Origin of the sequence: Herbidospora yilanensis (assembly GCF_001570565.1) — a bacterium.
Taxonomy (GTDB): domain Bacteria; phylum Actinomycetota; class Actinomycetes; order Streptosporangiales; family Streptosporangiaceae; genus Herbidospora; species Herbidospora yilanensis.
Map to the genome: position 1 here is coordinate 1 of NZ_BBXE01000033.1, position 56,726 is coordinate 56,726.

Here is a 56,726-nt window from a genome sequence, read left to right on the forward strand (position 1 = left end):
GCCGCAGGCCGCGCCCGAGCCGGTCGCCGAGGAACCCGCGAAGGCCGAGGAGCCGCCGACCCCGGCGGTCATGCCGAAGTAGGTCAAGCCGCGGCCCGCGCCGCCGCAGGCGAAGCCGCCCGCGCAGCGGCCGGCGCCGAAGGAGGAGAAGCCGGCCGAGCCGGTGCCCGCGGGCGCCGCGCCCGCCCCGGCGCCCAAGCCGGCCCCGCGCCGCAAGTCGCGGGCCCGCCGTGCCTCGGTGCCGTCGTGGGACGAGATCATGTTCGGCGCGCCCAAGCAGGACTAACGCTTCAGGAAGGGCGCCATCCAGTCGGGGGTGACCTCGGCGGCGAACGCGGCCGCCTGGGTCTCTCCGGCGTCGATCGCCTTGTAGCCGCCGCTGCCCGCGCCGACCCCGGCGATCACCGTCACCAGCCCGGCGCGGCGCTGGAACCACGTCTGCTCGATGGTCCAGCCGACGACCGCCCGGCGTTCGACGACCGCCTGGGCCCGGCGCAGCGACCCCGAGCGGACCGACAACCGGGTGCCGTCGTAGGTGTGGCCCAGTGACCGGTAACGGTCGAGGCCGAGGGCGATTCCGGCCACGGCCAGGACCGTGGCGGCGACTCCGATGAGGGCGTAGCCCAGGGCGTACATGACCAGGGCCAGGGCCACCCACGGCGCGATCGCCCGGAACAGGCGGCGGCGGCGTGCGGCGGGCGGGTGGGGGCGCAGCGCCTCGCTGAACGGGCCGACGGCCTCGGCGGCGATGTCGCCGACGGCGGCGCGGGGGGCCACGGGGAGGAGCTGGCCGCGGGTCTGGGAGTCGCCGAGGCCGGTCACCACGGCCCACAGGCGGGCCACCCGGGCGCGGCGCTCCAGCGGGCTTTCGGCGATCTCGTAGCCTCGGATGCGGCGGCGTTCGAGGGAGACCACGCGCCGGTTGATCAGGCCGCGCTCGGCCACGAGGTGGTCGCCCCGGCCGAACAGCACGAAGTTCCAGTTGAAGAAGGCGTACATGGCCGCGCCCAGGAACGGCATCAGCACGACCAGCACGACCGCGGCGCCGATGAGGAGCAGCGGGTGGCCCCAGAGCCACTCGCCGACGGCCACCGCGTCGTCTTCGTCGAGGCCGAGCTCGCCGCCCCACTGGAAGGCCAGGCCGACCGCGCCGGCGACCAGCGCGAACGGGGTGAACAGGTAGGCGCCGGACAGCGGGCCGTAGCGCAGCCAGGCGCGCGGGACCTTCAGGAACACGTGGTCGTGCGGCGCGGCGGGCCGCGCCTGCCGCTCGGGGGCGATCACGGCGTGGTGGCGGGACAGCAGCACGGCGCGCAGCCGTTCGGCCTCCTCGACGGTGATGCCGTCGAGCTCGCCTTCCTGCTTGTCGCCTCCGGCGCCGGTGTCGAGCTTGAGCACGGCCAGCCCGAGCAGCCGGTGGAGGAACGGCGTGGTGACGTCGACGCCGCGGATGCGCTCCAGCGGGATGACGCGGGTGGAACGGCCGATGAAGGCGCGGGACAGTTCGAGGCGGCCGGCGGTGATGGTGTAGGAGAAGGTGGCCCAGCGCACGACGGCGTACAGGACCGAACCGGCCACGCCGAGCGCGGCCCAGATGAACGAGCGCGGCGAGAACCCTCCGGCCACCAGCACCCCGGCGAGCGGCACGAGCAGCGACGGCAGCACCCTGATCGGGTCGATGAGCAGCAGGCGGGGACTGAGCCGGGCGGCCTCGGGCACCGGCTCCTGGAACGGGATGCTCACGTCGCGTCGTCCCGGAGTTCCTGGGCCCGGCGCGACAGCTCCTCGGCCAGCCGCGCGGCCACCTCGTAGTCGAGGCCCTTGATCGTGGACGACCCCGCGTAGGAGGCGGTGCGGATCTCGACCGTCGCCAGCCCGAAGAAGCGCTCCAGCCAGCCCTGCGCCTTGTCGACGGTCTGGATGCGGGACACCGGCACGAACACCCACTTGCGCGACAACCAGCCCGAGCGGGCGTAGACGACGTCGGCGGCCAGTTCCCACCGGTGCACGGCGAACCGGACGACCGGCTCGGCGAGCACGAAGGGCACGAGCACGAGGCCGATGGCGAGCGCGGCCACCCAGGTGCGGTCGAGCAGCCACTGGGGCAGGAACTCCCACCCCGTCATCCACATCGACAGCAGCACCAGCCCGACCACCAGCAGCACCGTCACGATGACGGCCTCCGCGAACCAGAGCGATCTGGCCCTCGGCGAGACCTGGTTGGCGGGGTCACGCAGCGCGTCACGCATCTGGCATCACGATCCCACCCTAAATCGTCGGGATGTGCCCTTGGTCACCCCCCAACCCGCGCTTGAAGATTTCTACCGGCGAGTACCACTTCCCCACCTGAATCATAGGAATCCCAGGTCACACCGGTTCGGCCGGGGTGGACCAATGAACGAACCCGGCGATTGCGGAGGTTCTTCTCTCTGTGGATCATCGCGATCGGGTCGGCGCACCTGCGGGATCCGCGTAGCATCATCGGGCATGGGGTCGCTGACGAAGTCCGTTCGCACGCGCCGAGCCGCTCTCATTCCGGCGGCCGTCGCGGCGCTGGCGGCATCGGCTTCGGGCTGCGGGATCGTGGGCGGAGGTTCGCCCGCCGACCTCGACGTGATCAGTGTGTCGAGCCCGCAGTTCCGTGACGGCGACCCGTTGCCGTCGGGCTACTCGTGCAATGGAGACCTGGGCAATCCGCCCCTCCGCTGGTCGGGTACGTCGGGCGCCAAGTCGGTGGCCCTCGTGGTCGACGACAACGCCGCGGGAGACAAGGCGATGGTGCACTGGGTGGTCTTCAACATCGACCCCAACACCACCGAACTCGCGGAGAACGGCACCCCCCGGGGTGCACGGCAGGGGCAGACGACTAGTGGAAAAGTCGGATATGTGCCCCCCTGCCAGCCCGATGGCAGCTACCGTTTCACCGTCTACGCCCTCAACGAAGAACTGGACCTCCCGCAGGGTGCCCCCCTCTCGGAGAGTCTGGCCACCATCGCGTCACACACGATCGCCCGAGGTCGCCTCACTGCGGCTGACATCGAGTGACATGCTGGTGACCGCACGTAGTAGTGGTGGACCAATCTTCGCCTAGGGTGTGACAACGGTCATTGTGGTCGAGCAGAATCGGATCCTGAATTGCTGAGCGCAGGTGATCACAGGGGGCAGGTCGCGTCGATGGCCGCGCGATCTCACCGGCGCCGCTGGAAGGCCATGGCCTTGAGGGTGGTGCTATGACCGCGGTCATTTTGGGCCTTGTCGCCGTTGTGCTGTTGGTGCTGATCGTCGTGGCACTCGGCATGCGGTCGATGAACCGGAGAGAGAGCGCGCTCTCCTCCGAGCGCATCAAGGCGATGGCCGAGGGCGCCGCGAAGAAGAAGGGCAGCCGGCCCGCTGAGGAGACCTTTTTCGAGAGCTTCCCCGAGGGCTTCGACGCCTTCGAGGAGCCGAAGAAGGCGCCGCCGAAACCGGCCGCCAAGGCCCCCGGCGCGCCGCCCCGTCCCGGCAGCCGCCAGGGCGCCAAGCAGCAGCCCGCCGGTGCTCCCCGAGGCAAACGCGGGGTCGACGAGTGGGGCGCCGACGACGACTACGACGACGACTACTGGTCACGGGTCCGCGCCGACGACGGGGCGTTCGGCGGCACCATCAAGCAGCGCATGGCCACCCCCCGCCCGGTGGAGCCCGAGCCCGCCGCGGCCGGCCCCGCCCCCATGGCGTCGGTGACCCCCATCAGCGCCGTCGACCCCAACGCCGCGACCGTCCAGGGTGTCCTCCCTCAGCGCCCGGCCGCCGTCCAGCCGCCCGTCCAGCCCGTTCCCACGCCGGGCGTCGTGACCCCGATCGCCGCCGCGCTCACTCCCGGGGTGGTCACCCCGATCGCCGGTCTCAGCACCGGCCCGCTGAACACCGGAACCCCGTCCAACGGGTTCCTGTCCCCCGACACCGGCATGGTCGACGGGCTGCGCGCCACCCCCTCCTCGCAGCTCGCCGAGCAGAAGACCGTCACCTTCTCCGCGCCCACCCCCGACCTGAGCAGCCCCGCGACCGGCCCCTTCACCCCGCCCGGGGTCTCCACCGACCCGTTCTCGTCGGGTCCCTCGACCGGCATGTTCGAACGGCCGGGCTCCTACGACCAGCCCCCGACCGGACCGTTCCCCAGCCGGCCCGGCTACGACACCGGCTACACCAGCGGCAACTTCCCCACGCCGGCCGCGCCGCAGCCTGAACCGATCCCGCCGGCCTACCCCGAGCCCACCGGCTGGCCGGCCCCGCCCGCGGGCGGCACCTACCAGCCGCCGGCCACCGCCCCCTCGTCGTGGGGCAGCACCAGCGGCGACGTGTTCGACGACCCCGAGCCGCCCCGTCCGGGCAGCGGGTCGACCTGGTCGACCGGCGAGGCGGCGGGCTACCAGATGCCCGCACCGGCGCCGTCCTACAACGACTTCTCGACCGGCGCCTACCAGACCGGCAACCTGCCGACCCCGGCGCCCGGCTCCTACGAGGTCAGCGCCGGCTGGGCGACGATCGACGACTCCGACTCGGTGGCCGGCTCCTACGGCTACGACCAGCAGGCCTACCCCGGGGCCGCGCCGCCCGCCCCGCCGCAGAACAACGGCGGGAGCTGGCCCTCCTACGACGAGCTCTACGGCGAGCAGACCACCCGCAGCGGCGGCGCACGCCGGGGCACTCACCGGGGCACCCCCGAGACCGACCAACCCGACTATTACCGCTGATTTCCCCGGTCTGAGTAGGACCCTCGGCTGACCTTGGCATAAGGTCGCCGCATGACCGGGGGTAACAGTTCGACCACGCAGCGTGTCGTTTCGGTGCTGCGGCATGACGTTCCGGCCTCACTCGTGGTGTTCCTGGTGGCGGTTCCGCTGTCACTGGGCATCGCGGTGGCGTCCGGGGCGCCGATCGCGGCCGGGCTGGTCGCGGCGATCGTCGGTGGAATCGTGGCGGGCGCGCTGGGCGGGTCCGTCGTCCAGGTGAGCGGTCCGGCGGCCGGGTTGTCGCTGGTGGTGGCCGATCTCGTCCAGGTGTACGGCTGGCGGGCGACCTGCGCCATCACCCTCGCGGCGGGGCTGCTGCAGATCGTGCTCGGCGCGTTCCGGGTGGCCAGGGCCGCCCTGGGGGTCTCCCCCGCCGTCATCCACGGCATGCTGGCCGGGGTCGGCGTCGTCATCGCGCTCTCGCAGCTCCACATCGTGCTGGGCGGCAGCCCGCAGCGGTCGGCGCTCGACAACCTGCTGGAGGTCCCGGCCCAGGTGGCCACCCTCCACGGCGACGCGGTGATGATCGGGCTGCTGACGATCGGCGTGCTGCTGGTCTGGGACCGCATCCCCAAGGTGCGGCTGGTGCCCGCCCCGCTGGCGGCGCTCACCATCGCGACGGTGACGGCGGCGCTGGCGGGCTGGAGATTCACCGAGGTCGACCTGGCCAACGGGCTGAGCCGGCTCGCCGGGCCGATCCTGCCCGCGGGCGACTGGCACGCCGTCGCCGCCTCGATCCTGCTGGTGGCCGTGCTCGCCGGGGTCGAGTCGCTGCTGACGTGCGTGGCCGCCGACCGCATGCACGACGGGCCGCGCGCCGACCTCGACCGGGAGTTGTGCGCGCAGGGCGTCGCCAACGTGGTGTCGGGCGGCCTCGGCGGCCTGCCGGTGTCGGGCGTGGTGGTCCGGACGACCACCAACGTCCGGGCGGGCGCGCGGTCGCGCTGGTCGACGGTGCTCCACGGCGTGTGGGTGCTGATCGCCACGATCGCGTTCGCCTCGGCCCTCGGGCTCATCCCGATGGAGGCGCTGGCCGCGCTGCTGCTGTTCATCGGCGTGAAGATGGTCAACCTGGGCACCGCGCGCGGGCTGCGCGGCCACGGCGAGATGCCGATCTACTTCCTGACCATGGGCGCGGTCGTGCTGGTCGGGCTGGCCGAGGGCATCGTCATCGGGCTCGGCCTGGCCGCGCTGCTGGCGCTGCGGCGGCTGACCTGGGTGTCGGTCGAGGTGAACCCGTCGGGCGGGCGCTGGCGGGTGGTGGTGACCGGGTCGCTGATCTTCATCGGGGTGCCCCGGCTGACCGACTCGCTGCGCACGATCCCCCGCGGCGCCGACGTCGACATGCTGCTCAACGTCGACTTCATGGACAACGCGGCGTTCGAGGCGCTGCACAACTGGCGGCTGGAGCACGAACGGGGCGGCGGCACCGTCGACATCGACGAGCTCCACGACGACTGGTACACCGCCGCCGCCAGCGGGACGCGGGTGTTCCCGGCCAAGACGCCGCCCAAGCTCGACTGGTCGTGGTTGCCGTGGGCCTACCGGCGGCCCCCGGCGGCCGAGCCCGGCGACCTGCTGGAGGGCACCCGCGAATACCAGCGCCGGACCGCGCCGCTGATCCGGCCGCTGCTGACCCGCATGGCGCGCACGCAGTCGCCGTCCCATCTGTTCATCACCTGCGCCGACTCCCGGGTGATGCCCTCGGTGATCACCGCGAGCGGGCCGGGCGACCTGTTCATGGTCCGCAACGTCGGCAACCTGGTGCCGCGGTTCGAGTCGGTGCCGGCCGACGACTCGGTGGCGGCGGCGATCGAATACGCCGTCGGCGTCCTCGGCGTCAGCACGATCACGGTGTGCGGCCACTCGGGGTGCGGCGCGATGGTGGCGCTGCTCGGCGACGCGCCCACGGGCCTGACGGCGGTCGGCAACTGGCTGCGCCACGGGCACCACTCGGTCGAGCGGTTCGAGAACACCCCCCACGGGCCCGAGGAGGCGCCGCTCGACCACCTGTGCCGGGTCAACGTGATCCAGCAGCTCGAGAACCTGCGCAGCCATCCGATGGTGGAGCGGCTGGAACGTTCCGGGAAGCTGAAGTTGTCGGGGCTCTACTTCGACATCGCGACCGCCCGGGTGCACCTGCTCGACGAGGAGGGGTTCACGCCCGTACCGGAGCTTCACCGACGGTGAAATCGGCCCGTCGTGAAACGGGGCGGACCGCCCGACATCGGGCATCCAGGATGGGGGCATGAGAATTCTGGTGATCGGCGGCTCGGTGTTCCTCGGCCGGGCCGTCGTCGAGGAGGCCCTCGCGCGGGGCCACGACGTGACGATGTTCAACCGGGGGGTGAGCCGGGCCGACCGGCCCGACGTCGAGTCGGTGCACGGCGACCGGGAGAACCACGACCACCTGGTGCGCCTGGTCGACGGCCGGGAGTGGGACGCCGTCGTCGACGTGTGCGGCTACACCCCGGCGAAGGTGCTCGACGGGGTGCGCGTGCTGAACGGGCACGCCTCCCACTACACGTTCATCTCCAGCATCAGCGCCTACAAGGGTTTTCCGGGCGAGATCGGCGTCAACGAGGAGTCGGAGCAGTTCCCCGGCGACCCCGAGGCGACCGAGGGCGACTACGGCCCGCTCAAGTCGGGGTGTGAGCTGGCCGTCAGCGAGAACTTCGAGGGCGGCACGCTCATCGTCCAGCCGGGCCTGATCCTCGGCCCCCACGAGAACGTCGGCCGGCTGCCCTGGTGGCTGACCCGGATCGAGCGCGGCGGCCGGGTGGTCGCGCCCGGGAACCCCGACCGCGAGATGCAGCTCATCGACGCCCGCGACATCGCCGCGTTCACGATCGCGCAGGTCGAGAAGGGCACCACGGGCAAGTTCCTGACCGGCGGAGTCCCGGCCAACACCACCTACGGCCAGTGGCTGCGCGACTGCGTCGAGGTGACCGGGTCGGACGCCGAGCTGGTCTGGGTCGACGACGCGGTGCTGCACGAGCACGGGGCGCAGATGTGGACGGAGTTCCCGTTGTGGGCCGACGACAGCATGCCGGGGGTGTGGCTGACCGACTCCTCGAAGGCCCGTGCGGCGGGGCTCACGTGCCGGCCGGTCAGCGAGACGGTGCGCGACACGTGGGAGTGGCTGCGGCACGTGCCGGTCGGGGAGCGGGTGTTCGGGGCGCGGTTCGCCCACGGGATCGATCCGGACAAGGAGGCCGCGATCCTGGCCGACTGGGACAACCGGAGCTGACGACTTTCCCGGCATCCCCACCGAGAGCGGAACGCTGCCCCTAGGATTCACGAGCCGCGTTCAGACGGCTACGCCACGTGATGACTCGGGAGAAGCGTTTCCATGGCAAGGTCCATCAAGGGGAACTCCGCCCTTGCCCGGCCCTACCGCGACCTCGTGTGGCTCGCCTATCTGACGTTGCCGCCCGACAGCGGCGAGCGGCGGGTGCTGCTCGCCCACCGCCTCGCCGCGCGGGCGCTGCTGCGGCGTCCCGGCGACCCGCAGCAGGCCCGCCTCGACGTGCTGAAACGGGTGCTGAAGCGGCGCCCCTATCCGCTGATCGGGTTCGGGCGCCGTCTTGAGGTGGTGCCCGCGGTCGTCCGCAGCGACGAGCGCGCCTTCACCGCCGCGCTGGAGGAGCTTCCGCCGGCCGCCCGCGCCGGCTACGCGCTCACCCGCATCGAGGGCCTCGACGCGGGCGAGGCCCGCCGCCTGCTGGGCGCGGCCGGGGTGGCCGAGCCGACGATCGCGCTGGCGCTGATAGACGCGCTCGACGACGAACACGGCCGCCTGGAGGACCACCGCCCGGCCGCCGACCCGACGCTGGCCCGCATCTACGGCCGGGGCCCGTCCAAGGTCCTGATCGCGCTGGCCGCCGCCGCGGGGCTGCTCGCCGTCTCGGGCGTGCCCCACCTGCTGGGCCTGCACGACGTGCGCGCCGCCACCGCCGCCCCCGCGTTACCCGAGGTCGGCCGGGTCTCCCCCGGCACGTGGCGGACCACCACCACCCTCGACCTGCACACCTGGGAGCCCCGGGGCGACCTGACCGGCGACGACGGGCTGGTCGCCCGCGCGGTCCGGGCCTGGCAGGGCGAGGTGACCCCGCAGCCGGTGTCGGGCGCGCTGCCCAGCCCGCCGGTCGCGCCCCAGCTCCTCTACGCGGGCCGTCTCGACGGCACCACGGTCGTGCTGCTCCGCGACTCCGGCCGGGTGGCCCGCTACGCCGAGACCGGGCGGTCGCGGTCGCTGGAGGTGTTCCCCGAGCCTCGGCTGAAGGCCGACGGGTCGACCCCGCTGAAGTTGTCGGGGGGCCGTTACCTGGTGCCGCCGTGGGTGACCGAGGTGTCGGCGGCCAACCTGAGCCGGCTGGGCGCGAAGTGGCGTCCGGTCGCCCTGGCCGGTGGGGTGACCGGTCCGGTGCCGCAGGTCACGGCCGGTCCGTGCTGGCGCGGCCCGGTGTTGCGGCTGCGCGCGCCGGGGGTGGCCCACGGGATGGCCTACACGATGCTCGACCTGGGGCGGCTGGCGCTGGCGAACGTGACCCACCAGGCGCCGCCGCCCGCCGAGATCGACCGGACGGGGCCGGCGGAGATCGACGTGTCGCCGGGCGGGTTCAGCGCGTGGGCGCACCTGTCGTGCGCGCTGCCGTTCCCGCCGGTCGAGGCCGAGGCGGCGACGGCCTGGGAGTTCTGGTCGGGCGAGCTGCCGGAGTCGGCACGGGCGCGGTGGATGTGCGCCCGGTTCTCCAACACCGATGGGACGAGTTCGGTCAGGGCGGTGCTCGCCGTCGCCACCCCCGGCCGGACGGTGACGATCCCGACCGGCTCCCTCGCGGGCACGTGGGACTGCAGCCGCCTGAAGCGCCACGTGGTGGCGGCGACGTGGTGGCAGGCGCCGTCGGGCCAGTGGTACTACCTGGTCGCGGGCAGCCGCGACGTCGCCCGCATCACGGTGACCGGCCCGACGGTCAAGGACGTCCTGGCCGGGCGCGGCCTGATCGCCACCCCGGGGCCGAACGGCGGCGCGCAGCCGGCCGGGGAGGTCACGGTGACGGCGGGCACGACGACCGTGCTGCGCGAGAGCGCCCCCTGACTATCGTGATCCCGTGGACGAATGCGGGTGCGGGCACGACCGGTACCGGGCGCCGCGCGACAAGGCCGAGGGCCTGGTGCTGGCCCGGCACCTGCTGGTCATCGCACCCCTGCTCGACCTGGTCGAACGCGACGACTCGCGGTGGCTCGGCATCCTCCGCTGCACGTCGTGTGGTCGTTTCTGGGCCGAAGACAGCATGACGTCGGGCCACGCCGACCTGTTCTTCGTCTACCCGGTCGACACGGCCGACCCGCACGCCTGGCTGGCCCAGGCGCGGCCGGTGCTCTAGGCCGGAGCTCTAGGCGATCCAGGGCGGGGTGCCGTGCACGGTCCCGTCGGGCAGGATCGCCTTGGCGTCCCCGGCGGCCGTCACGACGGCGGTGAAGCCCTCGGCCGCGGCGGTGACCCGGCGCGCGGTGTGCGGCGGCATGATCACGGTGTCGCCCCCGGCGACCTCCACGGTCTCGCCGCCCAGTTCGACGGTCGCGCCGCCGGTGACGAACGCCCAGATCTGCTCGCGGTCGAAGTCGTGCGCCGGCCCGGCCACACCGGGTTCGGCGTCGACCCGCCAGACGGACTGGCCGGACCCGCCCTGGCCGGGCGAGGCGAAGGTGGTCATGACCCCGGCCGGAGTCTCGGAGCGGCGGGCCGCCGCGGCGCGGATGACGGTCATCTCGATCCCCTAAGGTAGACAATGTCGTTGTCCATATAGTCAATCAGGTTGTCTTTTATGTCAAACGGGTTCGAGCTGCCGCTGCGGCTGCTGATGGCGTTCCGCGTGCTCATCGACGCCCTCCACGAGGAACTCGCCGAACGCGGCCACCCCGACATGCGGCCCATGCACGGGTTCGTGCTGCAGGCCGTCGCCCGGGGGGCCGACTCGGCCGCGTCGCTGGGCCGCACGCTGGGCGTCTCGAAACAGGCGGCCGGGAAGACCGTCGAGACCCTCGAAGGGCTCGGCTACGTCACCCGGGTCCCCGACCCCGCCGACTCCCGCCGCAAGACGGTCGTGCTGACCGATCACGGGGCCGACGCCCTGCGGCGGTCGGCCGAGGTGTTCGACGAGCTGCGGGCGCGGTGGGCCGCCGAACTCGGGGCCGGGCGGCTCGACGACCTGGAGGACGCGCTGCGGCGGATGACGCCGGGCGAGCTGTTCCGGCTCGACGTGCCGGGGTGGTTCGGTTAGCTCCCCCAGCCCGGGACGGTTCTCTCCAGGATCACCACGGGCAGGTCGCGCGGCGATCGGGCCTCGTAGGTGGCGTACAGGGGGAAGACCTCGGTCATCGTCGGCCAGAGCCGCCGTTTCTCCTCCGGCGTCGCGGTGCGGGCGCGGGCGGTGAAGACCTCCGGGCCGACCTGGACCGTCACGTGGGGGTCGGCGGTCAGGTTGAGATACCAGGCCGGGTGGGACGGGGAGCCCGCGTTCGAGGCGACCAGCAGGTGGCGGGGTCCGTCGGCGCCGTAGAAGAGGGCGGTGCGGCGGGGGCGGCCCGACCTGCGGCCGGTCGTGGTGAGCAGCAGGGCCGGTCTGCCCTGGTAGGTGTGACCCTTGGTGCCGCCCGACTCGACGTAGTCCGACACGTGGCTAGCGACCCAGCCCGTGGGGCTGGGGTCGATGTCGGCGCGCGGCTTGATGGGGGCGTACCGGCGGAAACCACCGCTCGTCATCCCGGGGAAGTCGTAGACGCGTCGCCACGCGGGGCTGCGCAGGGTGAGCGCCTCCTCGTGGGCCTCCGCGCCGGTCCAGCCGGCCAGGTTGAGCATGCGGGTGCCGTCGAGGCTGGTGTGGAAGCGGCCCGAGATGCCGCCGGGGTGGGGCTCCTCACCGGCCATGGCGTCGAAGACGGTGTCGATCCAGCGGCGCAGCCGGTCGGGGTCGGGGCCGTCGAACTCCGCCTCGACCGCGACCACGCAGCCGGGCTCGCGTCCGTCGGCCCCGTGCCGGTAGAGGTGGTAGGCGGTGGGCTCGGCTCCGGTGAGGTCCTTCAGGAAGGCGGCGCCGTCCGCGGTCCATCGGCTGTACGTCAGGACGGTGGCCGCGTCCAGGCTCTCGTACACCTCGAAGGAGACGAGCCCCTCCGGCCACGGCGCGGGAGACCACCCGTCGGCGGCGTTCGACTCGGTGGTGAAGAACAGGTCAGGCAACGGGAACTCCATAGGGGTGGGCCCGGCGGGCCGACGCGAGCGCGCGCCCCCACCAGGTGAGCTGGTCGAGCAGCCGGTCGGCGGCGGCCCCGCACGGACCGGGATCGAGCGGACGGCCGTCGTCGCCGAACTGGCCCGGCGCCCAGACGAAGGAGACCGTCTCCCGGACCGTCACCGCGTGCAACTCGGCGAAGACCTGCCGCAGGTGCTCGACCGCCCGCAGGCCGCCCGAGATGCCGCCGTAGGAGACGAACCCCACCGGTTTGGCCTGCCACGGCGTGACGTGCCGGTCGATGGCCGTCTTCAGCGGGCCCGGGAAGCTGTGGTTGTACTCGGGCGTGACCACGACGAACATGTCCGCCGCCTGCAACGCCTCACTCCCGGGCTCCCCGTCGACCAGGTCGACGACCTCCACGGTCAGGCCGGCCCGCTGCCGGGCGTGGCCGGTGAACCACTCGGCCACGACGGGCCCGAACCGGCCCTGGCGGGTACTGCCGACGATCACGACGAGCTTCATGGCTCCACCCTGGAACCTCAACCGGGCTTGAGGTCAAGCTAGGGTGCCGGACATGACCCCGGAGATCACGATCGGCGAGCTGGCCGGCCGCAGCGGCGTGCCGCACTCCGCGCTGCGCTTCTACGAGAGCCAGGGCCTCATCCACAGCCGCCGGACCACCGGCAACCAGCGCCGCTACGTCCGCGCCACCCTGCGGCGGGTGGCGTTCATCCGCGCCGCCCACCACCTCGGCATCCCGCTCGCCCGGATCGGCGAAGTGCTGGCCCTGCTGCCGTCCGACGGGGCGCCCACCCGGGAGTTCTGGGAACGCGCCTCGCAATGCTGGAGCGCCGACATCGAGTCGCGCATCGACCGGCTGGAACGTATGCGCGACCGGTTCACCCGATGCGCGGGCTGCGGATGCCTGTCGTTCGACGGATGCGCGTTGCTGGGCTGAGATTCTGTCGGTGGCGGCTGGCAGCATGGGCGGGTTATGGCTGAACCACTGAAAGACCAGATCAACGCCGCCTCGGTGACCCTGCTCGCCGACGGCCTCGCCGCCTGCTCTCCCGCCTTCCCCCGCGACCGCTTCGTCGCCTCGGCCCTGCCGGGGCTCGACGGCCTCGAACTCAAGAATCGGGTGCGCTTCGTCGCCGCCGCCCTCGCCCAGGCGATGCCGGCCGACTTCCCCGAGGCCGCCGCGCTGCTGCGCGCGGCCACCACCCGGGTCCGGCTCGACATGTGGAGCGGCTGGCCCGCGACCGAATGGGTCGCGCTCGCCGGGCTCGACCACCTGGGCGAGGCGATGACGACGCTGGGCGTGCTGACCCCGTTCGCGACCGGCGAGTTCGCCGTACGCCCCTTCCTGGCCCGCCACCGGGCCGAGGCCCTCGCGGTGCTGCGCTCCTGGGCCGACGCCGACGACGAGCATCTGCGGCGGCTGGCGTCCGAGGGGTCCCGCCCCCGCCTGCCGTGGGGGTCGCGGGTGCCGTGGCTCAACGGCGGCCCGACCGTGCCGATCCTCGACGCGCTGCGCGACGACCCCAGCGAATACGTGCGCCGGTCGGTCGCCAACCACGTCAACGACCTGACCAAAGACCATCCCGACCTGGCGCTCGACCTGCTCGAACGCTGGCGGTCCGAACCGGGCGAACACACCCGGGCCGTGCTGCGCCACGCGCTGCGCGGGTTGCTGCGCGCCGGTCACCCCCGGGCGCTGACCCTGGTGGGGGCCACCCCGGGTGGCGGGTCCGTCGACGACCTGGCCGCCGAGTCGGCGACCGTCGAGATCGGCGGGCACCTGCGGTTCACGGTCACCGTCCGGGCCGACGCCCCCGGCCCGCTCGTGTTGCGTTACGCCGTCACCCGCGAGCGCTCGCGGCGCGTCTTCCACCTGGGCGAACGGGTCGCGACGGCCGCCGGGCAGACGTTCACGCTGGTCAAGGCCCATTCGTTCCGCCCGGTCACCACCCGCAGCGAACCCGCGGGAGACCGCCGGCTGGAGATCATGGTGAACGGGGAGATCCGGGCGGGGCTGCCGTTCACGCTGATCGGTCAGCCGTAGTCACCCGGGACGACGCGGCCCGCGAAGTCGACCACGACCCGGTTGCCCAGCGGTTCCCTCAGGGTGAGGGTCGCCTTCCGCAACGGCACCGACACCCGCTGGTCGCAGTCGCCCATGTCGGTGCTCGACACCTTGAGGCCGATCGAGACGAACGAGGGATACTCCACGACCGTCGGGGTGATCCAGGGCGCCGCCGTGCCCGGACAGGGCAGGCCCCAGCTGACGGTGAAGGTCGCCGACAACGTCCGGCCGTGCACCACCAGGTCACCGACCAGGGCTGAGGGGACCATCGACCCCAGCCGCCAGAAGTGGCCGGCCGTGAGGGCCGGCCATCGCATCGTGCCGCCCTCGGCCAGCCGGAACTCCCAGGCCGGCAACTCGACCGGCCCCCGATCGGTGCGGAACGGGGAGACCGTGAGCTCCGTGCCCGTGACCCGGGCCTCGGGCAGGGCCGCGTGCGCGGTCTGGGAACGGATGGCCGCCAGGGCGTCCCGGGCGCTGGTGAGGGTGACGTACCGGGACAGGCCCTGAACGGTGAGCTGCCTCGACGGCGGCGCGGCCGCCGACAACACGGCCGGGGCGGGCGCCCGCCCCCTGGCCGCCTCGTCGGTGAGCGGAAGCGGATCGAGGACGATCAGCGGCCGGTCGAGCGCCGAGTCGACCGGGAAGTCGCGCCACAGGTCGGCAACCTTCGGGCCGGGGGCCTTCGGCGGGGCGTTGGGGTCGGGGGTGCAGGCGGCGACGGCGAGGACGACGGCGAGCAGCACCAGGAACCTGCGCATGACGCCTCCCGTTTCGGGATCCCAACCGGAGAGACGGATTCGGGGGACGTGAGGTTCGGGTCGCATGATGATCTGGAATCACCATAAGGTCCGGCGGACCGTTCCAGAACCCGTGTCTCACGGAGATGTCCGGATGGCCCGAAGACGTCCCGGGCCGTTACGTGATCAAGGCTTCGCAGTCCTTCAGAACCGTCACTGGCTTCGCTCACAGGTTGTCGCGTGCGTACCCGGCGGCCTCCGTCCGGTTCCGGACGCCGATCTTGGCGAAGGCGTTGTTGATGTGCGTCTTGACGGTCGTCTCCGCGATGAAGAGGGCCGCGCCGATCTCCGTGTTGCTGAGCCCCCGCGCCACCAGCCGCAGCACTTCGGCCTCCCGTGCGGTCAGCCCGTCAGGGAGGGTCGCCGGTGGCGGCGGCGCGGCACGGGTCAGCGCCTCGACCAGCCGCCGCGACACCGCGGCCGTGAACGTCGACTGCCCCGCGGCGGCCGAACGCAGCGCCGCGGCGATCTCGGCCCGCCCGGCGTCCTTGGTGAGATAGCCGCGCGCCCCGGCCAGCAGCGCGGAGTCGACGGACCGGTCGTCGTCGTAGGTGGTCAGCACGACGACCGCCGTCTCCGGATACCGCCGGGAGATCCGCCGGGTGGCCTCGACGCCGTCCATGACGGGCATGCGCAAGTCCATCAGCACGACGTCGGGACGCGTTTGCGCCACCAGGCGCAGGGCCTCCTCCCCGTTCCCGGCGTCGCCCACGACCTCGATCTCGCCGACCAGCCCGAGCAGCGCCACCAGGCCCTCACGCATGACCTGCTGGTCGTCGACCACCACGACCCTCACTCGGGCACCTCCGCCCGGACCGTCCACTCGCCGCCGGAGGGGCCGGCGGTCAGCGTCCCACCCGCCAGGGCCAGCCGCTCCCCCATGCCCCGCAGCCCGTGCCCGGTCGTCCGGGGCAGGTCGGCGCACGGGTTGCGCACCACCAGCCGGACCACGTCCTCGCCGTACCCGAGCTCGACCGTCACCGGCGCGTTCGCGGCGTGCTTGGCCGCGTTGGTGAGCGCCTCGCGCGCGGTGCGCAGCAGGCAGACCTCCGCCGCCGGGGTGATCGGCCGCCGGACGCCGGTGGTCCGCAACTCGGCGGCGACGTCGTGATCGTGGCGATGCTCGGCGACGAGCAGGCTCAGCGCGTCGGGCAGCGGAGGCACGTCCTCCCGCAGCGCCGCCACCGCCGACCTCGCCTCCAGCAAGCCCTCCCTGGCCAGTGCCCTCGACCGCCGGATGCGCGCCGCCGCCCCGTCGACGTCGCCCTTCTCGCTGAGCAGCGCCTCGGCGACCTCCAGCTGCACCCCGAGCGCCCCGAGGGAGTGCGCCAGGACGTCGTGGAGCTCCCGGGCGATCCGGGCGCGCTCGGCCAGGGCCGTCGCCCTGATCCGGTCGTGCTGGGCCCGGCGGTAGTGGCGGCGGTGCAGGGCGAACAGCACCGTGCACGTCATGACGGCGCCGCTGACGACGATCGCCGACCGTGGTTGCGTCCACCACACCATGCTCGCGGCCATGAGCCCCAGATCGGCCGCCGTGACCGCGACGATCGCCGCCGTCGACGGCGTGAGGTGCGCCGCGAACAGCAGCAACGTGGCGAACAGGAAGACCGTCGGCGCCGCCTCCGCCGACCCCGACACCGCCGCGGCGGCCCCCGAAGCGGCCGCGAGCAGGGTCGCGGCCGTGCGGGGGCGGCGCGCGTCGAGGAGGACGAAGGCCAGCCAGCAGGCCATCGACAGGCCGAGCGCGGACCAGACGAGCGCGGGGGCGCGGTCGGGCGAGGCGGTCGCGAGGGACCAGGCCAGGACGAGCGTCATCAGCAGCCTGACCAGGCGGCCCGTCTCCGGGTCGTCGGCCGCCAGCAGGCGCATGACCCGTGCGCGCACCTCGCTCATCGGCTCAGCGCGCGTCCCTCAGGGTCAGCATCATGTCCACCAAGATAAGGCGGAAGGCGACGAAGCCGACCACCACCAGGATGGCCACGACGACGATCGCGAGCAGGAGCTTGCCGTTCATCTTTCCCCCGTTGGCGTCCAGAAGGCGGTGCAGCAGGTCGAGCCACATGCCTGAGCGTTTTGTCATGTGGTGGACGGTAGGGAGGGGGCGGGGTGGAGTCGGCCCTGCTTTGGGTGGAGAGGGGGGTGGAAGTCTGGACGGCCGGCTGTTCGCCGTCGGTACAGTGCGTCGATGGCCATACCTCGCAAAGGCTCCCGGCTCATCACCGTGAACGGCACGGTCTATCGCCGGCGAGTTCGGCACAGGCCGACTCATCTGGAGTCCGCTGTCCTTCTCGGTGGAACACGGGATGCGTCCCGGAAGTGTGCTCCTGGTCAGTCTGCCCTGGGCACGGCCGGACAACTGGGTCGGCGCGAGAGCTGTGACGGTGCGGCCGGGACTGGTGGCATCGGTCATCCGGCGGGCACTCGACGAGGGATGGACGCCGGACGCCGCCGGCTCGACCGTCTCCCTCGCCATTACCGAGAACGAACCGGCTGAGTACGCCGCCCCGTTCCGGTAGAGCCTGGCCGGGAAGGACGCGACGTCCGTCACCGATCGTTTGGAACGCGAGTGAGGACCACGACGAACCGTTCTTAAGCGGCTACCCGATGGTCTTCCTTCAGGAAGGCTGAGCTGCGCAGAGCGACGTCGTCGAGCCGCCAGGCGGCGAACCGCTGGCTGAAAAGCCAGCTCAGAGGCTTAAGGTGGACGAGTCGGCCTCTAGGCCGGGTGCCGCTTCCGCGTGAGCGTTGCCTGCACGAAGATGCTTGGAACCGCGTGCCACCTGCGAGAATGTTGCCGCTCGTTCTCGTCGCTTGCCAGCAGTTCTCAACGCCATGTGCCCTGAAAACGCCCGACGGCAAATCGCCGGCCAGGGCACGCGCACGGGCTGCCACCTGACTAAAGCCAAAGGGTCAGGATTCCTCAACGAGTTCCGCTGCGGCCTTCGGATCCATGATGTTAGACCAGACCTGTTCGGCGGGCAGCAGATCGCGTTCAGGAAGTGCGTACTCGGGAAACCACGCGTCCGCCTCACAGCCGGGAACCCGGCTAAGAATCATCGCGGTCAGGTTGGCCGGAGCTGAGCCGGTGATGCGAATAGCCGCGTAAGTCTCATTTCCGTCGTCAGCGCGGATCAGAATGCCGAGGCGGAAGCCGGGGAAGTCGGCAGCGTGTTCGTGTCCGTCGCGCAGGGAACCGCGTGCGAGATCGCGAATCGTGGAGTTGAGGCGCTGGGCGAATCTGGTGGCCGCTTCGAGCTGGTAGCGGTCGTAGTCGGCGTCAGTGGGCAGGAGATGCCTGCTGTAGGTGCTGGTGGTCAGGGCTTGGTCGTGCTTCGCGTTGTGGCGGGCACGGGCCGCATTTCCGCCGGCTTCCAGAGCCGCGTAGAAGTCATCGCCGGAGCCGTCTTCGCGGGTGCCTGCGGCTACCAACCACGCAGAAACTTCGGCGTCGGGATCGTCGATCCATACGGCGCCGCGCCAGCGCTGCACTTTCACCTTGAACAGCACCACATCGTCGATGGCGCGGATGCGCTCGTGCGCGGTACCGGGATCGGCGAACTGCTCGGAAGCCTTGTCGAGCAGGGGGTGGGTGATCGCGTCCAAGGGGATCTGCGCCGAGGGCAGGGACAGCTTCAGATCGTCGCGGAGGGCGCGCAGCGTGGGACGGACGCGATGCGTGGCGATGTCATTCCTCCCAGTCGCCAGTGCCGCCGAGTTCGGTGACGCGTTCGGGCGACAGACCGCTTAGCAGGGACACGCTGGAAGACAGGGAGCCGTCCAGAACCTTCATCGACTCGATCATCCCGCGTCGGACCTGTTCCCGCTGCTGGTCCAGGTAGACACGTACTGCGGTGGCGACCAGGTCTTTCTTGGTCACTCCGAGGAAGTGGGCTCCTTGCGAGATCAGCTCATCGGTTGCCGGGTCGACCTTCAGCGGCGCTTGCCTCTTGGCCGGGCGTGGCATCGTCATGGACACCCTCCTGAGCTCCTAGTACCCATGTACCTCAAGGATACAACACGAAGGGTCACTTTGAGAGGGGAAACCGTGTTCGCCGCCTACCTCGAACGCCCTCACGGCTGTTGGATCTTCCTGGGAGCGCATATCCGTGCAGCTCGTAAATGCCGAAGGCGGAGAAGCCAATAAACACCGTTCCTCGGAGAGGAAGACTGGGCACGGCACCCATCGAAATCATGATCAGTTTCGCTCGCGAACCCCTGACGGAACCGGCGATCTTGTAAATGATCTCGCGCCTGATCGAAGGCTTAGGGGCGGACGAGTCGGCCTATAGGCCGGGTTCTAATTCCGCAGGATCGTGACCTGCACCGGAACCAGAGAGATGGCTTCTGAGCTGCAAAAACGCTGCCGCTGGTTGTCATCGCTTTGCAGCAGTTTCCGCGCTCGTGTGCCCTGGATGTGCCCGAAGGATCCGAGATACTGACCGGGTGCGGAAAGCAAGGCCTACGAACCGTCACCGCTCGCTGAGGTTCGCTCGCGTTTTCCGGCGGCTGTCGCTCAGTTCATCACTCAGGAGGCGACCAGTCCTTAGGTATCGGCTCCTTGAGGCGGCCAGTCAGGTGTGCCCAGTCGAGAACATCTGACAGCCACCACCAGTCCCGACCAGAGATCTTCCCTGCGGGAGTGGGGAACTTCGGCACGTTCACCCACTCTTTTGCCGAGCGCCGACGCCAGGCGATGACTGTGTTCTCAGACACGCCGAGATGTGCAGCGACAGCGTCGATACCTACGGGGACCCATGGTGACCTAGGGCGTTCCATGCCCCGAGTGTACGTTTGATACATGCGCATTTCTACCCAATGCGCATAGCTAAGCAATGCAGGTGGAACAGTATCCCAAGCAACCAGATTTGAAGAGTGCGGACCCACAACCCCGCGATCTTCTGCTGCGCAGGTCAGAGATTGCTCAGGTGGTTCCGCGAGTCACCGTGAAGGCCTCCGCCGGAGTCCTTGATCACTGACGTTGTGCCCGATTTGTGCCCTCCCGGCTGCTGGATCATGCCGGGAGGGCACACCCATGCAGGTCAGAGGGTTACAAGGCGGACGAGTCGGCCTATAGGCCGGGTTCTGTGGTCATCGCTGACCGACGGCCATCCATCTAGGGCCACGATTGCTCGTGGTCTCAAGCGGTCTACCCGCGCACCATCGGACGGGCAGTCCTCAAGCGGCGCGCGCGGGGACCCGAGGGTCCCCTTCTTGACCTTGCTCCGGGTGGGGTTTACCGAGCCGCCCCCGTCACCGGAGGCGCTGGTGGTCTCTTACACCACCGTTTCACCCTTACCTCCCCCATGCGGGAAAGGCGGTCTGTTCTCTGTGGCACTGTCCCGCGGGTCACCCCGGGTCGGCGTTACCGACCACCCTGCCCTGTGGAGCCCGGACCTTCCTCGGCGAAACCCGGTAAAGGGTCCCGACGCGGCCGTCCGGCCGGCTCGTCCGCCGTACGTCCAACCCTATCGGCTCTCCAAGCCCCGCATGTGGCCCCCTCCAAGTGGCCCATCAGCCCGCAGGGCGGCGAACTCGGCAAACGAGTAGTGGCCCCCCGCCAAGTGGCCCGATTCTCAAGCGCACCCCAACCCCGTGGCAAGCGGCAACCCGTCAAATGTCACAGAACGTGGTCGCACGGAAATCCACAGGGGGTAGTCGACGATGAACGCCACGAACCGGCCGCCGAGGGGCCCGCGGCCGATCCGGGCCGGTCAGCAGGGTCAGCACCGGCTGCGGGTCGACGGGGTCGACCTGGTCACGCGGCCCATGACGCCGGACGACGCACAGGGTGTGCGGGAGATGCACGAAAGGTGCTCCCCCGAGTCTCTGCGGCTGCGTTATTTCGGGCCGGCGCCGCGGTTGAGCGACGCGGTCATGCGGCTGTTCACCGATCCGGAGCGTGGTGTCACGCTGGTCACGCACGTCGCGGGGGAGCCGGGAAAGGTCGTCGCGATGACGAACCTGATGGATCTCGCACCCGGGGAGGCCGAGGTGGCGCTGCTCGTCGAGGACCGCTGGCAGGGGCGGGGGCTCGGGCGGGTGCTGCTGTGGCATGCGCTCGCTCTCGCGCCGTCCCGGCGGGTGCGGGTGGTCACCGCCAGTGTGTACGCCACCAACACGCGCATGCTCTCGCTTCTTGACGGCGCGGGGGCCGAGAAGCCGTCGATGACCGGGATGGTCCTCGACGTCCGGCTCCCGCTCGCCGGTCAGCGGGGGAACGTCAGGTGGGCGGTGTCGTTGAACACCCGCAGGACCGACGGGCCGTCGCTGTAGTAGTCGATCGCCGACAGGCAGGCCAGGTCGAGGTGCATGTGGTAGAGCGCTTCGGGGGGCGCGTTGAGGGCGTAGCGGACCAGGAGCTTGATCGGGGTCACGTGGGAGACGACCAGCACGGTCTCCCCCGGGTGGCCGGCCAGGATGCGTTCCCGCGCCCGTCGCACCCGGTGGCCGGCCGACTGGAAGCTCTCCCCGCCCGGCGGGGCCACCGCCGGGTCGGCCAGCCAGGCGTTCATCTCGTGGGGCCAGCGGTCTCTGATCTCGGCGAAGGTGCGGCCCTCCCACGCGCCGAAGTCGATCTCGCGGAGGTCGTCGTCGACGTGGACGGGCAGGCCGGTCGCCTCGGCCACGGCCTCGGCCGTCTGCCGGGCGCGGGCCAGGGGGGAGCTCACGATGGCGTCGAGCTTGGCCCCGGCCAGCCGGGCCGCCGCCTTCTCGGCCTGCGCCTCGCCCAGCTCGGTGAGGGCCGGGTCGCCCAGGCCGGAGAAGCGCTTCTCCACCGACAGCGGGGTCTGGCCGTGGCGCAGCAGGACCAGTGTGGTGGCCACCCGGGTCGCGCCGGTCCAGAGGTTTCCGGTCTTGGCCGGCGAAACGGTCTCCGTCCGGGTGCTCGTCGAGACGGAACCGGTTCGCGACTCGAAGAGGGAGGCGTCTAGAAGATCCGTCTCAGCAGGCGTGCCAGCAGCCTTCTCAGCAGGCCCCGGCGGCCCGTCCGCAGCCGGACCCTCGTCTTCCCGCGCCGGATGCGTATCCGCGTCGAAGATCCGCGTCGTCGTATGCGTACTCGTACTCGTCCATTTTTCGCCACGTGCCGCCGCATCCATCGCTTCGTTGGCCAGGGCGTCGGCGTGGGTGTTGCGCTCGCGGGGGATCCACGTCCACGTCACGCGGAAGCGGCGCGCCAGGGCGGCCGCCTCGGTGGCCAGGGGCCGGAGGCCCTCGTTCTTGATCTTCCAGCGGCCGGCCATCTGCTCGATGACCAGCTTCGAGTCCATGCGGACCTCGACGGGGACGCCGTCGAGGCCCAGCCCGGAAAGGGCCGTCAGGCCGGCGATCAGGCCCCGGTATTCGGCCACGTTGTTGGTCGTCACGCCGATCGACTCGGCCGCCTCGGCGATGACCGTGCCGTCGGGGGCGTAGACGACGGCACCGTAGCCGGCCGGGCCCGGGTTGCCCCGGGAGCCGCCGTCGGCCTCGATGGAGTAGGTCGTCACCTTGCACCTACAGCGTCGATGCCCCGTCCTTCAGAGCGGCCAGGACACATGGAACGGCGAAACATTTCGTTTTCCCGATTCGGCCGTTGCTTATCGATAGGATCAGCCGCATGTCCCGCTATCGTCTTTCGCCGACACCTGTCCAGGAGGCGGCGTTGGCGGAGCATTGCGGGCACGCGCGCTTCGTGTGGAATCTCGCCGTTGAGCAGCATTCGTATTGGAAGCCAGGACGAAAAAGCGCGCCGGGATTCGCCGAACAATGCCGTCAACTGACCGAAGCCCGCTTGGAATTCGAATGGTTGCGAAACGGCTCCATCATCGTCCAGCAACAGGCGCTCAAGGACTTCGCACAAGCGATGGCGAACTTCTTTGGCACGACCCACCGCAAGCCGACCTGGCGTAAACGCGGCCGGGGTGACGGGTTCCGCATTGTGGCCGTCAAGCCGGGTGATGTGCGCCGCCTGTCCCGCCACGTGGGCGAGGTCAGGGTGCCCAAGGTCGGCTGGGTGCGGTTCCGCTGGTCCCGCGCCGTCTCCGGCGACGTGAAGTCCTACCGGATCACGCGGGATGCGGCCGGGCGCTGGCATGTGGCGTTTGCGGCCGTCCCCGAGTCGATCCCCGCTCCAGGTACGGGCGAGGTCGTCGGCGTCGATCGTGGTGTGACCGTCAGTGCCGCGCTGTCCACCGGCGGCGTGGAGACCGTCCCTGGCCTGCGCGAGGGCGAGAAGGACCGTCTGCTGCGCCTGCTGCGTAAGCTGGCCCGCGCCCAGCGGGGGTCGAACCGGCGCGGCCGGGTCAAGGCCGCCGTCGCCCGCCTGAAGGCGCGCGAGAGCGACCGGCGCAAGGACTGGGTGGAGAAGACCAGTACCCGCCTGGCCCGCGCCTTCGACGTGATCGGCGTCGAAGACCTGAAGATCCTCGACATGGCCAGGTCCGCGAGAGGCACACTGGAGATGCCCGGCACGAATGTCCGTCAGAAAGCCGGACTCAATCGGGGCGTTCTCGCCGCCGGCTGGGGCCGGCTTGTCACCCGCCTGGAGCAGAAAGCGCCCGGCCGGGTGGTGAAAGTGAGCCCGCGTTTCACGTCGCAGATCTGTAATGCGTGCGGAAATCGCGCGCCGGAAAACCGTGAGAGCCAAGCGGTGTTCCGGTGTCGCGCCTGCGGGCATCAGGCCAACGCCGACGTAAACGCGGCCAGGAACATTCGCGATATCGCCGCAGGGCGTGCGGTGAACGCGCGGGGAGGCGACCCGGTTGCGGGGCCTGTGAACCGTGAACCTCAACTTGTCCTCCTTTCCGGCTGAGATGAGTTGCAATCCCCCGTTCTGCGGCGGGGGCGGACGTCAAAGGCCCGACTCGTTGGTGCGGACCAGGATCCGGCGGCACTCCTCACACCGCACGACCTCGTCGGGCTTGGCGGCCCGGATGGCGTTCAGGTCGGCGATCGACAACGTGGTGCGGCAACCGAGGCAGCGGCCGCCGTGGAGGAGGGCGGCGCCCACGCCGCTGGACTCGCGCAGCTTCTCGTAGAGGGCCAGCAGGTCGGCGGGGATCTCCCCGGCGATCGTCTTGCGGCGGGCGGTGACCTCGGAGCCGTCCTTGTCGATCTCGGCGAAGGCGGTGTCGCGGCGGCTCTCGGCGCCGACGAGGTCGGCGGTGATGGTCTCGCGTTCGGCGCGCAGGGCGTCGACGCGGGCGTCGGCCGTCTCGCGGCGTTCCATGATCTCCAGCACGACCTCTTCGAGGTCGCCCTGGCGGCGGTGCAGCGAGGCGATCTCGGACTGGAGGCCGGCCAGGTCGCGGGGGGAGGAGACGGCGCCGGAGTCGAGGCGCTTCTGGTCGCGCTCGGCCCGCTGGCGGACGGCGTCGACGTCGGACTCGGCCTTCGACTGCTCGCGGCCCAGGTCGGCGGCCTCGGTCTCGGCGGCGATCATCTGGGTGGCGATCTGGGCCAGGCGTTTGCTCAGGTCGTCGATGCCGGCCAGTTCGGGGAGGGTGCGGCGGCGGTGGCGGAGCCGGTCGAGGGCTGCATCTTGCTCAGCCAGGTCGAGGAGTCGCTTCTGTGCGTCCGGTGCGGCTTTCATCCCTATCCTCGCTGTGCTGTTGTGGTCCAGGCGTCGGTGACCCTCTCGGAGACGCGCGCCTCCACATTATGGCCGGTCGCCGCGAGGGCCGTGGTCAGCCGTTCGGCGGCGTCGGTGAGCCAGGGCCACTCGGTGGCCCAGTGGGCGGCGTCGATCAGGGCGGGGCCGGCTTCCTCGGCGTACTCGCTGGCCGGATGGTGGCGCAGGTCGGCGGTGAGGAACACGTCGACGGCGGCCCGCCTGGCCGCTCCGAGCAGGGAGTCTCCGGCGCCGCCGGAGACGGCGACGGTCTTCACCAGGCGGTCGGGGTCGCCGGAGACGCGCAGGCCCCCGGACGTCCGGGGCAGGCCGTGGGCGGCCAGCGCCGCGAACTTGGCCAGCGTCATCGACACCGGCAGCTCGCCCACCCGGCCGAGGCCCAGCCGGGGGCGGTCGGGCAGCGGGGCGAGCGGGCGCAGCGACCCGCTCAGGCCGACCGCGCGGGCCAGCGCGTCGGAGACGCCGGGGTCGGCGACGTCGGCGTTGGTGTGGGCGGTGTAGAGGCCGACGCCCGCCCTGATCAGGCGGTGGACGATGCGGCCCTTGGCGGTGGTGGCGGCGACCGAGGTGACGCCCCTGAGGTAGAGCGGATGGTGGGTGACGATCAGGTCGGCGCCCCAGTCGAGGGCCTCGTCGGCGACGGCGGTCACCGGGTCGACGGCGAACAGCACCTTCCGCACCGGCTGGGCGGGGTCGCCGCAGACGAGGCCGACGGCGTCCCACGATTCCGCGGTGGCGGGGTCGTAGGCCGACTCCAGCGTGCGAATGACCGTTTGCAGGGTGGTCTCAGTCACCCTGGGAGGTTACCGGCCGCCGGGTTAGCGTGGTTTCATGCGCGTCGCCATCGTGGGAGCCGGGTTCGGCGGTCTGTGCATGGCCGTGAGACTGGCTCGAAAGGGCATTCCCCACGTCGTCTTCGAGAAGGGCGACGGGGTCGGCGGCACGTGGCGCGACAACACCTATCCCGGGGCGGGCTGCGACATCCCCTCCCACCTGTACTCCTACTCGTTCGACCCCTACTGCGACTGGTCGCGGCGCTACCCGGGGCAGCCGGAGATCCTCGCCTACCTGGAGATGATCGCGGCCAGGTACGGCGTGCGGCCGAGGTTCCGCACCGAGGTGACCGAGCTCGCCCACGACGGCGCCGGCTGGCTCGTCGTCACGCCCGGTTCGGCCGAGCGGTTCGACGTGGTGGTCACGGCCGTCGGGCAGCTCAACCGGCCGCGGGTGCCGGTCATCCCGGGCGCCGGGACCTTCGCGGGCGACGCCTTCCATTCGGCCCGCTGGGCGGGCCGCGACCTGGCGGGGAGGCGGGTCGCCGTCATCGGCACCGGGTCCTCGGCCGCGCAGCTCATCCCGCCGGTCGCCGCGACCGCCGAGCATCTGGACGTCTACCAGCGCACCCCCAACTGGGTGCTGCCGAAGGCCGACGCCGAGTTCGCGCCGCTGACCAGGGCGGTGTTCCGATGGGTGCCGGGGGCCCATCGGGCGTACCGGCGATGGTTCTTCGACTACGTCGAGAAGACGGTCTGGCCGGCCCTGGTCGGCGGGTGGAGCACCGACCTGATCAGGAGGACCGCGCTCGCCCACCTGCGCCGTCAGGTCCCCGACCCCGAACTACGCCGCAGGCTGACCCCCGCCTATCCGCCCGGCTGCAGACGGGTGGTCTTCGACAGCCACTTCTATCCCGCGCTGACCAGGCCGAACGTCGACCTGGTCACCGAGCCGATCGTCCGGATCGTCCCCGAAGGGGTGGAGACGCCCTCCGGGCTCAGAAGAGCCGACACGATCGTGTACGCCACCGGCTTCCGCTCCACCGAGTTCCTCCTGCCGATGGCCGTCACCAACGCCGACGGCCGCGACCTGCACGACCAGTGGAAGGACGGCGCCGAGGCCTACCTGGGCATGGCCGCCCCGGGCTTCCCCAACCTGTTCTTCCTGTACGGCCCCAACACCAACCTCGGCCACAACTCCATCGTCTACATGCTGGAGGCCCAGGTCGGGTACGTGCTGGGCTGCCTCGACCTGATCGCCCGGAGAGGCCGGATGGAGGTCACGGAGGAGGCGCTGGCGGCGTACACGACCGCTCTGAACAGGGCTCTGGCGGCCACGGTCTGGAACGGCGACTGCCGGAGCTGGTACAAGACCCCCGGCGGGAGGATCACCACCAACTGGCCGAGGACCGCCCGCGAATACCGGAGGATCACCCGGCGTCCCAGGCCAGGGGCATACAAGTTCGGGGCGGGGCGGTAACGTCCGGTAGACGCCCTCCCCGGAAGGAGCCCCGCCATGCTGCACTTCGACGCGGTGGTGGCCGACACCCACAACGACCTCCTGATGGCGGTGGCCGCCCGCCCGCCGAAACACTGGGCCCGCTACTTCCGTGACACCTGGCTCCCCCAGCTCACCGAGGGCGGGGTGGACCTCCAGGTGCTGCCGGTGTTCATCGACGACTGGTACCGCCCCGAGGGCGCGCTGCGGCAGACCCTGCGCATGATCGAGGCCGCCCACGTGATCGCCGCCGAGGTCGACGAGGTGCGGCTCTGCCTCGACGGCGGCGACGTCTCCGCCGCCCTGGCCGACGGGAGGATCGCGCTGGTCCTGGCCATGGAGAGCATGCCCGGCCTCGACTCCAGCGTCGAGCTCATCCCGACCCTCCACCGGCTCGGCGTGCGGGTGGCGTCGATCGCCCACTGGGGGCGGACCCCCCTGGCCGACGGCAGCGGCGAGGACGCCACCGGCTCCCGGCTGACCGCGGCGGGGGTCGAGGCCCTGGCGGCGATGGAGGACCTGGGTATCGTCTTCGACGTCTCCCACCTGGGCGCCTCCGGCGTGGCCCACGTGCTGGAACTGGCCCGGCGGCCGGTGATGGCGACCCACTCCTCGGCGCGGGCCCTGCTCGACCACCACCGGAACCTGACCGACGACCAGCTCCGCGGCGTCGCCGCCACGGGCGGCGTGATCTGCGTGAACTTCCTGCCGGCCTTCCTCACCGAGCACCCCCGCAAGGTCACGGTCGACGACCTGGTCGACCACATCGCCCACATCGCCTCGGTGGCCGGCATCGAGCACGTGGGCCTCGGCCCCGACTTCATCCGCGAGGTCCTCCACGACGTCACCCCGCCCTGCTGCGAGGCCACCCCGTCGGGCCTCGACGTCGAGGCGGTGATCCCCGGCCTCGACGGCCCGCGCGGCCTGCCGCTGGTGACCGAGGCGCTGGAGAAGCACGGCTTCTCCCCCGAGGAGATCCGGCTGATCCTGGGTGAGAACGTGCTGCGCCTGTTCCGCGCCGAACTGGGGGTCCGCCGGTGAACCTCGGCGAGATGGTCGGCGACCTGGAGGAACTGGTCGGCTGCGAGTCGTTCTCCGCCGACCACGCGGCGGTGGCCAAGAGCGCCGAGGTGGTCGCCGAGGTCGGGGCCCGGCGGCTGGGCGCCGCGCCCGACCGGGTGACGATCCGGGGGGTGTCGCACCTGCGGTGGACCTTCGGGCCGCCGCGTGTGCTGCTGCTCGGCCACCACGACACGGTCTGGCCGATCGGCACCCTGCGCGACATGCCGTGGAGCTGCCGCGACGGCGTCGCCCGCGGCCCCGGCGTCTTCGACATGAAGGCCGGCCTGGTGCAGCTCTTCCACGCCCTGTCCGGCCTGCCCTCCCTCGACGGGGTGTCGGTGCTGGTCGTCGGCGACGAGGAGCTCGGCTCCCCCACCTCCCGACCACTGATCGAGCAGTCGGCCCGGGGCCTGTCGGCCGCGTTCGTCCTGGAGGCCAGCGCCGACGGCGGGGCGTTGAAACTGGCGCGGAAGGGCATCTCCCGGTACGAACTCCTGGTGCACGGCCGGGCCGCCCACGCCGGCCTCGAACCGGAGAAGGGCGCCAACGCCGGCATCGAGCTCGCGCACCAGATCATCGCCATCACGCGGATCGCCGGAACCGTGGCGTCGTCGTCCCGGCCGGGCGCCCTGTCGGTGACCCCGACGCTGATGTCGGCCGGCACGTCCACGAACACGATCCCCGCCCTCGGGCGGGTGGCGATCGACGTGCGGGTGCCCGACGTGGCCTCCCAGCAGCGGGTCGACGAGCTGATGCGGGCCCTCACGCCCGTCGTCGACGGAACCCGGCTCGAACTGCTCGGCGGCCCGAACCGCCCGCCCTTCGACGGGGCCTCCTCCGCCGCCCTGTTCGAGCGGGCCGTGGCGATCGCCGCCTCGCTCGGCATGCCCCCGCTGACCGGGGTGTCGGTCGGCGGCGCCTCCGACGGCAACTTCACCGCCGGGGTCGGCACCCCCACCCTCGACGGGCTCGGCGCCCTCGGCGGCGGGGCCCACGCGCCCGAGGAGCACGTCCTGGTGGAGCACATGCCCGTCAGGGCCCGGCTGCTGACGGAACTGGTGCGGTCGGTGCTGGCGTGATCGTGCGGGAACTGACCACCCTGGCCGAGTTCGAGGCCCTCTACGGGGTGTTCGACACCATCTGGCGGCCCCAGCCGTCGAACCCTCCGGTGACCGTGGAGCTGATGCGGGCCTTCTCCCACGCGGGCAACTACGTGGCGGGCGCGTTCGTCGACGGGCGGCTGACCGGAGGGTCGGTGGGCTTCTGCTCCCCGCCCGGCGAGGCGACGCTCCACTCCCACGTGACCGGGGCGGTCTCACCCGGGGCCGGGCTGGCGCTCAAGCGGCACCAGCGATCGTGGGCGCTGGCCCGCGGGATCTCGACGATCACGTGGACGTTCGACCCCCTCGTCCGGCGGAACGCCTACTTCAACCTGGTGAAGCTCGGGGCGCGGCCGGAGCGGTACTACGAGAACTTCTACGGCGCGATGGCCGACGAGGTGAACGCCGGCGACGATGTTCCGCGACGGCGGCTACGTGTTGCGCTCGCCCTCGGACAGGTAGCGTTCCCGGACCTTCGTCCGCGACAACTTCCCCGTCGGCGTGCGGGGCAGTCGCTCCCGGAACTCGATCACCCGGGGATGCTTGAACCTCGCCAGCCGAGGCCCCAGGTGCTCCCTGAGCTCCTCCTCCGGCACCTTCTCCGCCGTCTGGACCAGCGCCACCACCGACTGTCCCCACTCCTCGTCGGGCACCCCGATCACCGCGGCCTCGACCACGCCCGGGTGGCTCAGCAGGGCGGCCTCGATCTCGGCCGGGTAGATGTTCACCCCGCCGCTGACGATCAGGTCGGTGCGCCGGTCGAGCAGGTAGAGGTATCCGTCGGGGTCGAGGTAGCCGATGTCGCCGGGGGCGTACCAGTCGCCGCGTTTCGAGGCGGCCGTCTTCTCCGGGTCCTTGCGGTATTCGAAGGTGCCCAGCGACGACTTCACGTAGATCATTCCGGGCACGCCGGGCGGGACGTCCGCGCCGTTCTCGTCGAGGACGCGGGCCTCCATGCCGGGGACGGGGCGGCCGACCGTGCCGGGGCGGGCGAGCCACTCGCCGGGTTTGACGGCGAAGGCGATGGTCGACTCGGTCGAGCCGTAGTACTCGTAGAGGACCGGGCCGAACCAGTCCATCATCGCCCGCTTCACCGGTACGGGGCAGGCGGCGGCCGTGTGGGTGACCTGGCGCAGCGAGGAGACGTCGAAGCGTTCCCTGGTCTCGGCGGGCAGGCGGAGCATGCGGTGGAACATGGTCGGCACCATCATCGTGTCGGTCACGCGGTGGCGTTCGATCAGTTCCAGCACCGACTCCGGGTCGAACCTCGGGGTGATGACGACCGTGTGGCCGAGGTGGAGGGCGAACTGGGCGTGGGCGCAGGGGGCCGAGTGGTACATCGGTGAGGTCACCAGGTGCACGCCGTCGCCCGGGCGCAGGTCGAGCACCTCCTCGATGAACCACAGGTAGAGCGGCAGGACCTCTTCCGGGGTCTTGGACGTCCGGGGGCGCTGGACGCCCTTCGGGAACCCCGTGGTGCCGCTCGTGTACCACATGACCTGGCCGTACGTGCGGTCGGGCGGGTCGGTGACCGGGTTGCCCAGGGCCAGGGCGGCGACGTCCTCCGGGGTCCGGACGACCAGTCTCGCGTCGCTGTCGGTGACGATGTAGCCGATCTCGGCCTCGGTGAGGTGCCAGTTGACCGGCACGTAGTAGAGGCCGGTCTGGCCGGTGGCCAGGAGCATGACCAGGGCGTCCAGGCCGTTGCGCAGCGTGCCGGCGACGACGTCGCCGGCGGACAGGCCCTGGTCGCGCAGGCCGTGGGAGACCTGGTTGGCGAGGGCGAGCAGTTCCCCGGCGCGGACCTCCGTGCCGTCGACGTCGATCACCGCGAGGCGGCCGGGGTCGGTCCGGGCGATCAGGTAGAAGCTCGGGTCCATACGTCGAGCATCGCGCCAGACGACCTGTTTGCCCAGCCTTGACCACGTTGAGTAGCCGCTATTTGACGTTATGTGATCATCTGGGACATCAGGGGGAAGAGGTTGTTCGGATGGCACCGATGGTCGATGCGGGGCCGGTTGACGTTGGTCGCCGGTCTGGTCATGACGCTCCTGTGCCTGTCCGTGCTCGCGACCGCCCTCATCGGCCTGCGCGGGCTGGCGAGCCAGTACAACGTCGACCGGGTCGTGCGGGTCACCCTCAAGACCATCCACCTGCTGAAGAAGGACCAGATCCCGGACGTGCTGCCGAGCCAGGGCATCGCCGGGCTCCAGGTGATCCGGCCCGACGGGTCGGTCGAGTCGTCCAGCGTGCTGCTGCAGGGCAAGCCGCGGATGGCGTACTTCCAGCCGCCGAACACGACCGTGCGGCAGGACATGGTCCACTGCGACTCCAAGTTGTGGCCCGGCCAGTGCATGGTGATCGTCGCCATCCGCGTCTACAACCCCGACGGCGACTACCTGATCTACGCCGCCGACCCGGTGGTGCCCTGGTACGTCGACCCGCGCGCCGACCTGCTGCTGTTCCTCGGGGCGGGGCTCATCGTCGTGGTGACGACCTTCGGCACGTACTGGCTGATGGGCAAGGCGCTTCGGCCGGTCGACGCGATCAGCGAGGAGCTCGCCACGATCACCGGCAGCGATCTCGACCACCGGGTGCCGGTGCCGAAGCACCACGACGAGATCCGCCGCCTGGCCGAGACCGCCAACGCCACCCTCGACCGCCTGGAGGAGGCCGTCGAGCAGCAGCGGCGGTTCGCCTCCGACGCCTCCCACGACCTGCGCAGCCCCCTCACCGCCATGCGCGCCGAGATCGAGGGCGCCCTGCTCGACGTCGAGACGACCGACTGGCGCGAGACCGGCGGGGCCATCCTGACCAGCGTCGACCGCCTGCAGGCCCTGGTGGACGACCTCCTCCAGATCGCCCGCCTCGACTCCGGCGCCCCGGGGCGGATGGACCCCGTCGACCTCGGCCAGCTCGCCGCGGCCGAACTCGACCGCCGCCGACGCCGGGTGCGGATCATCCGGGAGCTGGAGCCCGGCGTGGTCATCACGGGCGACCGCCTGCGCCTGGCCCGCGTGCTGACCAACCTGCTCGACAACGCCGAACGCCACGTCAACTCGGTCGTCGTCGTCAAGGTCTACGAGGAGGACGGCTCCGGCGTCCTGGAGGTCGTGGACGACGGCGCCGGCGTCCCGCACGACAAGTGGGAGCACGTCTTCCAGCGGTTCACCCGCCTCGACGCCGCCCGCTCCCGCGACGCCGGAGGGACCGGCCTCGGGCTCGCCATCGCCCGCCAGATCTGCGAGAGCCACGGCGGCAGCCTCGGCATCGAGGACAGCGTGAAGGGCGCCCGGTTCGTGATGCGAATCCCCGTGTCGCGCTAGGGTTCCGATGTGGCACGGGGAATCAGCCGAATGCGCCGGGAGGATCTGCTCAAGGTCGCCTGCGACGTCATCGCGGCCCAGGGATTCGGGCACACCCGCACCGTCGACATCGCCCAGGCGGCGGGCGTGAGCCAGGCGCTGCTCTTCTACCATTTCGAGACGAAGGAGAAACTGTTCGCCGCGGCGTTCGGATACGCCGCCGAACGCGACCTCGACAATCTTGAGGCGCTTCTCGAATCGGCCGGGGGGCCGATCGACAAACTGCGGGCGATGCTCAAGTTGTATTCGCCGAGTGGTAAATCGAAATCGTGGGCGTTGTGGATCGACGCCTGGTCGGAATCGATGCGAAACCCGTCGCTCGAAGACGTCTCCCGGGCGCTTGACCTGCGGTGGAAGGACGCCCTGCGGGGAATCCTGGCGGCCGGGGCCGAAGACGGGGTCTTCGAGTGCCCCGACCCCGAAGGGGCGGCGTGGCGGTTGATGTCGCTGATCGACGGGCTGACGGTTCAGGTGACCGTGCACAAGAGGATGTTGACCCGGGCGCGGTTGTTCGAATTGGTGCGCACCGCGGCCGCCGTCGAACTCGGGCTGGAGCCCGATCAGCTCGCGTAGGCGTCGAGGGCGAATCCGTCTTTCAGCGGGTTGATTTCGATTTCGGTGAGCTCGGGACGCGCTTCGAGAATGTCCCCCAATACGACCATCACCTGCGCGACGGCGTCGAGGTCGGCGGGCGGGGCGCCGCGCCAGCCGTCCAGCAGACGCGAAACCCGGGTCGCCGCGATCAGTTCCCTCGCCTGCCGATGGGTGAGCGGGGCGAGGGCCGTCGCGGTGTCGGCGATGAGCTCGGCGAGCACTCCCCCGGCCCCGAAGGTGACGACCGCCCCGGCGTGGGGGTCGCGGTGCGCGCCGACGATCAGCTCCACGCCCGGCGTCGTCAGCTGCTCCTCGACCCAGAGCGGGAGCCCCGGCAGTCTCTCCCGCATCCGCGCCGCCGCCCGGTGGAGCTCCTCCGGGGAGGCGATGCCGAGGACGACGCCGCCCACCTCGGTCTTGTGGGCCGGTCCCAGGGCCTTGAGGACCAGCGGGTAGGCCAGGCCCGGGTCGCCGCCGTCGTAGAGCAGCCCGGCGGGGAAGGCGACTCCGCAGGCCATGAGGGTGCGGCGGAGGGCGATGTATCCCGAGATCTCGCCGGACGGCCGCGAGGCCGGCGTCGCACCCCCGGCGGCGGGCCGGGAGGTCAGTGCGCTCAGGCCGGTCATGACGGCGTCGATCGTGCCGTGGACGGGGATGCCGGCCGCCCGCAGGAAGTCCACCGTCGGGCCCTCGGGGCGCATCGTGTGGATGAGGCAGGGCCTCGTGGTGAGCGTCCGGGCCAGACGGGCGGCGGCGGCGCGCTCCGCCTCCTCCAGCGCCGGGCTGTCGGCGGCGTAGCTGGCGAAGTAGCCGGTCAGGACGACCGCGTCGACCTCGGGCGCGACGATCTCCGTGATCTTCGGGTACGTCGCCAGGTCGGACTCCCCCGCGCCCGCCATGTCGACCGGGTTCGACAGGCCCGCGTCCGGCGGCAGGAGGGCGCGCAGCGCCTCGACCGTGGCCGGGGCGAACGCGGGCACCTCCAGGCCCAGGCGCTCGGCCAGTTCGGCGGCGATGGCCCCCTGGCCCCCGCTGTCGGCCACGACCGCGACCCGGCGCACGGGGGACGGGACGGCCAGGCACGCCTGGGCGATGTGGATCGCCTCCTGCGGGGTGCGGGCGCGCATCACCCCCGCCGCCCGGCACAGCGCGTCGACGATCGCGTCGGGGGTGGCGAGCGCGCCGGTGTGGGAGGTGACCGCGCGGCGGCCCGCCGCCGAGCCGCCGACGGTCAGCAGGACGACGGGCTTGCCGCCCGCCAGGGCGATCAGGTCGCGGCCGATCGACAGGTCTTCGAGGTAGAGCACGACGACGCGGGTGTGCGGGGCGGCGACGACCGCTTCGGCCAGTTCCCGGACCCCCAGGTCGGCGGCGTCCCCGACGGACACGAACCGCGACAGGCCCAGGCCCTCCTTCGCGGCCAGGTAGCCGAGTTCCAGGCCGACCGAGCCGCTCTGGGAGACGACGCCGATCGGGCCGGGGGTCAGCGTGCCCCAGGTGAGGGAGAGGCCGGCGGCGGAGTCGTACACCCCCATGCTGGTCGGGCCCACGAGACGGGCGCCCGCCGAGCGCACCCGGGCGGCCAGCGCGGGCAGGCCGCCCGGGTAGACGACCCCGGCGGTGATCGCGACGAGATGGCGGGCCCCGGCGTCGAGGGCGTCGCCGACGACCTGCTCGTAGGTGTGCGGCGGGGTCGCCATCGCGACCAGGTCGGGGGCCTCGGGGAGGTCGCGCAGCGAGCGGTGGGTGCGGTGGCCGAGGACGTCGGCGCCCCGGGCGTTCACCAGGTGGACCGGCCGCCGCGACGCGCCGCTCAGGGCGCCCCTGGCCAGCCAGTAGCCCCATTTGGCGGGGTCGCCGGAGGCGCCGACCACGGCGACCGTGCGGGGGTCGAACAGCGCCTCGGTCATCGCCGGGCCGCCAGGTTGGCCGCCAGGTTGCGGGCGCTCAGGTCGTGGGCGACCTCTCTCGGGGTCCGGGCCGGGTCGGACATGATCTCGGTCGTCATCCGGCGCATCCAGGAGCGGATCTTCGCGAAGGCGGCGTCGGCGTCGGCCGGGATGTCGCCGAACAGCGTCCACCACCACCAGGAGTTGGTGGCCGAGTTGGCCACCACGTCCGGGACGACCACCACCCCCCTGTCCGCGAGCAGGCGTTCGGCCTCCGGGGTGACCGGGACGTTGGCCGCCTCCACCACCAGCCGGGCCCGCACCCGAGGGGCCTCCTCCGCGCCGACGCAGTAGGAGACGGCGGCCGGGACCAGCAGGTCGCAGTCGACGTCGAGCCACTCGTCGCGGGGCCGTTTGCCGCCCGGGATCCGGCCGAAGGGGTCGCGGGCGCGGAGCAGCGCCTCCACGTCCAGGCCGCCGGGGTCGGTGACGAGGCCGTCGGCGTCGGCGACGCCGACGATCCGCACCCCCGCCCGCGCCAGGAACCGCGCGGTCGCGCCGCCCATGGACCCGAAGCCCTGGACGACCGCCGTCGGCTCCTCGATGCCCAGGCGGTCGAGCGCGGTCAGGGCCGACTCGGCCACGCCGCAGCCGCCGGCCAGGTCGCCCAGGCCGATGCCGTCGACCGTGACGGCGAAGGCGGCGTCCAGGCGCTTGAGTGCCGTGTCTGGGTCGTCGAGGAGCGGCAGGACGGCGTCGATCGAGGTGCGCAGGCCGGCCGCGTGACAGGCCTCCTCGATCGACTCCTGGCGCAGCCCCAGGTCCTCGCCGGTCGCCCAGTAGGTGGCCAGCAGGGGCTTCATCGCGGCGATGTAGCGGTGCAGCATGCCGGTGGCCTCGGGGTCGAGCGGGTCGCAGTCGATGCCGCCCTTCGCGCCGCCGAGCGGCTGGTAGGCCAGGCCCGGCTCGTAGGCGATCGCCTCCTTGCGGGACATGCCCCGGGCCAGGTCGGCGACCTCCTCCAGGGTGACGCCGGCGCGCATCCGCAGGCCGCCGCTGCTGACGCCCCGGCCCAGCCGGTCGATGACCAGGTAGCCGGGGCGGCCGGTGACGTCGTCGGTCCAGACGACCTGGAGGAACGGGGTCATGAGTGCTCCTGGATGACGATCACCGTGGGACGGTCGGCGGCGAACGCCGCGCCGATCTCGCCCCGCAGGTCCGCCGGGTGTGCGACGCCGCGGGCGCCGAAGGCGCGGGCGAGCTGGACGAAGTCGGGGGCGTGCAGGTCGACCGCCACCGGGGTCATCGGGCGGGCCGTCATCTCGGCCCGGATCTCGCCGTAGCCGCCGTTGACGGCGACGACGATCGGCAGGTTGAGGCCGAGTTCGACCGCGGTGGCCAGCTCCTGGACGGTGAACTGGAGCGCGCCGTCACCGGCCAGGACCACGACGGGCAGGTCCGGGTCGGCGACCTTGGCGCCGATCGCGGCGGGGAGGGCGTAGCCGAGGGTGCCGAAGCCGGCGGGGAACAGGAAACGGCGCCGGAGGGTGGCCAGGGCGCCGTAGTAACAGAACATCGAGTTGTCGGCGGCGACCACGGCGTGGGCGGGGAGGGCCTGGGCGATGGCGTCGAGCTCGGCCCGCCAGGGGGCGGCCAGGGCGGCGCGTTCCTGAGCGATCCGACGGGTGACCTCCGCGAGAGCCGCACGCCCCGGCATCTCACCGCGGTCGTCTGTGATCACGGGCCAGACGGCCACGCCCCTCCCGTCACCGGCGTCCCCAATGATCGCGGGCACGTCAGGGCCGGTGCGAAGCGGGTGCCCGCCGTTGATCGCGGGCGAGTCGGGGCCGGTGCGGGGCAGGTGATCCGCTTCCACGGCTTTTGCCACCAGGGTGGCCAGGGCCGGGAGGGCGGTCTCCGCGTGGGCGGTGATCGGGATCGTCGCGGTCGTCGTCTGGGCCGGGTCGACGTCGATGCGGATGAGGGTGCCCTCGTAGGTGAAGTCGGTCCACAGGTCCGAGGGGGCCAGTTCCGTGCCCACGGCCACGACCGCGTCGCAGGACTTCAGCCACGCCTGGGCCGACGCCAGGAAGAGGGCGGGGCCGAGGTTGCGACGATGAGCGGGAGGGAGGATGCCCGTCCCGTTGATGGTGGTGACGACCAGGGCGTCCACGAGGTCGGCGAGCCGGAGGGCCGCCGCGCCCGCCTCGCGGGCGCCGCCGCCCAGGACGATGCCCACCCGTCCGGCTCCGGCCAGGGCCTGAGCGGCTTCGGGAAGGCCGCCACGTGCGGGGAGCGGGTAGTCGCCCTCGGCGTCGAGGAGGTCGGCCGGGATCTCGATGTGCACGGGTCGCGGCCGGCCCGCCGCGAAGAACACGAACGCCGCCGCGAGCGCCGAGGGGATCTCGGCCACGGTCGTCACGCGGTGGCTCCACGCGCAGACCGCGTCCATCGCCGCCGACTGGTTCTTCGTCTCGTGCAGGTAGCCGGTGCTCCGGCGCGGATGCGTGGTCGGCACGCCGGGCGAGATCAGCACCATCGGGATCGAGTCGGAGTAGGCCTGCCCGGCCGCCGCCGCGGCGTTCAGGACACCGGGGCCGGTCGTGGTCAGCACGACGCCGGGACGCCCGGAGATCCGGGCGTAGCCGTCGGCGGCGTACCCGGCCCCCTGCTCGTGCCGGGGGGTGACCAGCCGGGCGCCCTGGCGGGCGAGGGCGTCGTACAGGGCGAGGTTGTGGGTTCCGGGGATGCCGAAAACCGTGTCGACCCCGTGGGCGGCCAGGGTGGCCGCGACCGCCGTCGCGCCGGTCATGAGCGGGCCAGCGACCGGGAGATGATCAGCCGCTGGATGTCGGAGGTGCCCTCTTCGAGCTCCTCCAGCTTGGCGTCGCGCAGCCACCTCTCCACGGGGAACTCCCGCGAGTAGCCCCACCCGCCGAACGTCTGCATCGCCGCCCACGCGCACCACACCGCGTTCTCCGACGCCGTCAGCTTGGCGATCGCGGCCTCCTCGGTGACGGTCTCGCCGAGGTCGTGGAGGTCGGCGGCCCGCCGGGTCAGCAGCGCCGACACGTCGATCCTGGCCGCCATGTCGGCGAGCCGGAACGCCACCGCCTGGTGGCCGATGACGGGCGTGCCGAACTGCTCCCTCTCCTTCGCGTACGCCAGCGCCACGTCCAGGGCGGCGCGCGACAGGCCCGTGCAGGCGGCGGCGATGAGCACCCGGGAGGCGTCGAAGGTCCGCATGAGCCCCCGGAACCCCTGGCCCTCCTCGCCGAGGCGGTCGGCCGCCGACACGCGGACCCCGTCGAGGAAGAGCTCCGCGCAGGCGATGCCGCGCTGGCCCATCTTCGGCATCGGCGGCCCGACCGTGAAGCCGGGCGCGTCCCGGTGCACGACGAAGGCGGTCACCCCCTTGGCGCGGGTGCCGGGCGCGACCGTCGCGAAGACGACGAACCACTCGGCGAAGGGCGCGTTGGAGATCCACGTCTTCTGCCCGGTCAGCACGTAGTGGTCGCCGTCGCGTTCGGCCCGGGTGGTGATCGCGGCCGCGTCGGAGCCGACGCCGGGCTCGGTCGTGGCCAGCGCGGTCAGGGGCGGATCGTCACCGGTCAGCGGCGCGAGCAGCCGCTCTTTCTGGGACGGGGTGCCGAGTTCCAGCACGGGTGAGGCGAAGAACCCCCCGGAGGTGATCAGGTTGCCGATGGAGATGTCGCCGTGGCACAACTCCTCCTGCACCAGGCACTGGGTGACCAGGTCGACGACCCCGCCCCCGCCGAACTCCTCGGGGATCATGAACGAGGTCAGCCCGGCCTTCGCCGCCTTCGCCCAGATCTCGCGGGGGAAGACGTGGTCGCCCTCGTCGACCTCCCGCGCCCGGGGCCGGATCTCCTCGGCGGCGAACCGCCGCGCCAGCGCGACGACGTCGGCCTGCTCCGGGCTCAGCTCACGGCCGAGACGGGGGATTCTGGGCATGGTCTCTCCTCGGGTACGGGCCGGGCCACGATCCCCATGGCGGCCAGCATGCAACCGCCCCCGACGAGGACCGTCCAGGTGAGCGGCTCGCCGTACAGGACGGCGGCGAAGGCGGTCGCCCACACGGGCTCGACCGCGATGACGACGGCGGCGGTGGTCGGCGGCACGTGCGCCTGCGCCCACGTCTGGGCGAGGAACGTCCCGGCCCCGGCCACGGTGGCGAGGTAGAGCACGCCGGTCCAGTCGGCGGCGCCGTGCGGCAGCGTGATCCCGCCGGGCGCGGCGGCGACGGTCATGACCACGGCCAGCGTGAGGATCTGCACGACCGACAACGCGTACGCGTCCTCGGGCCGCGACCACTTGCCGAGCGCGACCAGGTGCACGGCGTAGAGCGCCGCCGACACGGCGGTCAGCGCGACCGCGCCCGCCGGTGCGCCGACCGGCCCGCTGAGCAGGCTGAACGAGGCGGTGCCGACGGTGGCCAGCCCGACGGCCGCCCACGTCGGCCGGCTGACCCGCGTCTTCAGCCAGACCAGGGCGATCAGCGGCGTCAGCACGAGGTAGGAGCCGGTGACGAAACCGGAGACCGACGACGGCAGCTCGGCCAGGCCGATGGTCTGGAGGGTCAGCGCGACGCCGTAGACGCCGCCCAGCAGCGCGCCCGTCCCCCACAGGCGCGGGGTGAGGTTGCGGAGCGCGCGCGGCCGGACGGCGATCAGGACCACCACGGCGATGCCGAACCGGGCGGCGTAGAGGTCGGCGATGGGCAACCGCGCGACCAGGTCCTTGGTGAGCGGGAACGTGGATCCCCAGACGGCGGTGACGGAGACCAGGGCGAGCACGCCCAGGTGGTAGTGGCGCCTGGGGGGCGAGGCGGGTGCCGTCTCAGCCCCGTTCGCAAGGTCGCCGGTGGTCATGAGACGCCCCGCAGAGTGTTCTTGACGACCTCCCCGCCCTTCATCACGAACGCCACGTCGGCGAACTTCGTGATGTCCAGGGTTCCCGGCACCGCGATCAGGTCGGCGTACCGGCCCGGCGAGAGGGAGCCGACCCGGTCGTCCCACCCCATGCACTCGGCGCTCGTCAGCGTCGCCGCCTTCAGCGCCTGGATCGGCGTGAGCCCGTGCTCGACCATGGTGGCGAGCTGCCGGCCCTGGAGCCCGTGGGGGAAGCCGCCGGCGTCCGTGCCGAACCCGATCTTCACCCCGGCCCGCACCGCCCTGCGGAAGCCCTCGCGCTGCGCCTCGGCGGTCTCGTCGTTCTTGCGGAGCTGCTCGGCGTCGTAGCCCCGCGACGGGCCGGTCTCGCGGATCCAGTCGGCCCACCAGATGTCGGCCGACAGGTAGGTCCCGTGGGCGGCCATCAGTTCGGCGCCCTCGTCGTCGAGGAAGCAGGCGTGCTCGATCGACCGCACCCCGGCGCACACCGCCCGCTTGACGCCCTCGGCGCCGTGGGCGTGGGCGGCGACGTACCGGCCGTACCAGGAGGCCTCCTCGACGGCGGCGCGCATCTGCGCCTCGGTCAGCTCGGGCGCTCCGGGGACGGTGCCGTTGGCCAGCACCGCGCCGGTGGCGATCAGTTTGATCAGGTCGGCGCCGTGGAAGACGATCTCCCGGACCCGCTCCCGGATGTCGTCGACCGAACGTGTCTCGCCGAACCGGAACTCCTTCGGCACCTCGACGTCGTGGGCGAACCCGGTCAGCATGCCGCCGCCGCCGCGAACGGTCACGTAGGCCCCGGCGACGGCCATGCGCGGCCCGAGCACGTGCCCGGCGTCGACGGCGTCGCGCAGCGCGACGTCGACGAAGGCCCGGAAGGTGCCGACGTCGCGGACGGTGGTGAACCCGGCCAGCAGCGTGTCGCGGGCGTTGGGGATGGAGGCGAAGGCCTGCCGGGCCGCGCTGTGCTTGAGCTCCTGGGCGTAGTCGCCGCACGCCGCCACCCCGACGAGATGGGTGTGCAGGTCGATCAGCCCGGGGGCCACGGTGACGTCGCCGAGGTCGCGCAGCTCCCCGTCGAACCCGGTGTAGGGACCCGTCGAGACGATCCGGTCACCCTCGATGACGACGAGCTGATCGGTCAGCACCCGCTCGCCGACGACGTCGACGAGCCGCGCGCACCGCACCGCTCTGGCCACCGGTCCTCCCCTCCTGTTTTACTGAGTCGCTACTCAAACACAGCGGGGTTTACCTTGGCAATAACGGGAGCGCCGATGCAACCGAAGGACCTGGCGACCGACCGTCTGCTCACCGAACTGACCGTCTCCCCCGACGGCTCCCACGTCGCCGTCGTCGAACGCCGCGTCGTCGCGGGCCGCGAACGCCACCGTCTCCTGCTCGTCCCGACGGCCGGCGGCCCGCCCAGGGTGCTCACCGCCGAGGCCTCCGCACCGGCGTTCTCTCCTTCCGGTACGTCCATCGCCTACCTGCACAGGAACCAGGTGTGTGTACGCCCCCTCGACGGCGGCCCCGCCCGCACGGTGACGTCGTTCAAACGGGGCGTCACCGAGTTCGCCTGGCTCGGCGAGAACCGCTTCGCCGTGCTGGCCCCCGACGAGCAGTCGCCCGTGATGCGCGGCGACGTCGCCCGGGTGATCCGCCGCCTCGACTGGCGCGAGGAGGGCCACGGGCTGCGGCTGTACCCGACCCACGTCCACGTGGTGGGCGACACGGTGGCACGCCTGACGAGTGGCGGCTGGTGGGCGTCGTGCCTGCGCGTCCACGGGGAGAAGATCGGCTTCATCGCCGACCGGGGCGACGACCGCGACCCCAACCCGCAGGTCCACGAGGTCACCCTGACCGGCGAGCTCACCCGGCGCACCGGCCTGACCGGCCCGGTGCTCCGCTTCACCTACACCGAGGACGGCGACGTCGTCGCGGTCGCGCCCCCGGCCCGCCGCCCCACCGACTGGGACCCGGAGACGGTCTGGCACGAGTCCGAGCCCCTCACCGCCCACCTGGACAGGTTCGCCGGCCAGGCCCCCACCACCGACGAACGCCTGACGGTCGTCTGCGACGACGGCCGAGAATACGCCCACGACCTGAGGACCGGCCGCGACCTGACGCCACGCGAACGGGACCCGGTCGTGCACGCCCTCGCCGAAGGCGGCGGCGTCGTCTGCGCCATCGTGTCGTTCGGCGGCGCGGCCCGCCCCGACCTCTACCGCCTCGACCCGCTGACGCGGCTGATGCCCTCGGGCTCGGTCTGGCTCTCCCGCCACCCGGCCCCCGTCCGGCGGGAGCTCGACGTCGACGGGATTCAGGTCTTCCTGACGGCCCCGCCCGGCACCGACCTCGACACCGCCCGGGGCCTCCCGACGGTCCTGGCGCTGCACGGCGGCCCGGCCTGGGCCTGGCCCGTGGCCCCCGACTCCGACGCGCTGCTGCTGGCGTCGGCGGGCTACCTGGTCGTCCGCCCCAACATCCGGGGCTCGTTCCACCGGGGCCGCGCGTGGGGCGACGCGCTCGGCGCGAACTGGGGCGGCCCGGACGCCGACGACTGCCACACCGTCCTCGACCGCCTGACGGAGTCGGGCCTGGCCGGAAAGCTGGCCTGCTACGGCAACTCCTACGGCGGCTTCCTGGTCAACTGGCTCATCGGCACGAGCGACCGCTTCGCGGCGGCCATCAGCCAGAACGGGGTGACGAACCAGGTGTCGGGCTTCGCCGCCTGCGACCTCGGAGCCGTCTACGACGTGGACTCGGGCCTGGGCGACACCTGGACGGAAGAGGGGGTGGACCACCTCTGGAAGATCAGCCCGCTGCGCAACGTGGCGAGCATCAGAACGCCGCTGCTGCTGTTGCAGGGGGAACAGGACTACCGCTGCCCGCCGTCGGACGCGGAACAGATGTTCGTCGCACTGCGACGGCTGAGGAGGGAGGTGGAATACATCCTCTATCCGGACTCGGGCCACTCGATGACCCACGACGCCCGCCTGGATCGACGCATCGACCGCTCAGAGAGAATGCTCCACTGGCTCAACCGCCACCTGCGTTAGGCGAACAGCTCAGCGGCCTCGTCGACCACCGCGGCGCGCCTGACCCATGCGAGGATCTGCGCCGAGTCGGTGCACGCGGTCACCATGTCGCGCTGGCCCTCGTCGAGGGTCAGGCCGCGGGCGTCGATGATGGCGAGGAGCGACTTGATCTCACCCTGGGTCTCGCCGACTGCGACGCCTTCGCCGAAGTGTTCCCTGGCGAACGGGCTGAACACGGGCTTGGTCTTCACGACCTGCTCCAATCTGTGTTTGGCCGACTCGGCGGCGAAGTGGAACGCGTATTGATAGTAATACGCAGCGTGTTCGACGGGCAGGGCGTCGAACCCGTCGAGGATGTCCTCGGCCACCCCCGCGTCGGCGCCGTGGGCCATCAGTGAGAGCGTGGCGAGTTCGGGATTGTCGGCGACCTGCGCCCTGGTCACCAGGGGGATGTCGTCGGGCCCGATGGCCAGTGGCTCCACATAGAGGGTCTCGAGCCGGGTGGGCATGCGGGTGGCGGCCCATCGGGCGGTGCGCCGGTCAGGGCAGACGACCACCACGTGGACGGGACAGTCGAGATGCAGCCACACCGCGGCCGCGTAGCGCGGCAGCTGGCGGGCCTTCGCCTCCGAAGGCTGGAGCTGCATCTCGACGATCAGCGCGGCGCAGGGCTCACGCTCGGGACCGAGCGTGAGCAGCAGGTCGGGACGGAGCTCCTTGGAGACGCGGTCGCTCAGTTCGAGCTGGTGTGCCCGGACGGGGAGACCGTCGGGCACCTCCAGCAGTTTGGCCCGCCTGACCAGGTCGAGGGCGAGCTGCGGCCGTTCTCGGAAGAGCTGGTTGAGTGAATCGTGTTGTGTTGTCGGCACACGTCAGGACGTTACCGGCCGATTACCGTCCGCACACCCGTTTCAATAGAACAGCCGATCGAATCTCAGAGTGCCTGATAGTCAAACCAGGAAAAACGCGCCGAATTCGAGCTCTCCCGCCCCTCCGACGTCGCGTACAGGGCGATCATCGTGCCGATGAAGCCCCCCGCCACCGTCGAGCTCAGGATCCGGCCGTCGAGCGGCGGGCCCAGGGGGCGCCACTCGCCGGGTGAGAGGGCGTAGCGGGCCTGGTAGTCCTGGCCGTGGGCCTCGAAGCTCAGCCACACGCGGCCCCCGGTGGCGTCGGCCCACCCGGCGAGGGTGTCGACGCCTTCGGCGCGGTGGACGAGTTCGAGGCCGTCGGGGCGCAGGGACAGCCGGATGTGGAAGTCGTCGTTCTGGATCAGGGCCAGGCCGGCGTGCTCCCCCGCCCCGGGGGTGAAGGTGAGCTCGGTGTGGACGGCGAAGTCGATGTGGGCCTGCGGGCGGGCCACCAGGCTGGGGTTGCCGTGTTCGGTCAGGCCGGGCGGGCGCACCTTCAGGGTCAGGCCGTCGCCGACCGTCCAGAACGTCTCGCGTGGGGTGCGGAGGAACTGCCAGGCCGGGGCGAGCGAGTCGAAGTGGTCGCACGACGGGAGGGCCGGCCAGCGGTGCACCGGCAGCGCGGGGCCGGCGAAGTCGAGGGTGACCTGGTCGAAGACCGGCCATTCGTCTTCCCACGTCACGCGGGTGAGGAAGGTCTCCCGGCCCAGGTTGTACCCGTGTTCCCGCCGGAAGGCCGACATCTCCAGCGGGGTGGCGCCGGTGCCGCCGTAGGGGCGGGTGGCCAGCAGGACCGACCACCACTCGCCGTCGGGGGTCTCGACCAGGTCGGGGTGGCCCGTCGAGGTGATGGGGTGGCGCAGGCCCAGGTGGCGGTGGGTCAGCACGGGGTTGCGCGGGTTGCCGGCGTAGGGGCCGGTGACGGCGCGGGAGCGGGCCACCATGACCGCGTGGTCCTCGGCGGTGCCGCCCTCGGAGGTCAGCAGGTAGTACCAGCCGCCGGTCTTGTAGATGTGGGGGCCCTCGGCCCAGATGCCGCCGCGCAGGTGGGGCGTCCAGATGACGTGCTCGTCGCCGACGAGCTTCAGCGACGTCAGGTCGAGTTCGCGGAGCCAGATCTCGGTGTCGCCGTCGTAGTCCTTGTTCTCGCGCTCGCGGGTGCCGTGCATCCAGCAGTGGCCGTCGTCGTCGAAGAACAGGGAGGGGTCGAAGCCGCGTGTCTCGGGGAACCAGACCGGGTCGGTCCACGGCCCCTCGGGGGAGGTGGCGGTGACCAGGAAGTTGCCGGCCGTCTCCATCAACGTCGTGATCATGTAGAAGACGCCGTCGTGGTGGCGGATGGTCGGGGCGAAGATGCCCGCCGACGGCTTGAGGCCGTCGAGGTCCAGGTCGTGGCACACGTGGCCGAGTTGCCGCCAGTGCGTCAGATCCCTGCTGTGGAAGATCGGGACGCCGGGGAACCACTCGAACGACGAGGTCACCAGGTAGTAGTCGTCGCCGACGCGGCAGATCGAGGGGTCGGGGTGGAAGCCGGACAGAACGGGATTGGTGGACACCGGCGGGAGCCTCCGGGCTGAGTGGCGCCGGGCCCCGCACGCTGCGGAAGGCGGGGCCCGGCGCCAGAACCTATTGGACCATGCACTACTTACCGAGCCGTAGCACTCCCCATCGCGCCGTGGACAGATAGCTCTGTCCGGTCGGGTCGTGCCAGGTGACCGCCGCGGTACGAGCCGCGCCGGTGGCGTCGTTGATCTGCACGTCGAAGCCGAGGACCCGGTCGCGGGACAGGGTCACCGTGGGCAGCTTGATCGCCGCCTCGACGATGTAACCGGTGGAGGTGCGCGAGACGGCGCTGGTCAGGTTGCCGCGGATCGCGAAGGCGTCGAAGGTGCCGCCGATCGACTCGGCGCCGGTGAAGGAGATCCGGTACTGGCCGTCGTCGTCGTCGTAACCCTTGGTCTTGTTGTTCCCGGGGTCGACGAAGATCTCGACGCTGTCCTCCTCCCACGGGTTCGGCGACTCCTCGCTGAGGACGGGGTCGGTGACCTTCGCCAGGACGTACAGGACACCCGAAGGCGACCACAACGCCCGGATCTTGGCCGTCGCGCCCGACGTGCCCTCGATCCAGGTGCCGGTGCCGACCGGGGTGGCCTTGTTCCAGACCGCCTCGGCGACGCCGTCGACCACCGGGGTCTCCTTCGGCGCGGTGAACTCCTTCACCTCGGGGACGAACGTCAGGGTCCCGCTGTAGACCGCGTCGGGGCCGGTGCTGACGTCGTCGGCCACCAGGTCCAGGGACGTGGCGCTCCCTGAGGGCAGCAGGGCCTCCGCCTGCCAGCCTCTGTCGGTCTTCCTGGTGTGCGCCTTGAAGCCCTGGGCGTGGGTGCCGCCGCGCTGGATCCGGTACGTCGCCGGCCCGACCTTGAGCGACAGCGAGTCGGTGCCGTCGTCGGTCGCGTCGGTGACGTCGGCGAAGACGTACACGCCCGAAGGGGCCTTTCGCAGTTGGAAGGAGGCCGACACGGACCCGACCCGGGCCACGGGCTGGTCCGGCTGCCGGTCCCACTGCTCGTCGCGCCTGCCGTCGACGGTCACCGTGCCGGCGGGCACGGTCAGGGAGAGCCGGGCGGCGGGCAGCCGCGACGGGTCGGCGACGCCCCAGAACGCGGGCTTGGCCTGGAGTTCGTCGTCGAAGGGCAGCGGCGCGTTGACGCGGTTGATCGGGAAGGTCGACAACCAGGTCTCGTCGTCGGCCACGCCCCAGATGGTCACCGACGACAATTTGGCGGCCTGACGGCGGAAGACGTCGAAGATCTCCTTGTAGCGGTGACCCTGCCGGGCGAGGACCTCGGCGGGCACGGTCGGGTAGGTCGACACGAAGTCGGTGTAGACCGACACGTCGAGCTCGGTGACCTGCTGCTCCACGCCCAGCGTCGCGAAGCGTTCGATCGAGTCCTCGATCTGGTAGGCGGGCGGCTGCTCGATGTTGACGTGGAGCTGGTGGCCGACGGCGTCGATCGGCACGCCCTCGTCGCGGAGCCGCTTGACGACCTTGTACATCGCCTCCCGCTTGCGCGGGAACTCGGTGTTGTAGTCGTTGAACACCAGCGTCGCGGCGGGGTCGACCTCCCGGGCGACCCGGAACGCGGTCCGGATGTAGTCGAGGCCGGTGATCTCGAACCACGGCGAGCGGCGCAGGCCGTCGGGCTGGTTCTCGTCGATGACCTCATTGACGACGTCCCACGTGCCGATGCGGCCCTTGTAGCGGCCCATCACGGCGCGGATGTGGTTCTCGATGCGCTGGAGCAGGACCTCCTTGGTCGCGCCCTCGAAGACCCACGCGGGGGTCTGGCTGTGCCAGACGAGGGTGTGGCCGCGGAACTCCAGCCCGTTGCCGGTGGCGAAGTCGACCAGGGCGTCGCCCTCGTCGAAGGTGAACCGGCCCTCCTCGGGTTCGGTCGCGTCCCACTTCAGCGCGTTGCCGGGGGTGACGCTCCCGTAGTGCTTGCCGATGAGCCCGGCGTGCTCCCCGAGGGTGGCGCCCCGGTAGAAGGCCGCGCCGAGCGTGAAGGGCACGGTGTCCTTGAGCGAGGGGATGTCGGTCTGGATGGGCTTCGGCTCGACGTACTCCAGCGTGAAGTCGTCGATCTCGAACGGCAGGGCGCCCTCCCCGGACTCGACGTAGACGCTCAGGAAGTCGACGTCGTGGGCGAGGGTGTAGGTGCCGCTCAGCCGGGTCCAGCCGGTGACGGACGCGGGGGCCGCGACGCGCTCGTAGGAGGGCGTGCCGTTCTGCCGCCGCTCGACCGACAGGCCGAGCGACTGCGCCTCGGCGCTGCGGACCCAGACCGAGAGGGTGTACTTCGACCCCTTGGCCATCTTGCCCAGCACGTTCAGCGAAGGCCCGTCCCAGGAGGCCTGCCGGTCGGTGACGGCGAGTCCGAAGTTCCCGGCGCGGGCGGCCGGACCCGACGCGGTGAGCGTCGCCCCGCCGCGCGGGTTCCAGCCCTGCGCGGTCCCCGTCTCGAAGTCGGTGGACAGGCCCGACCGCGTGGGGTCGCCGTCCGACGTGATGACGATGTCGTCGACCGTGAACTCGGCCGTCGCGTCGGAGCTCTCGAAGTAGAGGTTCAGGGCGGAGTCGGCGGCGTAGCCGTACGACCCGGACAACTCGGTGAACTCCCCGGGGGCGGACGTCGCCGCGCCGACCCGCTCCCAGGTCGTCGAGCCGCCCGCCGGGGTGCGCTCGACGGTAAGCGCGACCGCCCCCGAGACGCGGGCGGTCACGTTGTAGGTGACCCCCTTCTCGAAGGGCGGGGTGATCTGGGCGCCCATCCAGTTCTGGGTCCGCCCGGTGACGCGCAACGCGCCGGCGGAGGTGTCCAGGACGACCCCGTCGCCCCGGGGGCCCCAGCCCTGGGCCCCGGAGGAGAAGTCGTAGGCGGCGATGGTGGTGACATCCGCCCTGGCCGGGACGGCCAGGCATAACAGGACGAGCAGTACGGCCGTCGCGGCTCGGAACATGGGGGGTGTCTTCTCCTAGTGCAGGTTCTCGTGGAGCAGGTCGAGCAGCGGCTGACGCCGGGCGCACGACGCGAGGGCGAAGGAGTCGGCCAGGGCCAGCAGTTCCTCGTCGGAACGGCCGCGGAACACCTCGGCGTACTCGGGGACGAGGGCCTGGGCGATCATGATGTGCCGGATGAGGTCGTCGATCTGGTAGCGCGCGCCCCAGGGGTAGGGGTCCCAGGAGGGGAACTCCGCCTCCATGAACCGGTGCAGCGGGGCGAGCTCGCCGGCCATCTCCTCCATCGTCGAACCCCACCGGTCGGCCCCGAGACGGCCCTTCTTGGCGATGAAGTCGCCGAAGACTCCGATGTAAGGTTCACCGGCCGTGACGAGTCCCTGGAGACCGACGTCCTTGTACGTCCACAACGACCACCCCGCCGAATGCGCGTCGAAGATCTCAAGCTGGTCGCGGAGGATCTGGTAGCGCTGCGCGTCGACCCCGGCGTCGCCGGTGTAGACGGGGCCGAACTCGCCCACCCAGATGGGCGTGCCGGTCTCCCGCTGGAACACCGTGCGCTTCTCGAAGGTGGCCTCCAGGGTCGAGCGGTCGACCCATTCGCCGCGGGTCTCGCCGGGGTAGGGGCCGCCGTGCGCGAACCCGGCCAGGGCGTAGTCGTGGCAGACGAAGACCGTGTTCTCGTACACCTCCCGGAAGATCGAGAAGTCGGTCGAGTAGGTGTTGCCGTCGAGGAACAGCACGTGGCCGGGGTCGACCGCGCGGATCGCCTTGACCAGGCGGTCGTAGAAGGGGCCGACGACGCGGCCGTGCACGTCGCCGGGCTCGTTGATGGGGTTGTAGCCCGCCACCCACGGGTTGTCCTTGTAGCGGTCGGCCATGACCTCCCACAGGTGCACCGCGCGGTCCTGGAACTGGCGGTAGCGCCAGAAGGAGGCGATGTGGGTGGGGTTGTCGGAGTGCCAGTGCTGGTTCTGCGCGCCGGGCAGGGCGTGCAGGTCGATGACGCTGTAGATGCCGCGTTCGCCGAGCAGGCCGATGACGCGGTCGAGGTGGCGGAAGCCGTGTTCGATGATCTCGAACGGGCGGTCGTCCGACTCGAAGTGGTGGTAGTTGACCGGGATCCGGACGCAGTTCATGCCCAGGTCCCGTAAGAGGTCGGCGTCCTCAGGGCCGAAGAACGAGGTCAGCAGGCGGTCGAAGAACAGCTCCGAGCGCTCCTCACCGAGCACCTCCCGGACGGCCGACCGCATGGTCGACTCGTTGGCGGAGTAGCCGGTGATGAAGTTCTCCATGTTGAGCCAGCCGCCGAGCCCGACGCCACGAAGGCGCACCGGACGCCCGGACGGGTCGACGAGGTGAGATCCGGACACGCGCAGGTCGGGCATCGCTTCCCCTTGAAAGTTTCGGAGTGTTACCGAATATTTCGCAAGCCGCAGCATAGATATCCAGCTCGCGGACCGTCAACAAAGAGCTGGGAGCGCTACCACCGGGAATGACACCCCAGGTACGCGTATCCGAAACCTTTCGGATACACTTCCGGCCATGCCAGCGAAAAGGCGGGTGACGATCGCCGTAATCGCCCAAGAGGCGGGTGTGTCGGTCCCCACGGTGTCCAAGGTCATCAACGGTCGCCCGGAAGTCGCGCCGGAGACCCGGCAGCGGGTGGAACGACTGCTGCACAAACACGGCTACCAGCGCCGCGTCAGCCCCGGCGACGGCCCCGTCGGGCTGATCGACCTCGTGTTCGCCGAGATCGAGAGCCCCTGGGCGATGGAGATCGTGCGGGGCGCCGAGACGGCCGCCCGCGAGGCCGAGGCCAGCGTGGTCATCTCGGTCCTGCACACCCACGCGGGCCCCGGCCGCGACTGGCTGGAGCGCATCGCCGCCCGCCGCACCGACGGCGTCGTCGTCGTCGCCTCGCGCCTGTCGGCCGGTCTGCAGAACCAGCTCGCGGCCCGGTCGATGCCGTTCGTCGTGGTCGACCCCGAAGGGGAGCCGGCCGGTGGCGTCGCCTCCGTCGGCGCCACCAACTGGCACGGCGGCCTGGCCGCCACCCGGCACCTGCTGGAGCTCGGCCACCGCCGGATCGGGATGATCGGCGGCCCGGCCGACATGTTGTGCAGCCGGGCCCGCATAGACGGCTACCGCGCCGCCCTGGAGACCGCCGGGGTGCCCGTCGAGCCGGGCCTGATCCGCTACGGCAGTTTCCTCGCCGACGCCGGCCACGACCACGGTCATGCCCTGCTGTCGCTGCCCGACCGTCCGACGGCCATCTTCGCCGGCAGCGACATGCAGGCCTTCGGGGTGTTCGAGGCGGCCCGGCAGCGCGGGCTGCGCGTGCCCGAGGACCTCAGCGTGGTCGGCTTCGACGACCTGCCGCTGGCCCAGTCGGCGTGGCCGCCGCTCACCACGGTCCGCCAGCCGCTCCAGGACATGGCCGCGCTGGCCACCCGGATGGTGCTGGCGATGGGCCGCGGGGAACACCCCGAGGCCCGCCGGGTCGAGCTGGCCACCGATCTGGTGGTCCGCGAGAGCACGACGCCGATCACCCTTTCGTCGCCCCCGCAGTGAGGCCGCCGATGAGCTGCCGCTCGGCGACCGCGTAGAAGGCCAGCGCCGGGATCATCGCCAAGACCACGTACGCGAGGATCTTGGCGGTGTCGGCCGAATACTGCCCGCTGAACTGCTGCACGCCCACGGGGAGCGTCCACCACACCTTGTCGTTGAAGACCACCAGCGGCAGGAAGAAGTTGTTCCAGCTGTTGACGACGGCCAGCACCGACACCGTGGCCAGCGCGGGACGGGCCATCGGCAGCAGGATCCGCCAGAAGAACCCGAACGGCGAGCAGCCGTCGAGGATGGCGGCCTCCTCCACCTCGTGCGGGATCGACCGGAAGAACGACCGCAGGATGATGATCGTCAGCGCCAGGCCGAAGGCGGCCTGGGGCAGGATCACCCCGAGCGGGTTGTTCAGCAGGCCGAAGAACCGCAGGATGATGAACAGCGGCAGGATCGCCACCGCGAACGGGAACATCAGCCCGGCCGCGAAGATGGTGAACAGGAACTCCCGGCCCCGGAAGGCGAACCGGGCGAACACGAACGCCGCCAGCGCCGAGACGGCCACCGTGACCAGCGCCGTGCTGAGCGCGATCAGGGAACTGTTGAAGACCTGCCGCCAGAAGTCCGACGACGCCAGCACGTTCGTATAGTTCTCAGGTACCCACGGTGCCGGCAGGCCGATCGGGTTGTTGGCGAGCTGCGGGTTGTCCTTGAAGCCGCCCAGGATGCCGTACACGATCGGCACCATGATGAACACGCCGATGACGATGACGATCGTGTGCAGCGCGATCGGCCGGGCGATCCTGGCCGGCGTGCTCCGGCGTTCCCGCGCGTGGACGCTCATCTGCGGCCACCTCCCATGGTCGTGGTGGCCCCGTCGAGGTCGCGCTTGAGCACGAACCGCTGGTAGCCGATGGCGAAGACCAGGCTGAGCAGGAACATCACCACGCTGATCGCGCTGGCGTAACCGACCTGGAAGCGGTTGAAGCCGATGTCGTACATCGTCACGCCGAGCGTCTCCGACGCGTGCACGGGGCCGCCCCCTGTCAGCACGTACACCAGGTCGAAGAGCTGGATGGTACCGATCACCGACAGGAAGATCGTGATCCGGATCGTCGGGCCGAGCAGCGGCAGCGTCACGTAGCGGAACACGTGCCAGGGGCCGCAGCCGTCGATCTGGGCCGCCTCGGTGAGCTCCTTGGGGATGCTCTGCCGGCCGGCCAGGTAGAGGATCACGTAGAACCCGAAGTACTTCCACGTGATGACGATGAACAACGAGAACATGACCGTATCGGGCTCGGACAGGAAGCTCGACGTCCCGAGTCCGAGGAAGCCGAGGACCTCGTTGGCCAGCCCGCGCTCCGGCGACAGCAGCATGCTGAACAGCACGGCCGCGATGACCTCGCTGAGCACGTACGGCGCGAAGAACAGCAGCCGGTAGAGGGCCCGCAGGCGCATCTTCTGGTTCAGCAGCAGCGCGATGGCCAGGGCCAGCGGTAGCTGCACCACCAGCGACAACACGATCAGGAGCGCGCCGCGCCGCAGGTCGCCGAGGAAGATCTCGTTGTCCAGCAGCCGGGTGAAGTTGTCCAGCCCGACGAAGTTCGTCGGCAGCAGGCCGAAGCCGTTCCACTTGAAGACGCTGGAGTACATCGCCAGCAGGATCGGCGCCAGCACCAGCAGCGAGAACAGGATGACGCCGGGGAGAAGGAACAGGATGATGGTGATCCGCTTCCGCGCCTTGCCCCGGTTCTTGCTCGCCCGGGGCTGCGGCGGGGGGACCAATCGTCGCGGGACCGGAGAGGCCGCGAAGGCGCTCTCCGGTCCTTTTGTCGTCTTCACGCCGCGACTACTCCGCCTGCGCGGTCTCGGTGATGGCCTTGACCACTTCTTCCGGCGACTTGGTCCCGGCGATCAGCTCGGCCACGCTGTCGTTGACCTGCGCGCCGACGGCCGGCGGGTAGGCCTGGTCGAGGTAGAGCTGGAAGCCGGTCGCCTTGGCCAGCACGTCGACGACCATCTTGCCGCGGGGGTCGGTGACGGCGTCCTCGGTGCCCTTGACGACGGGCAGGAGGGCGCCGGTGGCGATCTCCTTGCGGGCGTTGTCGGCCGACAGGATGAACTTCAGGAAGTCGGTGGCCTCCTTCGGCGCGTCCACGCCGACGGCGAAGCCGCCGCCGCCGCCGAGCGCCTCGGTCGCCGCGCCCTTGCCGCCCTCGACGGCGGGGAAGGGGAAGAAGCCGAGCGCCTCGCCGAGGTCACCGGCCGTGTCCTTCTGGACGGTCGGCGCCCACTGGCCCATGAGCTCCATGGCCGCCTTGCCGCCGCCCATCGCCGCGGCCTGGCCGTCGGGGGTGTCGTAGGGGGCGCCGAGGAAGCCGTTCTGGAACGGCTTGAGGTCGGCCAGCTCCTTGAGCTTCTGGCCGGCGGCGATGAAGTCGGGGTTCTCGAACGACTTGGCGGTCGCCGCCTCCTGGAGCGCGGGCAGACCGGCGATCCGCATCGCGAGGTAGGTCCAGTAGTAGTGGCCCGGCCACTTGGCCTTGCCGGCCAGGGCGATCGGGGTGATGCCGGCGTCCTTCAGCTTCTTGACCGCGTCGAGGAACTCGGTCCAGGTCGCGGGCGGCTGCTCGATGCCGGCCTTCTTGAAGAGGTCCTTGTTGTACCAGAAGCCGACCATGCCGATGTCGTACGGGACACCGTAGGTCTTGCCGCCTAACTGGTAGGCCGCCAGGGCGGCCGGGTTGAACGTGCCCGACCAGTCGGCGATGTCGGCGGTGATGTCCTTGGCGATGCCGCCGTCGGCCTGCTGCTGGAGCACGCCGCCGCCCCACGTCTGGTAGATGTCGGGGCCTTCGCCCGACTGGGCCACCGTGGTCATCTTGGCCTTGAAGGCCTCGTTCTCCAGCGGGTTGATGTTGATCGTCACGTTGGGGTGGGCGGCCATGTACTCCTTGGCCATCGCGTCCCACACCGGCAACATGGGCTCGATGTTCTGGATGTGCCACCAGTCGATGACGACCTTCTCCTGCGCCGCCTGGCCCCCGGCGGCGGGCGCTTCCTCGCTTCCGCTTCCGCAGCCCGCCAGCAGCAGTGCGGCGGCAGCCGCCGTCACCACTGCGCGTCGTGTCAGCGACATATCGGTGGTTCCTTCCGTCCCGGGAATGGACTCCAAGAAACTTTCGATGAAATTCCGATAGTTTCCCTTGATGGCAGGGAGGTTACATCGCGTTTTCCATGGGATCAACGGCCGTTGTGGAGCTGTTACTCGGCCCTTGCCGCTAGGGTTCTGCCGTGGTCCGGGCGGAGATCACGTGAAATCACGTGCGATCCCCCATCAAGTGCGGATTTGGCAGTGAGGTTGACGGGTGCCCGGATGGAAGACGGCGGTGAGCCTGATCGCGGCTTCCGTCACGCTCATGGGACTTTCAGCTCCCGCGTCCGCACGGGCGCGCGCGGACATGGAGGAGCGGCCCTGCCCGGTCGCCGTGCCCGAGGGCACCACGTGCGGCTACCTGCTGGTGCCCGAGCGGCGCGACGCCTACCAGAGCGACACGATCAAGGTGGGCTACGCGATCCGCAAGGTGGCCAGCCCGGCCGGTGAGCCGGTCGTCTTCATGAGCGGCGGCCCCGGCTCCGCGTCGATCCCGCTGACCGAGATGATCACCTCGATCGCCCCCGACCGCGACGTCGTGGTCATCGAGCAGCGCGGCGGGCGATGGTCGGAACCGCGCCTGGAATGCCCCGAGATCGTGGACGGCGTCCTGAAGGACCTCGCGCCGCCCACCGCCGTGACGGCCAGCCCCAGTCCCAGCCCCATGCCGATCACGGCCACGCCCGCGCCCGCCCCCAACGGGGCCATCGGCCTGGCGGCCCGCACGTGCAAGGCGCGGCTGACGGTCGACCTGCGCGGCTACCGCACCCAGGAGATCGCCGCCGACGTGGTCGAGCTGCGCCGCTCGCTCGGGTACGACAAGTGGACCCTGTTCGGCGTCAGCTACTCCACCCGCGTGATGCTGCTGGCCGCCGCGATGGACCCCGACGGCGCCAAGTCGCTCGTGCTCGACTCCTACCTGCCCGAGCGCAGCCAGTGGTACGACGAGGCGATGGCCGCCCTGCGCGCCACCCTCGACCGCCTCGGCGTGACCGCCCGGTTCGACCTCGCGGTGAAGAACATCAACGCCGCCCCGGTCACCCTCGCCACCCGCGACCCGCTCACCCGCCGGCGCGTCATGGTCCGGCTGACCGGCGACGACGTCGCCACCCTGCTGGCCGAGTCGTTCGCCGACCCCGAGGCGCTGCCGATCCTGCCGGCCCTGGTCGACGGCCTGGCCGGCGGCCACACCGACCTGCTGCAGCCGCTGGTCGACGGCGCGGGCGGCGCGCTGACCAGCCACGAGTGGGGCCTCTACTACGCCGTGCAGTGCCAGGACGAGGCGCCCGCCAACACCTTCGCCGACCGCCGCCTGTTCACCGCCGACAACGACGCGACCGTGTGCGCGGAGTGGCGGCTGCCCGCCTCCGGCGAGGAGGGCGCGATCACCCAGGCCCCCGTCCTGATCCTGGCCGGCCAGTACGACCCCACCACCCCGTCGGCGGCGGCGAGCCGGGCCACCGAGAACCTGCCGGGCGCGCGGTTCCAGGAGTTCGCCGGCGTCGGCCACGGGGTGTTCCTGGGCAGCGAGTGCGGCCGCCGGACGATCACCGCGTTCCTGGCCGACCCGGCCGCCCCGGCGCCCTGCGATGCCGCCGCGGCTCCCCGGGCGCTGATCGACCCGGCCTCGGTGCACTTCACCGGGGCCGCCTACACGGCCGCCGGAGCGCCGTGGGTGCTGGCGCCGCTCGGCGCGTTCGCGCTGCTGTCGCTCCTCCAGCTCGCCGGGGGCGCGCTCACGGTGCGCCGCGACGGGCTGCTGACCCTGCTGGCCGGCATCACCGGCGTGGTCTTCTGCGCCATCGCGGCCTGGAGCGTGTTGTCGGTGGACGACGAGGTGGCCTTCGCCGTCGGGATCCCGCCGCTCATCTTCTGGACGAGCGCGCTGGCGGTCGTGTCGACGGGCCTGTCGGTCGTGGCGGCGTTCCGCGAACGGGCGCCCGGCGTGCTCATCCTTCCCGCGGCGACCGGGCTCGTCTTCACGGCCTGGCTCGTCGGATGGGTTCTCTGACTCTTCTCCGCCACCCGTTTCCACCGCAGGGCGTTGACGCGCGCCGTATGCAGCCTTTACGTTACCCGCAACGAAAAGTCTCGGCAATCTTATGAAACTTTCGGGAAACGGGTTTCCGCATGTTTCGTCGTCAACCGAACGGAACCCCGGCCTCTGATCGCTCACGACGCTCGTCGTGAGGTGAGACGCCCGTGCGGGCGCCCCTGGGAGCGTGGGCGCCCGCGCGGGTCACAACCTGAAGGGATGGCCGGATGATCCGGGTCGCCGTCGTCGGGACCGGCGGGATCGCCGGCCTCTGCCACCTGCCGGCACTGCGGGCGGAGGCCCATCGGGCCGAGGTGGTCGCGGTCGCCGACGTCGACCTGGGCCGCGCCTGGCGGTTCGCCCGCGAGCACGGCGTCCCCAGCGCCTATTCGTCGCTGGCGGAGCTGCTCCAGCGCGAGCGGCCGGACCTGGTGCACCTGTGCACGCCGCCGGGGATGCACGCCGTCCAGGCGATCGAATGTCTCAAATCGGGCGCTTGGGTGTGGATCGAGAAGCCCGCGTGTCGTTCACTTGCCGAGTGGGACGCCATCACCGCCGCCGAAGGACCCGGCTACGCCTCCGTGGTCTCGCAGCACCGCTTCGGCTCCGGCGCCGTCCACCTGAAGGAGATCGCGCCCCTGCTGGGCCGCCCGCTGGTCGCCCAGTGCGTGACGACCTGGTTCCGCGACCACGACTACTTCACGGTCCCGTGGCGGGGCCGGTTCCGGACCGAGGGCGGCGGCCCGACGGTCGGCCACGCGATCCATCAGATCGACGTCATGCTCTCGATCCTGGGCGACT

At 71.4% G+C, this 56,726-nt stretch carries 49 protein-coding genes, 1 other RNA gene and 1 pseudogene (1 of these 51 running past the window's edge); 20 read left to right on the forward strand and 31 right to left on the reverse strand.

The annotated features are described in order from the left end of the window. The 3 genes and pseudogenes from AW273_RS25995 to AW273_RS26005 all read right to left on the reverse strand — a co-directional run. Window positions 1–261: pseudogene (locus tag AW273_RS25995) on the reverse strand (hypothetical protein); the annotation flags it as partial. A 21-nt stretch (window positions 262–282) separates the two neighbouring features. Next, complete coding sequence (locus tag AW273_RS26000) at window positions 283–1,743, reverse strand: PH domain-containing protein (protein ID WP_232327596.1); 1,461 nt, start codon at window positions 1,741–1,743, stop codon at window positions 283–285. Next, on the reverse strand, window positions 1,740–2,249 hold the full coding sequence (locus tag AW273_RS26005; protein WP_062353334.1) for a PH domain-containing protein: 510 nt from the start codon (window positions 2,247–2,249) through the stop codon (window positions 1,740–1,742). The genes AW273_RS26000 and AW273_RS26005 overlap by 4 nt, the downstream gene beginning before the upstream one ends. Before the next feature lie 238 nt (window positions 2,250–2,487). On the opposite strand from AW273_RS26005, the gene AW273_RS26010 reads away from it, so the two are divergent. The 6 genes from AW273_RS26010 to AW273_RS26035 all read left to right on the forward strand — a co-directional run bounded on the left by AW273_RS26010 (window position 2,488) and on the right by AW273_RS26035 (window position 10,159). Beyond that, window positions 2,488–3,045 (forward strand): YbhB/YbcL family Raf kinase inhibitor-like protein, encoded by a 558-nt coding sequence (locus AW273_RS26010; protein ID WP_062353336.1) that lies wholly within the window; start codon window positions 2,488–2,490, stop codon window positions 3,043–3,045. 218 nt (window positions 3,046–3,263) lie between these two features. Further along, window positions 3,264–4,730, forward strand: a complete 1,467-nt coding sequence (locus tag AW273_RS26015) for a hypothetical protein (protein ID WP_062353338.1) — start codon at window positions 3,264–3,266, stop codon at window positions 4,728–4,730. Between the two features lie 51 nt (window positions 4,731–4,781). Then, entirely contained in the window at window positions 4,782–6,959 is a 2,178-nt protein-coding gene (locus AW273_RS26020) for a SulP family inorganic anion transporter (RefSeq protein WP_062353341.1), read from the forward strand. A 58-nt stretch (window positions 6,960–7,017) separates the two neighbouring features. Next, a complete protein-coding gene (locus AW273_RS26025) occupies window positions 7,018–8,019 on the forward strand; it encodes an NAD-dependent epimerase/dehydratase family protein (protein ID WP_062353344.1) in 1,002 nt (333 codons plus the stop codon). Between the two features lie 102 nt (window positions 8,020–8,121). Continuing rightward, window positions 8,122–9,870: a hypothetical protein gene (locus AW273_RS26030; RefSeq protein ID WP_062353347.1), complete on the forward strand. Its 1,749-nt coding sequence runs from the start codon at window positions 8,122–8,124 to the stop codon at window positions 9,868–9,870. A gap of 13 nt (window positions 9,871–9,883) precedes the next feature. Beyond that, complete coding sequence (locus tag AW273_RS26035; protein WP_062353350.1) at window positions 9,884–10,159, forward strand: hypothetical protein; 276 nt, start codon at window positions 9,884–9,886, stop codon at window positions 10,157–10,159. Window positions 10,160–10,168: 9 nt separating this feature from the next. Here the strand turns inward: AW273_RS26035 and AW273_RS26040 are convergent, their stop codons facing one another. Then, window positions 10,169–10,543, reverse strand: coding sequence for a cupin domain-containing protein (locus AW273_RS26040; RefSeq protein WP_062353353.1), 375 nt, complete (start codon window positions 10,541–10,543; stop codon window positions 10,169–10,171). A 57-nt stretch (window positions 10,544–10,600) separates the two neighbouring features. On the opposite strand from AW273_RS26040, the gene AW273_RS26045 reads away from it, so the two are divergent. Further along, window positions 10,601–11,056 carry a MarR family winged helix-turn-helix transcriptional regulator gene (locus AW273_RS26045; protein WP_062353357.1) on the forward strand — a complete coding sequence of 152 codons (456 nt, stop codon included), beginning with the start codon at window positions 10,601–10,603 and terminating at the stop codon, window positions 11,054–11,056. Here AW273_RS26045 and AW273_RS39390 read toward each other — a convergent pair. Next, window positions 11,053–12,015, reverse strand: a complete 963-nt coding sequence (locus AW273_RS39390) for a nitroreductase family deazaflavin-dependent oxidoreductase (protein WP_198168365.1) — start codon at window positions 12,013–12,015, stop codon at window positions 11,053–11,055. The genes AW273_RS26045 and AW273_RS39390 overlap by 4 nt on opposite strands. Further along, on the reverse strand, window positions 12,008–12,532 hold the full coding sequence (locus tag AW273_RS26055; protein ID WP_062353359.1) for an NADPH-dependent FMN reductase: 525 nt from the start codon (window positions 12,530–12,532) through the stop codon (window positions 12,008–12,010). Before AW273_RS26055 ends, AW273_RS39390 begins: the two co-directional genes overlap by 8 nt. Window positions 12,533–12,584: 52 nt before the next feature. Between AW273_RS26055 and soxR the strand changes: the two genes are divergently transcribed. Together soxR and AW273_RS26065 are read left to right on the forward strand one after the other, a co-directional pair. Continuing rightward, window positions 12,585–12,968 carry a redox-sensitive transcriptional activator SoxR gene (gene soxR, locus AW273_RS26060; RefSeq protein WP_083950063.1) on the forward strand — a complete coding sequence of 128 codons (384 nt, stop codon included), beginning with the start codon at window positions 12,585–12,587 and terminating at the stop codon, window positions 12,966–12,968. Between the two features lie 36 nt (window positions 12,969–13,004). Further along, entirely contained in the window at window positions 13,005–14,075 is a 1,071-nt protein-coding gene (locus AW273_RS26065) for a YhaZ family DNA alkylation repair protein (RefSeq protein WP_062353366.1), read from the forward strand. Here the strand turns inward: AW273_RS26065 and AW273_RS26070 are convergent. The 7 genes from AW273_RS26070 to rnpB all read right to left on the reverse strand — a co-directional run bounded on the left by AW273_RS26070 (window position 14,066) and on the right by rnpB (window position 20,343). Then, on the reverse strand, window positions 14,066–14,857 hold the full coding sequence (locus tag AW273_RS26070) for a hypothetical protein (RefSeq protein ID WP_062353368.1): 792 nt from the start codon (window positions 14,855–14,857) through the stop codon (window positions 14,066–14,068). The genes AW273_RS26065 and AW273_RS26070 overlap by 10 nt on opposite strands. Window positions 14,858–15,062: 205 nt before the next feature. Then, on the reverse strand, window positions 15,063–15,692 hold the full coding sequence (locus AW273_RS26075; RefSeq protein WP_232327597.1) for a response regulator: 630 nt from the start codon (window positions 15,690–15,692) through the stop codon (window positions 15,063–15,065). After that, complete coding sequence (locus tag AW273_RS26080; RefSeq protein ID WP_062353371.1) at window positions 15,689–16,789, reverse strand: sensor histidine kinase; 1,101 nt, start codon at window positions 16,787–16,789, stop codon at window positions 15,689–15,691. Before AW273_RS26080 ends, AW273_RS26075 begins: the two co-directional genes overlap by 4 nt. A gap of 4 nt (window positions 16,790–16,793) precedes the next feature. After that, window positions 16,794–16,976 (reverse strand): hypothetical protein, encoded by a 183-nt coding sequence (locus AW273_RS37485; RefSeq protein WP_157556154.1) that lies wholly within the window; start codon window positions 16,974–16,976, stop codon window positions 16,794–16,796. Window positions 16,977–17,806: 830 nt separating this feature from the next. Further along, the gene (locus AW273_RS26085; protein WP_198168366.1) at window positions 17,807–18,499 is read right to left on the reverse strand and encodes a hypothetical protein; all 693 of its coding nucleotides are present in this window, start codon (window positions 18,497–18,499) and stop codon (window positions 17,807–17,809) included. Between the two features lie 82 nt (window positions 18,500–18,581). Continuing rightward, entirely contained in the window at window positions 18,582–18,866 is a 285-nt protein-coding gene (locus AW273_RS26090) for a hypothetical protein (RefSeq protein WP_062353377.1), read from the reverse strand. Between the two features lie 1,085 nt (window positions 18,867–19,951). Continuing rightward, window positions 19,952–20,343: RNase P RNA component class A (gene rnpB / locus AW273_RS26095), an RNA gene on the reverse strand. Between the two features lie 214 nt (window positions 20,344–20,557). Between rnpB and AW273_RS26100 the strand changes: the two genes are divergently transcribed. Further along, the gene (locus AW273_RS26100; protein ID WP_062353380.1) at window positions 20,558–21,169 is read left to right on the forward strand and encodes a GNAT family N-acetyltransferase; all 612 of its coding nucleotides are present in this window, start codon (window positions 20,558–20,560) and stop codon (window positions 21,167–21,169) included. Here the strand turns inward: AW273_RS26100 and AW273_RS26105 are convergent. Further along, window positions 21,103–22,386, reverse strand: a complete 1,284-nt coding sequence (locus AW273_RS26105) for a bifunctional RNase H/acid phosphatase (protein ID WP_062353382.1) — start codon at window positions 22,384–22,386, stop codon at window positions 21,103–21,105. The genes AW273_RS26100 and AW273_RS26105 overlap by 67 nt on opposite strands. A gap of 110 nt (window positions 22,387–22,496) precedes the next feature. Between AW273_RS26105 and AW273_RS26110 the strand changes: the two genes are divergently transcribed. Next, window positions 22,497–23,690, forward strand: a complete 1,194-nt coding sequence (locus AW273_RS26110) for an RNA-guided endonuclease InsQ/TnpB family protein (protein ID WP_083950075.1) — start codon at window positions 22,497–22,499, stop codon at window positions 23,688–23,690. 39 nt (window positions 23,691–23,729) lie between these two features. On the opposite strand, the gene AW273_RS26115 is transcribed toward AW273_RS26110, so the two are convergent. Together AW273_RS26115 and AW273_RS26120 are read right to left on the reverse strand one after the other, a co-directional pair. Then, window positions 23,730–24,470, reverse strand: coding sequence for a zinc ribbon domain-containing protein (locus AW273_RS26115; protein ID WP_062353385.1), 741 nt, complete (start codon window positions 24,468–24,470; stop codon window positions 23,730–23,732). Between the two features lie 2 nt (window positions 24,471–24,472). Continuing rightward, a complete protein-coding gene (locus tag AW273_RS26120) occupies window positions 24,473–25,303 on the reverse strand; it encodes a Nif3-like dinuclear metal center hexameric protein (RefSeq protein WP_062353388.1) in 831 nt (276 codons plus the stop codon). Window positions 25,304–25,340: 37 nt separating this feature from the next. Between AW273_RS26120 and AW273_RS26125 the strand changes: the two genes are divergently transcribed. The 3 genes from AW273_RS26125 to AW273_RS26135 are packed head-to-tail and all read left to right on the forward strand — an operon-like array spanning window position 25,341 to window position 28,921. Beyond that, window positions 25,341–26,762, forward strand: a complete 1,422-nt coding sequence (locus AW273_RS26125; protein WP_062353391.1) for a flavin-containing monooxygenase — start codon at window positions 25,341–25,343, stop codon at window positions 26,760–26,762. A gap of 36 nt (window positions 26,763–26,798) precedes the next feature. Then, on the forward strand, window positions 26,799–27,821 hold the full coding sequence (locus AW273_RS26130) for a dipeptidase (protein WP_062353394.1): 1,023 nt from the start codon (window positions 26,799–26,801) through the stop codon (window positions 27,819–27,821). After that, window positions 27,818–28,921: a M20 family metallopeptidase gene (locus AW273_RS26135; protein WP_198168367.1), complete on the forward strand. Its 1,104-nt coding sequence runs from the start codon at window positions 27,818–27,820 to the stop codon at window positions 28,919–28,921. The genes AW273_RS26130 and AW273_RS26135 overlap by 4 nt, the downstream gene beginning before the upstream one ends. Before the next feature lie 130 nt (window positions 28,922–29,051). On the opposite strand, the gene AW273_RS26140 is transcribed toward AW273_RS26135, so the two are convergent. Next, window positions 29,052–29,231: a hypothetical protein gene (locus tag AW273_RS26140; protein WP_062353396.1), complete on the reverse strand. Its 180-nt coding sequence runs from the start codon at window positions 29,229–29,231 to the stop codon at window positions 29,052–29,054. Window positions 29,232–29,373: 142 nt separating this feature from the next. Beyond that, window positions 29,374–30,822 (reverse strand): AMP-binding protein, encoded by a 1,449-nt coding sequence (locus AW273_RS26145; protein WP_062353399.1) that lies wholly within the window; start codon window positions 30,820–30,822, stop codon window positions 29,374–29,376. Between the two features lie 126 nt (window positions 30,823–30,948). Here AW273_RS26145 and AW273_RS26150 point away from each other — a divergent pair, with 126 nt between their 5' ends. Beyond that, window positions 30,949–32,268: a sensor histidine kinase gene (locus AW273_RS26150; protein ID WP_063910112.1), complete on the forward strand. Its 1,320-nt coding sequence runs from the start codon at window positions 30,949–30,951 to the stop codon at window positions 32,266–32,268. Window positions 32,269–32,298: 30 nt separating this feature from the next. Continuing rightward, a complete protein-coding gene (locus tag AW273_RS26155; RefSeq protein ID WP_232327598.1) occupies window positions 32,299–32,880 on the forward strand; it encodes a TetR/AcrR family transcriptional regulator in 582 nt (193 codons plus the stop codon). On the opposite strand, the gene AW273_RS26160 is transcribed toward AW273_RS26155, so the two are convergent. Genes AW273_RS26160 through AW273_RS26185 form a run of 6 tightly spaced genes read right to left on the reverse strand, consistent with a single transcriptional unit; the run spans window position 32,868 to window position 40,902 of the window. After that, window positions 32,868–34,811 carry an acetate--CoA ligase family protein gene (locus AW273_RS26160; RefSeq protein WP_062353407.1) on the reverse strand — a complete coding sequence of 648 codons (1,944 nt, stop codon included), beginning with the start codon at window positions 34,809–34,811 and terminating at the stop codon, window positions 32,868–32,870. The genes AW273_RS26155 and AW273_RS26160 overlap by 13 nt on opposite strands. Continuing rightward, window positions 34,808–35,938: a Glu/Leu/Phe/Val dehydrogenase dimerization domain-containing protein gene (locus tag AW273_RS26165; RefSeq protein ID WP_062353410.1), complete on the reverse strand. Its 1,131-nt coding sequence runs from the start codon at window positions 35,936–35,938 to the stop codon at window positions 34,808–34,810. Before AW273_RS26165 ends, AW273_RS26160 begins: the two co-directional genes overlap by 4 nt. After that, window positions 35,935–37,602, reverse strand: coding sequence for a thiamine pyrophosphate-binding protein (locus AW273_RS26170; RefSeq protein WP_062353413.1), 1,668 nt, complete (start codon window positions 37,600–37,602; stop codon window positions 35,935–35,937). The genes AW273_RS26165 and AW273_RS26170 overlap by 4 nt, the downstream gene beginning before the upstream one ends. Beyond that, window positions 37,599–38,765, reverse strand: a complete 1,167-nt coding sequence (locus AW273_RS26175) for an acyl-CoA dehydrogenase family protein (RefSeq protein ID WP_062353416.1) — start codon at window positions 38,763–38,765, stop codon at window positions 37,599–37,601. Before AW273_RS26175 ends, AW273_RS26170 begins: the two co-directional genes overlap by 4 nt. Further along, window positions 38,732–39,682 (reverse strand): DMT family transporter, encoded by a 951-nt coding sequence (locus tag AW273_RS26180; protein ID WP_083950065.1) that lies wholly within the window; start codon window positions 39,680–39,682, stop codon window positions 38,732–38,734. Before AW273_RS26180 ends, AW273_RS26175 begins: the two co-directional genes overlap by 34 nt. Continuing rightward, a complete protein-coding gene (locus AW273_RS26185) occupies window positions 39,679–40,902 on the reverse strand; it encodes a metal-dependent hydrolase family protein (protein WP_083950066.1) in 1,224 nt (407 codons plus the stop codon). Before AW273_RS26185 ends, AW273_RS26180 begins: the two co-directional genes overlap by 4 nt. Before the next feature lie 75 nt (window positions 40,903–40,977). Between AW273_RS26185 and AW273_RS26190 the strand changes: the two genes are divergently transcribed. Further along, window positions 40,978–42,762, forward strand: a complete 1,785-nt coding sequence (locus tag AW273_RS26190) for a S9 family peptidase (protein WP_062353423.1) — start codon at window positions 40,978–40,980, stop codon at window positions 42,760–42,762. On the opposite strand, the gene AW273_RS26195 is transcribed toward AW273_RS26190, so the two are convergent. The 4 genes from AW273_RS26195 to AW273_RS26210 all read right to left on the reverse strand — a co-directional run bounded on the left by AW273_RS26195 (window position 42,759) and on the right by AW273_RS26210 (window position 49,562). Beyond that, entirely contained in the window at window positions 42,759–43,610 is an 852-nt protein-coding gene (locus AW273_RS26195) for a hypothetical protein (protein ID WP_062353425.1), read from the reverse strand. The two genes, AW273_RS26190 and AW273_RS26195, sit on opposite strands and share 4 nt — an antisense overlap. Before the next feature lie 65 nt (window positions 43,611–43,675). Continuing rightward, a complete protein-coding gene (locus AW273_RS26200) occupies window positions 43,676–45,208 on the reverse strand; it encodes a glycoside hydrolase family 43 protein (protein ID WP_062353429.1) in 1,533 nt (510 codons plus the stop codon). Between the two features lie 85 nt (window positions 45,209–45,293). Next, window positions 45,294–48,176, reverse strand: coding sequence for an endo-1,4-beta-xylanase (locus AW273_RS26205; RefSeq protein ID WP_062353432.1), 2,883 nt, complete (start codon window positions 48,174–48,176; stop codon window positions 45,294–45,296). A gap of 15 nt (window positions 48,177–48,191) precedes the next feature. Next, window positions 48,192–49,562: a glycoside hydrolase family 5 protein gene (locus tag AW273_RS26210; RefSeq protein WP_062353434.1), complete on the reverse strand. Its 1,371-nt coding sequence runs from the start codon at window positions 49,560–49,562 to the stop codon at window positions 48,192–48,194. Window positions 49,563–49,719: 157 nt separating this feature from the next. Here AW273_RS26210 and AW273_RS26215 point away from each other — a divergent pair, with 157 nt between their 5' ends. Further along, complete coding sequence (locus AW273_RS26215) at window positions 49,720–50,748, forward strand: LacI family DNA-binding transcriptional regulator (protein ID WP_030454448.1); 1,029 nt, start codon at window positions 49,720–49,722, stop codon at window positions 50,746–50,748. Here AW273_RS26215 and AW273_RS26220 read toward each other — a convergent pair. From AW273_RS26220 to AW273_RS26230, 3 genes are read right to left on the reverse strand one after another with little or no spacing between them, the layout of a single operon-like run. Further along, the gene (locus tag AW273_RS26220) at window positions 50,723–51,580 is read right to left on the reverse strand and encodes a carbohydrate ABC transporter permease (RefSeq protein ID WP_062353436.1); all 858 of its coding nucleotides are present in this window, start codon (window positions 51,578–51,580) and stop codon (window positions 50,723–50,725) included. The genes AW273_RS26215 and AW273_RS26220 overlap by 26 nt on opposite strands. Then, window positions 51,577–52,578: a carbohydrate ABC transporter permease gene (locus AW273_RS26225; protein WP_062353439.1), complete on the reverse strand. Its 1,002-nt coding sequence runs from the start codon at window positions 52,576–52,578 to the stop codon at window positions 51,577–51,579. The genes AW273_RS26220 and AW273_RS26225 overlap by 4 nt, the downstream gene beginning before the upstream one ends. A 7-nt stretch (window positions 52,579–52,585) precedes the next feature. Beyond that, window positions 52,586–53,875: an extracellular solute-binding protein gene (locus tag AW273_RS26230; protein WP_062353440.1), complete on the reverse strand. Its 1,290-nt coding sequence runs from the start codon at window positions 53,873–53,875 to the stop codon at window positions 52,586–52,588. A gap of 280 nt (window positions 53,876–54,155) precedes the next feature. Between AW273_RS26230 and AW273_RS26235 the strand changes: the two genes are divergently transcribed. Together AW273_RS26235 and AW273_RS26240 are read left to right on the forward strand one after the other, a co-directional pair. After that, window positions 54,156–55,901, forward strand: a complete 1,746-nt coding sequence (locus tag AW273_RS26235) for an alpha/beta fold hydrolase (RefSeq protein WP_157556156.1) — start codon at window positions 54,156–54,158, stop codon at window positions 55,899–55,901. 251 nt (window positions 55,902–56,152) lie between these two features. Continuing rightward, on the forward strand, window positions 56,153–56,726 hold the 5' portion of the coding sequence (locus AW273_RS26240; RefSeq protein ID WP_062353444.1) for a Gfo/Idh/MocA family protein. 461 nt of this gene lie beyond the right edge of the window; only the first 574 of its 1,035 coding nucleotides appear in the window; its start codon is at window positions 56,153–56,155; its stop codon lies beyond the right edge, outside the window.

Excerpts from the sequence above, each read along its gene's own strand:
- AW273_RS26005 (WP_062353334.1), bottom strand. The coding sequence starts at position 2,249 with ATGCGTGACGCGCTGCGTGACCCCGCCAACCAGGTCTCGCCGAGGGCC.
- AW273_RS26010 (WP_062353336.1), top strand. The coding sequence starts at position 2,488 with ATGGGGTCGCTGACGAAGTCCGTTCGCACGCGCCGAGCCGCTCTCATT.
- AW273_RS26020 (WP_062353341.1), top strand. The coding sequence starts at position 4,782 with ATGACCGGGGGTAACAGTTCGACCACGCAGCGTGTCGTTTCGGTGCTG.
- AW273_RS26025 (WP_062353344.1), top strand. The coding sequence starts at position 7,018 with ATGAGAATTCTGGTGATCGGCGGCTCGGTGTTCCTCGGCCGGGCCGTC.
- AW273_RS26030 (WP_062353347.1), top strand. The coding sequence starts at position 8,122 with ATGGCAAGGTCCATCAAGGGGAACTCCGCCCTTGCCCGGCCCTACCGC.
- AW273_RS26040 (WP_062353353.1), bottom strand. The coding sequence starts at position 10,543 with ATGACCGTCATCCGCGCCGCGGCGGCCCGCCGCTCCGAGACTCCGGCC.
- AW273_RS26045 (WP_062353357.1), top strand. The coding sequence starts at position 10,601 with ATGTCAAACGGGTTCGAGCTGCCGCTGCGGCTGCTGATGGCGTTCCGC.
- AW273_RS26055 (WP_062353359.1), bottom strand. The coding sequence starts at position 12,532 with ATGAAGCTCGTCGTGATCGTCGGCAGTACCCGCCAGGGCCGGTTCGGG.
- soxR (WP_083950063.1), top strand. The coding sequence starts at position 12,585 with ATGACCCCGGAGATCACGATCGGCGAGCTGGCCGGCCGCAGCGGCGTG.
- AW273_RS26065 (WP_062353366.1), top strand. The coding sequence starts at position 13,005 with ATGGCTGAACCACTGAAAGACCAGATCAACGCCGCCTCGGTGACCCTG.
- AW273_RS26070 (WP_062353368.1), bottom strand. The coding sequence starts at position 14,857 with ATGCGCAGGTTCCTGGTGCTGCTCGCCGTCGTCCTCGCCGTCGCCGCC.
- AW273_RS26080 (WP_062353371.1), bottom strand. The coding sequence starts at position 16,789 with ATGAGCGAGGTGCGCGCACGGGTCATGCGCCTGCTGGCGGCCGACGAC.
- AW273_RS37485 (WP_157556154.1), bottom strand. The coding sequence starts at position 16,976 with ATGACAAAACGCTCAGGCATGTGGCTCGACCTGCTGCACCGCCTTCTG.
- AW273_RS26090 (WP_062353377.1), bottom strand. The coding sequence starts at position 18,866 with ATGACGATGCCACGCCCGGCCAAGAGGCAAGCGCCGCTGAAGGTCGAC.
- AW273_RS26100 (WP_062353380.1), top strand. The coding sequence starts at position 20,558 with ATGAACGCCACGAACCGGCCGCCGAGGGGCCCGCGGCCGATCCGGGCC.
- AW273_RS26110 (WP_083950075.1), top strand. The coding sequence starts at position 22,497 with ATGTCCCGCTATCGTCTTTCGCCGACACCTGTCCAGGAGGCGGCGTTG.
- AW273_RS26115 (WP_062353385.1), bottom strand. The coding sequence starts at position 24,470 with ATGAAAGCCGCACCGGACGCACAGAAGCGACTCCTCGACCTGGCTGAG.
- AW273_RS26125 (WP_062353391.1), top strand. The coding sequence starts at position 25,341 with ATGCGCGTCGCCATCGTGGGAGCCGGGTTCGGCGGTCTGTGCATGGCC.
- AW273_RS26130 (WP_062353394.1), top strand. The coding sequence starts at position 26,799 with ATGCTGCACTTCGACGCGGTGGTGGCCGACACCCACAACGACCTCCTG.
- AW273_RS26145 (WP_062353399.1), bottom strand. The coding sequence starts at position 30,822 with ATGGACCCGAGCTTCTACCTGATCGCCCGGACCGACCCCGGCCGCCTC.
- AW273_RS26150 (WP_063910112.1), top strand. The coding sequence starts at position 30,949 with ATGCGGGGCCGGTTGACGTTGGTCGCCGGTCTGGTCATGACGCTCCTG.
- AW273_RS26155 (WP_232327598.1), top strand. The coding sequence starts at position 32,299 with ATGCGCCGGGAGGATCTGCTCAAGGTCGCCTGCGACGTCATCGCGGCC.
- AW273_RS26160 (WP_062353407.1), bottom strand. The coding sequence starts at position 34,811 with ATGACCGAGGCGCTGTTCGACCCCCGCACGGTCGCCGTGGTCGGCGCC.
- AW273_RS26165 (WP_062353410.1), bottom strand. The coding sequence starts at position 35,938 with ATGACCCCGTTCCTCCAGGTCGTCTGGACCGACGACGTCACCGGCCGC.
- AW273_RS26170 (WP_062353413.1), bottom strand. The coding sequence starts at position 37,602 with ATGACCGGCGCGACGGCGGTCGCGGCCACCCTGGCCGCCCACGGGGTC.
- AW273_RS26175 (WP_062353416.1), bottom strand. The coding sequence starts at position 38,765 with ATGCCCAGAATCCCCCGTCTCGGCCGTGAGCTGAGCCCGGAGCAGGCC.
- AW273_RS26180 (WP_083950065.1), bottom strand. The coding sequence starts at position 39,682 with ATGACCACCGGCGACCTTGCGAACGGGGCTGAGACGGCACCCGCCTCG.
- AW273_RS26190 (WP_062353423.1), top strand. The coding sequence starts at position 40,978 with ATGCAACCGAAGGACCTGGCGACCGACCGTCTGCTCACCGAACTGACC.
- AW273_RS26205 (WP_062353432.1), bottom strand. The coding sequence starts at position 48,176 with ATGTTCCGAGCCGCGACGGCCGTACTGCTCGTCCTGTTATGCCTGGCC.
- AW273_RS26210 (WP_062353434.1), bottom strand. The coding sequence starts at position 49,562 with ATGCCCGACCTGCGCGTGTCCGGATCTCACCTCGTCGACCCGTCCGGG.
- AW273_RS26215 (WP_030454448.1), top strand. The coding sequence starts at position 49,720 with ATGCCAGCGAAAAGGCGGGTGACGATCGCCGTAATCGCCCAAGAGGCG.
- AW273_RS26220 (WP_062353436.1), bottom strand. The coding sequence starts at position 51,580 with ATGAGCGTCCACGCGCGGGAACGCCGGAGCACGCCGGCCAGGATCGCC.
- AW273_RS26230 (WP_062353440.1), bottom strand. The coding sequence starts at position 53,875 with ATGTCGCTGACACGACGCGCAGTGGTGACGGCGGCTGCCGCCGCACTG.
- AW273_RS26235 (WP_157556156.1), top strand. The coding sequence starts at position 54,156 with ATGGGACTTTCAGCTCCCGCGTCCGCACGGGCGCGCGCGGACATGGAG.